Source organism: Cryobacterium shii (assembly GCF_004402595.1).
In the GTDB taxonomy this organism is placed as follows: domain Bacteria; phylum Actinomycetota; class Actinomycetes; order Actinomycetales; family Microbacteriaceae; genus Cryobacterium; species Cryobacterium shii.
Window position 1 is genome coordinate 1 of sequence record NZ_SOFY01000074.1, and the last position, 56,389, is coordinate 56,389.

Here is a 56,389-nt window from a genome sequence, read left to right on the forward strand (position 1 = left end):
GCCCGACCCCCGCCCCGCCGACGTCGCCCGCACCCGCGTCGCCCGGCCCCCGCCCCGCGTGCTGCGCCCCGCGTGCTGCGCCGTTACGCGGGTGGCACGCCACGCGCGGAGCGGCGCACAACCCGCGCTCGCCCACCCGGGCCAGTGAGAGTGCCCGTTCCGGTCGAGAGTGACCGCAGTACCGGGCACTCTCGACCGGAACGGGCACTCTTGGGAAGCGGGAGGCGCGGCGGCGCAAGCGCGGCGGCGCGAGCGCGAAGGGGGTAAGCGGGAAGGGGCGGGACGAGGGGACGGGACGGCCGGGCTCTACACTGGCGGGATGGAAACCGAGACTTCGCACGCGGACGCCTCCGTCGGGGCGCCGGCCAGGCGGCGCGCGCTGGTGCGCCGGCCCGCACTCAACCTGGCCGAGGGGCAGCTGACGCACATCGAGCGCAGCCCGATCGACCTGGCCTTGGCGGTCGAGCAGTGGCGCGGCTACCTGGCGGCGCTGGCCGACGAGGGCTGGGACACAATCGAGGTCGAGCCGGCCCTGCACCTGCCGGACTCCGTCTTCATCGAGGACGCGGTCATCCTCTTCGGCAATCTCGCCGTCGTGGCCAGCCCGGGCGCTCCGAGCCGCCGCGGCGAGACCGTGGCCGCGGAGACGGCCGTGCGCGCCCTCGGCCTGCCGGTGCACCGCCTCGAGCTGCCCGGAACCCTCGACGGCGGCGACGTGCTCAAGGTCGGCCGCACCGTCTACGTGGGGCGCAGCCTGCGCACCAACGACGCGGGGATCGCGCAGCTGCGCGAGATCCTGGCTCCGGCCGGCTACACGGTGCTCGCCGTGCCGGTCACGAAGGTGCTGCACCTGAAGACCGCGGTCACCGCGCTGCCGGACGGCACCGTGATCGGCTACCCGCCGCTCGTCGACGACCCGAGCGTGTTCCCGAGCTTCCTGCCCGTTCCCGAGCCCGAGGGCACCGCCGTGGTCGTGCTCGACGACCACACCGTGCTCATGTCGAGCGCAGCGCCGCGCTCGGCCCAGCTGTTCGCCGCCCACGGCTACCGGGTGGTCACGGTCGACATCTCCGAGTTCGAGAAGCTCGAAGGCTGCGTCACCTGCCTGAGCGTGCGGGTGCGCTGAGCCTGCGGGGTGCCCTGAGCCTGCTGGGTTCGCTGAGCCTGCGGGTGCCCCGAGCGGGCGGCACGGTGTCCCGCCCCGTCGAATCCCGAATTAGGTCTTGCGCGGGGCGACCAGGGAACATATCCTGAAAGGCTGCCTGATCAGGGGGGCACAGTTCAGACACGACGCGCTCAGGAGGCCGACATGACCAAGACAGCACCGTTCACGCTCGCAACGTTTGCGAACGACGGCGCCCGCATTGGCGCATCCGCCCCGTTCCGTCGCACCGCCTAGCGCGCACCAGAACGCCGAGCACCGCCAACACCGGCCAACACCGGCCGACACCGAACACCGCCAGCCGCCCCACGGGCCGCAGGCCGGCAGTAACGCTGCCGCACCGGGAGGCTCCGGCCTCCCCCTCGCCGACTCGATCCCGTCTCGTCGGCATTCTGCGACGCCCCCCGGCGCCGTTCAGTTCTCCACGTACCGTTCAGGACTCTTTCGTGACCACGCTCACAGACCACACCCATCCGCCCGATCCCGCGGCTGGCCCCGGCCCCGCGCGCCAGAACACTCTCCAGGTGATGCTGCGCCTGTACCCGTTCGCCCGTCCGGCGGTGCCGCGGCTCGCCCTCGGCATGCTCGCCGCCCTGCTCGCAGCCCTCGTCGCCCTCGCCATACCGCAGGTGCTGCAGCGCCTCGTCGACGGCACACTGTCCCGGCAGGAAGCCGGCCAGATCTGGCCGGCCGTGCTCCTCATCCTCGGCCTCGGCGTGATCGAGGCGGTGCTGATCGCGCTACGGCGCTGGTTCGTGCTCGGCCCCGGAACTCACATTGAGGCGAGAATGCGGAACGCGCTCTACGCGCGGCTGCAGGACCTGCCGGTCTCCTTCCACGACAAGTGGCCGAGCGGGCAGCTGCTGTCCCGCATGGTCAGCGACCTGAACCTGATCCGCCGGTGGATCTCGTTCGGCCTTGTTCTCCTCGTGGTCAACGTGGTGACGATCCTGATCGGCGCCGTCATCCTGGTCTCGATGAACTGGGTCCTCGGGGTCATCTTCCTCGTCTGCTCCGTGCCGCTCTGGGTGGTCGGCTACCTGTTCGAGGGCAAGTATTCCGCCGTCGCCCGCCGAAGCCAGGACCAGGCCGGCGACCTCGCGACGGCCGTCGAGGAGTCGGTGCACGGCATCCGTGTGCTCAAGGCGTTCGGGCGCGGGAAATTCGCGCTGAAGAACTTCTCCGTGCAGGCCGAGAGCCTGCGTGGCACCGAAATCGAGAAGGCCCGCGCGATCGCCGGCATCTGGCTCTGGCTGCTGATGGTGCCCGACGTCGCCTTCGCCCTCTGCCTGGTGGCCGGCGTCTGGCTGGCGAGCCAGAATGAGCTGAGCGTGGGGTCACTGGTGGCCTTCTTCGCCACTGCGACGGTGCTGCGCTGGCCGGTCGAATCGATCGGCTTCCTACTGTCGATGACCTTCGACACCCGCACCGCGACCGACCGGTTCTTCGACGTGCTCGACGCGCCGAACTCGATCACCGACCCGGAGCATCCGGTCACGATCGACCGGCCCCGCGGACGCCTCGCGTTCACGAACGTGCACTTCCGCTACCCGGATTCGCCCGCCCGCTTCCTCGACCTGCTCGACGGCGTCGACCTGGTGCTGGAACCGGGGGAGACCATGGCCCTGGTGGGTCTGACCGGCTGCGGCAAGTCCACCCTGACGGCGCTCACCACCCGCCTCTACGACGTGACCGAGGGCGCGGTGACCCTCGACGGCGTCGACGTGCGCGACCTCGGCCGCGAGGAACTGCGGCGCCACCTGTCGATGGCGTTCGAGGATGCGACGCTGTTCTCGGCATCCGTGCGCGATAACGTGCTGCTCGGCCGGCCCGAGTGGTCCGAACGCTCGATTGAAGCGGATGCCGCGCTCGAGCAGGCCCTGCAGGTCGCCCAGGCGGGTTTCGCCCACGACCTCCCGCAGGGCGTCGATACGCTCGTCGGCGAGGAGGGGATGAGCCTCTCCGGCGGCCAGCGGCAGCGGATCGCGCTCGCCCGGGCCGTGGCGGCACGGCCCGCAGTGCTCGTGCTCGACGACCCCCTGTCTGCGCTGGACGTGGACACGGAGGCCCTCGTCGAAGCCGCCCTGCGCGAGGTGCTGTCCTCCACCACGGCGCTGATCGTGGCGCACCGGCCGTCGACGGTGATGCTGGCCGACCGGGTGGCCCTGCTCGAGAACGGGCGCATCACGGCGGTGGGCCGGCACTCCGACCTGCTCCGCGAGAGCGAACACTACAAGTTCGTGATCTCGAGCCTGGAAGACGAAGAGCGACGAGAGTCACTGCGAGAGGAGGTGGCACGATGAGTGTCACCGGAGTCGAAGGAGAAGACCGCAGCACCTTCACCGCCGCGGAGAGCAAGCAGATCCGGACCCGGTCGCTGCGGCTGCTCGGGTCGCTGCTGAGCCCCGTGCGCTGGCCGGTGATCGCGGCGATGCTGATCGTGGTCGCCTCCACGGCCGCGCAGGTGGCCGGGCCGGCCCTGATCGCGTACGGGATCGACCTGGGTCTGCCCGCGCTGATGGAACAGGACTGGGTGCCGCTCGCCGCGACCGGGGTGCTCTACCTCGGCACGGGCGTCCTCGGTGCCCTGCTGATCGCCTGGTACACGATCATGTCGGCGCGGATCAGCCAGGCCGTGCTGATCGACCTGCGCAAACGGGTGTTCCTGCACACGCAGCGGCTGAGCCTCGAATTCCACGAGTCCTACACCTCGGGCCGCATCATCTCCCGCCAGACCAGCGACCTCGACGCGATCCGCGAGCTGCTGGACTCGGGCATCAACCAGCTCGTGCAGGGCCTGCTCTACATGGTGTTCACCGGGATCGCCCTGTTCGCGCTCGACGGCACCAGCGGCCTCGTACTGCTCGGCGCGCTGGTGCCCCTGCTGGCGCTCACGCGCTGGTTCCAGCTGCGCTCGCAGACGCTGTTCCGGCAGTCCCGGGTGGCCTCGGCGAGCCTGATCGTGCGGTTCGTGGAGACCATGACCGGCATCCGTGCGGTCAAGGCCTTCCGGGCGGAGAAGCGCAACGAGGCCGTGTTCGGCGAACTCGTCGAGGACTACCGCAAGGTCAACGGGCGGGTGATCCAGCTGTTCGGCATCTTCGACCCCGGCCTGGTCCTGATCGGCAACGTGGCCGTCGCGGTCGTGCTCCTGGTCGGCGGGTTCCGCGTCGTCGACGGGCAGCTCGCCATCGGCGCGCTCCTCGCGGCGCTGCTGTACACCCGGCGATTCTTCGACCCGATGGAGGAGATGGCGATGTTCTACAACTCCTACCAGGCGGCCCAGGCTGCGCTCGAAAAGATCTCCGGGGTGCTCGAGGAACACCCCGGTGTGCCCGACCCGGCCACGCCGGTCGACCTCTGGGCGGCGAAGGGCGCGGTCTCGTTCGAGGGTGTGCAGTTCGAGTACCAGAGCGACCGCGTCATCCTGCCCCGCTTCGACCTGGCCATCCCGGCGGGGGAGACCATCGCCCTGGTGGGCTCGACCGGGGCCGGCAAGTCGACCCTGGCCAAGCTGATGGCCCGCTTCTACGACCCGACCGAGGGCCGGGTCGCCCTCGACAGCGTCGACCTGCGCGACCTGCACCCCAAGGACCTGCGCCGGGCGATCGTCATGGTCACCCAGGAGGCCTACCTGTTCAGCGGGTCGGTCGCCGACAACATCTCGATCGGCAAGCCGGATGCCACGCCGGCCGAGATCGTGGCGGCAGCTCGGGCGGTCGGGGCGCACGAGTTCATCGAGGGACTGCCCAACGGGTACGACACCGACGTGAACAAGCGCGGCGGGCGTGTGTCCGCCGGGCAGCGTCAGCTGATCTCGTTCGCGCGGGCGTTCCTGGCCGACCCGGCCGTGCTCATCCTCGACGAGGCCACCTCGAGCCTGGACATCCCGAGCGAGCGACTGGTGCAGCAGGCGCTGCAGACGCTCCTGTCAGACCGCACGGCCGTGATCATCGCCCACCGCCTGTCGACGGTGGCGATCGCGGACCGGGTGCTCGTGATGGAGCACGGGCGCATCGTGGAGGACGGCACCCCCGCCGACCTGATCTCCGGCACCGGGCGGTTCGCGCAACTGCACGCCGCGTGGCGGGAGTCGCTGGTCTAGAGACGGGCTGCGGCGCCCGCCCGCGGCGCCCGCCCGCCAAGCCCGCTCGCCGAGCCCGCTCGCGGCGCAGGTTCGAGTCGCGGGCGCAGGGTAGAACCTGCGCCCGCGCGCACAGGGTGCGCCACGACGGATGCGCGGTGCGGGTCGCCGGGACGGGCTAGCCCGGCCGCGGGCCCAGCGGCTCGCGGGGTGAAGGAGCCGTCGGCGCGGCCGGCGGCTCCTTCAGATCGACGAAGATCGTGTGCGTCGGCGTGGGGCCGGTGTTCCGCCCGGAATGGTGCTGCCCGGGCAGCCACCGCGCGACCCCGGCGGGAATGTCGACGTCGACCTCCCGGCCGTCCGACTCCAGGTGCCGGGAGAACGCGCTCAGCGTGATCATCACTGAGTCCGGGTGCGCGTGCGGAGTCGTCTGGTCTCCGGGGGCGTCGAGGTACTCGAGCACGCGCACGCGCTCGTTCTCCAGGATCACCCGGTAGAGACCGGGATTGGTGGCCGCCGGGTCGTTCGTCATAGCCGCAGGTTAGTCCCGCGCGACGGGAAGGGAACCCGCAGGAGGAGCGGCGCTAGGCGAATCCCCACGCCTTCTCTTCGTCGCTCGAGGCGTCGGAGAGCGGTGTGCCGGTCAGGGGACGGGGGGCCAGCGGGCGGGCGGCCGGGCCGAGCGGTTGGTGGCCGGGCTCCGGCGGCGTGACGGGGGCCTGTTTGAGCTCCACGAAGATCGCGTGCGTGGGCGTGGAACCGATGTTCAGGCCGGTGTGTTCCTGGGCCGGGAGCCACCGTGTCTCGCCGGCGGGCAGCTCGACGTCGATCTCGCGGCCCTCCGACGACAGCCGCCGGGAATAGGAGCTGAGGGTGATCATCACGCTGTCGGGATGCACGTGAGGATGGGTCTGGTCGCCGGGGGCGTCCAGGAACTCGAGCACGCGCACGCGGTCGTTTTCGAGCAGAACCCGGTAGAGGCCCGGGTCGGAGGCAAGGGGGTCAGTGGAGGTCGATTCGCTGGGCATGAGGAACGGTAACATCCCTGACCCAGCCCGAACAAGGGGTTGCGGGTGACCGGAATCCAACCTTCAGCCGTGGCTCCACCGCGCCGCCGGGTAGTCGATCCGGTAGCTCTCCGGCAGGTCGCGAAGTGGTGTGCCCTCGTCCCGGTAATGCGGGAGCGCGCGGTCCTCGTGCCCGGCCGGCGGGTGGCCGCCGGAGCGGATCACCCGCCACCAGGGCAGGTCTGTGCCGTACCGCGCCATGATCTGGCCGACGGCGCGGGCGCCGCGGGAGCCGAGCACGGCGGCGACGTCGCCGTACGTCATCACCCGCCCGGGCGGAATCGAAGCGACGATGGAGCACACATGCTCGACGAACTCGTCACCCGATGGTGCAGCCACGTCGGCCCTGGACTACAGCTGCATCGCGCCGATGACCTCGCCGTAGACCGTCTCACCGACATTCGTGAACCCGATCCGGTGGAAGAACGTCTCCGGGCCGCCCTCGCCCGGCTCCCAGATCACCGTGATGCGCTTGAAGCCCCGCTTGCGGGCCTCCTCAGCCAGCGCGTCGGCGGCGAACTTGCCCACCCCGCGGCCCTGCGCATTCGCGTCGACGTTGATGCGCCAGAGGCAGGCCCGGAACTCCTCGTGCTCGGAATCGGGGTCGAAGTTGCCGTGGATGAACCCGGCGACCTCACCGTCCAGGAGCACGACCCGCTGCCAGGCGGTGGCCGGATTGATAACGGATGCCGCGACCGCGTAGGAGACCGGAGCGATGAATTGTTCCTGGCCCGGCTTCAGGCTCAGGTTGTTGGCCGCAACGATGTTGCGTGCGGACAGTTCTTCCAGTCGTAGTTCACCCATGAGAACAGGCTAACCTGCGGCAGACGAGGTGAGGTAGTCGGGTTTTCGGCCGAGCATCGGCGGCCGCTGCCGGGCAGGGCCGGACCGAAAACTATCTCGATGTCAAGATAATTGAACCCCTCGACTAGGATTGACGTGGCCATTAGGCCCCCGCAAAAGTCTGAGGAGATTTCATTGGCGAAGATCAAGGTTGAAGGCACTGTCGTCGAGCTCGACGGAGATGAGATGACCCGCATCATCTGGCATGCGATCAAGGAAACCTTGATCCACCCGTACCTCGATATCGACCTCGAATATTACGACCTGTCGATCCAGAAGCGCGACGAGACCGACGACCAGATCACGATCGACTCGGCCCACGCCATCCAGAAGCACGGCGTCGGCGTCAAATGCGCGACCATCACCCCCGATGAGGCCCGGGTCGAGGAATTCGGCCTCAAGAAGATGTGGGCGTCGCCCAACGGCACCATCCGCAACATTCTCGGCGGCACGATCTTCCGTGAGCCGATCATCATCTCGAACATCCCGCGTCTCGTGCCGGGCTGGAACAAGCCCATCATCATCGGCCGCCACGCGTTCGGCGACCAGTACAAGGCGACGAACTTCCGGTTCGAGGGCGAAGGCACGCTCAGCATGACCTTCACCCCGAAGGATGGCGGCGAGCCCCAGTCATTCGAGGTCTTCCAGGCGCCCGGCAGCGGCGTCGCGATGGGAATGTACAACCTCGACAACTCCATCCGCGACTTCGCCCGTGCCTCGCTCAACTACGGCCTCGAGCGCAAGTACCCGGTCTACCTGTCGACCAAGAACACGATTCTCAAGGCGTACGACGGCCGTTTCAAGGACATCTTCCAGGAGATCTTCGACGCCGACTTCAAGGCCCGCTACGACGCGGCCGGCCTGACCTACGAGCACCGCCTGATCGACGACATGGTCGCCTCGGCCATGAAGTGGGAGGGCGGCTACGTCTGGGCCTGCAAGAACTACGACGGCGACGTGCAGTCCGACACCGTTGCCCAGGGCTTCGGCTCGCTGGGCCTGATGACCAGCGTGCTCTCCACCCCCGACGGCAAGGTCGTCGAGGCCGAGGCCGCGCACGGCACCGTGACGCGCCACTACCGTCAGCACCAGCAGGGCAAGCCCACCTCGACCAACCCGATCGCGTCGATCTACGCCTGGACCCGGGGCCTCTCGCACCGCGCCAAGCTGGACGGCAACCCGGCGCTTGCCGAATTCGCGAACACGCTCGAAGACGTGGTGATCAAGACCGTCGAGAGCGGCAAGATGACCAAGGACCTCGCCCTGCTCGTGGGCCCGGAACAGGGTTTCCAGACGACCGAGGAATTCCTCGCGGCCATCGCCGAGAACCTGCAGACGCGCCTGGCGTAATTCGCCCGCGGCTTCGACGGCGGCAGCCCCTCCCTTTCGGGTGGGGCTGTCGCCGTCTTGCATGCTCCGCCGGGTGTCAGGGGAGCCTTTCCTTGCTGGCGAAGCCCGCCGACCGAGACCATAATATGACCATGGTGTCTGCGTCCTCTGCTGTCCGTCGGTATCCTCTCGTTGCGGCGACCCTCGCCCTGGGCCTGATCGGCGCGGTGCTGGCGCTGCTCGGCCAGGCCGACGCGGTGCGCTGGCTGTTCAGCGGGTACGGCCTGCTGATCGCCGGGATCGAAGCGGTCGGCATGGTCAGGAGACTGCGCCAGGGCACCTTCGGCGTCGACCTGCTCGCGATCATGGCCATCATCGCCACGGTGCTGGTCGGCGAATATGTCGCGACGATGATCATCGTGCTGATGCTGACCGGTGGAGCTGCGTTGGAGGATTTCGCGGTCAACCGGGCCAAACGCGAACTCGACGCCCTGCTGAAGCGTGCCCCGCAGATCGCCCACCGGATCGTGGCAGCCGCCAACGGATCCGGCGCAGCAGGGGCGGGCCCCGGAGTCACCGACGTCGAGGACGTGGCGGCCACCGACGTGCGGCCGGGTGACCTCCTGCTGGTGCGGCCGGCCGAGATCGTTCCCGTCGACGGCGAGCTGGTCTCCGACAGCGCGGCCTTCGACGAATCCTCGCTCACCGGGGAGAGCCTCCCGGTCGAGCGCCGGACCGGTGACGCGATCCTCAGCGGGTCGATCAACGGCCAGGCCGCCGCCACCATCCGGGCCACCGCGACAGCGGCCGACAGCCAGTACCAGCAGATCATCCTCCTCGTCGAGGAGGCCGCCGCGAGCAAGGCGCCCGTGGTGCGCCTCGCCGACCGGTACGCCGTGCCGTTCACCGCCGTGTCGCTCACCATCGCCGCGATCGCCTGGATCGTCAGCGGCGACCCGGCCCGGTTCGCCGAGGTGCTCGTCGTGGCTACGCCCTGCCCGCTGCTGATCTCCGCTCCGGTGGCGTTCATGGGCGGCATGAGCCGCGCCGCCCGCAACGGCATCATCGTCAAGGGCGGTGGCGTGCTGGAGATGCTGTCCCGCGCGAAGACCGTCGTGTTCGACAAGACCGGCACCCTCACGCACGGTACGCCGGCCATCGCGAGGGTGCTGCCGGAGCTCGGCTTCGACCAGGACGAGTTGCTGGCCCTCGCCGCGTCGGCCGAGCAATACTCGTCGCACGTGCTCGCGGCATCCGTCATCTCGGCCGCCCGTACCCGCGGACTCGAACTCACCGCGACGGAGGATGCGAACGAGGTGCCCGCCCACGGCGTGGTCGCGCGGCTCGGCGACCGCGAGGTCGTCGTCGGCAAGCTCTCCTACGTTCGGGATCACGCACCGGAAGCCGTGGCCACCCCCCTCGACGGCGGCGAACTCGCCATCTACCTCGCCGTCGACGGCCGCTTCGCCGGCAGCATCGTCGCCAGCGATAAGACGCGCGGCAACGCGCGGCAGACCATGGCCGATTTCCGCGCCCTGGGCCTGCACGAGACCGTCATGCTCACCGGCGACGCCCGGCCCACGGCCGAGCACATCGCCGAACTCGTCGGCATCGAGAGCGTGCAGGCCGACTGCCTGCCGGTCGACAAGGTCGACGCCGTGCGCTCGCTCCCCAACCGCCCGGTGATCATGGTCGGCGACGGCGTGAACGACGCACCCGTGCTGGCCGTCGCCGACGTGGGGATCGCGATGGGCGCGCGGGGGGCCACGGCCGCCAGCGAGTCGGCCGACGTCGTCATCCTGATCGACGACCTGTCCCGCACCGCCCGCGCGGTCGCCATCGGGCAGGACACCATCCGGATCGCCCTGCAGAGCATTTGGCTGGGGATTGCGATGAGTGTCGTGCTGATGGTCCTGGCCGCCTTCGGCTTCATCCCGGCCACAGTGGGTGCGCTGCTGCAGGAATTCGTCGACCTCGCGACGATCCTCAACGCGTTGCGTGCGATCGGCGGCCGCCGGGATGCCGCGGTTCAGGCCCAGGTCGCCGCGCGGGAGCCGGCCACGGTCGGATCCCGCGCGCGCTGAGCCCGTGTGAACCAATTCGACGGAGATTTTGATCTCAGCGCGCGATTCCAGCCTGTTTCGGACCGTATTCGGCAGAATCTCCGTCGAATTGGTTGGGGGCGGGGGGCCGGGGCCGGATCGAGGGGGCGGGGCTCGGGTGAGGAGTTGAGGCTCGGGCGCCGCGCGGCGACTCGGGACCGGCCGAAGGCTTAACCTGAGGTAATGCGTGCACGATTCCGCCGCGGCGGCCCGACCCCCGACGGTGTGACCCCCGGAGGGAGCCCGCGGCTGTCCCGCGAGGTGTACGTGCTCGGCGTGATCGCCTTCTTCGTGATGGTGGGCTTCGGTGTCGTCGTTCCGGTGCTGCCCGTGTACGTGCGCAGCTTCGGGGTCGGCAACCTGGAAATCGGGGCCGTCGTCTCCGCCTTCGCCCTGATGCGTTTCGTGTCCAGTCCCTTCACCGGGCGCATGATCGACTGGGCCGGCGAACGAGCCGTCCTGGCCACCGGGATCGGAATCGTCGCCGTCTCCAGCGGCCTGGTCGGCGTGGCTCAGAACTATCCCCAGCTCCTCCTGCTGCGCGGCGCCGGCGGCATCGGTTCGGCCATGTTCACCGTGGCGGCGATGACCCTGCTGCTCGGCTCCACCGCGCCCGGGATCCGGGCCCGCGCCATCGGATTCTACCAGGGCGGTTTCCTGCTCGGCGGGATGGCCGGCCCGGCCCTCGGCGGGCTGCTCGCCACGATCTCCCTCACCGCACCGTTCTTCTTCTATGCGGGCACCCTCTCCGTCGCCGGGTTCCTGGGCCTGGTCCTGCTGCGACCGGTGCGGGGCACGGGGCCGAAAACGGATGCCGCACCGGCCCCGCGAGTCCCGTTCCGCACCGTACTGAAGGACGAGCGTTTCCGAGCGGCGTGCCTGGCCAGCTTCTCCACCGGCTGGACCTCGTTCGGTGTGCGCAACGCGCTGATCCCCGTGCTGGTGGTCGAGGTGCTCCGCGGGCCGACCGCTTGGACCGGCATCGCGTTCGCCTTCGCGGCCGTCGCGCAGACCATCGCGCTCGCCCCGGCGTCGCGCTTCGTCGACCGGGTGGGCCGCCGGCCCGCCATCATCGGGGCGTTCCTGGTGGCCGGGCTGACCATCTTCGCCGTCCCGTTTGCGCCTGACATCGTGGTTCTCACCGGGCTGCTCTGCGTCTACGGGGTGGCCTCGGCGTTCATGGGCACCGCCCCGGCGGCCGCCGTCGGGGATGCGGCCGGGGCCGGCGGCGGGAGACCGGTGGCGGTGTTCTCGATGTTCTCCGACTTCGGCGCGATCATCGGCCCGCTCGTCGCCGGCTTCCTCGCCGACCAGGTCTCCTATCCGGTGGCCTTCGGCGTGGGCGCCCTGTTCTTCCTCGCGACCTCCGGCTACGCCGCCCTGCGGATGCCGCGAGGCACCCGCCTCCCTGACGTCCCCTGACACCCGCTGACGCCCCGCGCGAGACCCGCCGAACCGTGAGTTCCGCCCCGTTTTTTTGAATTTTGAGGAGCTTTAATCACGGCTCGGCGGGGCTCGGCGGGGCTCGGCGGGGCAAGACGGCGCAGGGCTGGGTGCGGTGGGGCAGCGCTGGGTAAGGCTCGGGGCGGGCGGGCGGGCGGGGCGGGCCGGTCAGGCCGCGATGTCCCGCCGACGGAACCCGAGCACGGCGAGCCCGAGGAGCACGGCGACGGTGGCCACGGCCACGAGCACGCTGGGGCCGTCCACGCCCTCCCGGAGCGGGTCGTGGCCAATGTACTGGTAGTACGGCGAGAGCTTCTGGAACGGATCGAGCCAGTCGACCAGGGGCGCCAGCGCGTTCACCACATAGGCCACCACCGCGACGACGGCCGGGATGCCGCGGCTCAGCCCGGTCCTGCCGGTCGAGGCCGACAGCGTCAGGGCCAGGGCGCCGAAGACTACGCCGAGCAGCGCCAGGTGCAGCATGGCGGCGGCCACGTCACCGGCCGGGAGGTTCATGTCCGCGAACGACCCCAGGCCCACGAGGGAAACCCCGGTCACCGCCGCGAGCAGGAACGTGCCCAACGCCAGCGCGGTGAACTTCTCCAGGACGACCCGGGTGCGGCCGACCGGGTTGGCCAGCAGGAGGTCCATGGTGTGGTGGTCCTCCTCGCCGCCGATCACGGCCACACCCACGCCGATCGCGTAGACGAGCACGGCGATCGGGCCCATGAACGACAGGAGTTCGACCTGCACGTAGCCGACCGGGGTCGACATGTCCGCGCCGGTCGCGGCGAACAGGTAGCGGAAGGCCTCGGGCATCTGCTTCAGGAAATCGCTCATCGACGGCTGGTCGCGCAGGCTCGGCCACAGGACCACATACATGCCGACCAGGAGCACCAGAGAGACCGACCAGCCGAGCAGACCTCGGCGCTGGTCGTACAGGGTCTTCGTGAACAGGCTAGCCAGCATCGGTCTCACCGCCGTGTGTTTCGGTGACGGTGTCGGAGCCGGTGTCGCCCGGCCCGTAATAGCCGAGGAACGTCTCCTCGAGGTCGGTTTCGGCGCATTCAAAATCGATCACCGACCGGCGGGACACCTGTTTCAGCAGCGCATCGAGGGCGTACTGCGGCGCGCTGCAGCGAAGGCTCCGGTCGCCGATCGAGAGGTCCTGCACGCCCCGGATCCCGGCGAAATCCTCGGCCGACACCTCCTCCAGGAAACTCGCCCGAATCCGGTGCAGCGACCGGGCGCGGAGCTCCTGGAGCCGCTCGACGGCGATCAGCCGGCCGCGACGGATGACGCCGATCCGGTCGGCGACCCGCTGCACCTCCCCGAGCACGTGAGACGAGAACAGCACGGTGCCGCCGTCCCCGGTGTACTCGCCGAGCAGGGCGTGGAACTCCTGCTGCACGAGCGGGTCGAGACCGCTGGTGGGTTCGTCGAGGATCAGCAGCCGGGGCGCGGACATGACCGCCAGCACGATCGCGAGTTTCTGCCGGTTACCGCGGGACAGCGTCCGCGCCGGGCGGCCGAGGTCGACGTCGAAGCGGGCGGCCAGAGCGGTGGCCTCGGCCCGGTCATCGCGGCCGCGCAGGTGATCGAAGAAGGCGATGTGCTGCCGGCCGGTGAGCCGGCCGTAGAGCGCCGATTCACCGGGAACGTACCCGACCAGGCGGTGCACCTCGACCGGTTGCCGCCACGAGTCCAGGCCGAAGACCTGCGCCTGGCCGGAGGTCGGACGGAGCATCCCCAGCAGCAGGCGGATCGTGGTCGTCTTGCCCGCGCCGTTGGGTCCGAGGTAGCCGAAGACCTCACCGGGCTCCAGGGTGAGGCTGATGCCGTCGAGAGCGACGCCCTCGCCGAACTGCTTCCTGAGCAGGGTCAGGCGAACCGGGGCGAGCTCGTTCATGCGCCGAGCCTGCTCCGAACGGCCAGTCGCCGGAAGGGCCAATGGTCCCGGGCCGTGCGGAGGCGGTTAGCGCAGTTCCGCGCGGCCGGAGAGAACGCCGCTGAGCGTGGCGACGACGGCGAAGATCACACCGACCAGCGGGAGGCCGAGGTCCCACCAGGCCAGAGCTGCTGCTCCGAAGACGCAGATCTCGACCACGGCCTTGCCGAACGGGTCGAGCTTGAACACGGCCTTGGGGGAGCGGAACAGAGCCCAGAGCAGGATCGCGAAGGCCGGGGCGACGATGCCGACCACGACGCCGGGCCACGGCAGCGGCCACGCCGCGAAACCCCAGATGCCGAGGCTGATGAACGCGAACAGTTCGAGCAGGAATCGCAGGATGTCGTTGGGGCTGGTCTTCACGCTCGTATCGGTCACTTGCCCCATCTTACCGAGCAGGCGGGCGGCTACTTGAAGATGATGGTGCGGGCACCGTCGAGCAGAACCCGGTGCTCGGCGAACCAGGTGACCGCCTGGGTCAGGGTGCGGCTCTCCTCGTCCTGCCCGATGGCGACGAGTTCGGCCGGCGTGCGGGAATGGTCCACGCGCACGACGTTCTGCTCGATGATCGGGCCCTCGTCGAGGTCGCCGGTGACGAAGTGGGCGGTGGCCCCGATCAGCTTCACGCCGCGGGCGTGGGCCTGCTTGTAGGGGTTGGCACCCTTGAACCCGGGCAGGAATGAGTGGTGGATGTTGATGGCGCGGCCCTCGAGCAGCGTGCAGAGCTCGGGGGAGAGGATCTGCATGTACCGGGCGAGCACGACCAGCTCGATGTCGTGCTCGTCGAGTGCCTCGATCACGCGCGCCTCGAAGGCCGCCTTGCTCGCGGCATCCGTCACCGGTCGGGACTCGAACGGCACCCCGTAGAACCCGACCAGGTCGCGCAGCGTGCCGTGGTTGCTGAGCACCAGGGGGACCTCGATCGGGAGCTGCCCGCCGCGCTGGCGGAACAGCATGTCGTTCACGCAGTTGCCCGCCGTCGACGCGAGCACGAGGGTGCGCACCGGGCGCCCCACCACGTCGATGGCGGAATTCATCCTGAAGTGGGCGACGACGGGGGCGAGCTCCTGCTCGAGCTCCTCGCGCGGGGCGGGGGACTCCACCTGCAGGCGCATGAAGAACCGGCCGGTGTCGGCACTGGCGAACTGCTGGCTCTCGGTGATGTTGCCCCTGGCGCGCACGATGGCACCGCTGACCGCGTGCACGATGCCCGGCTGGTCGACGCAGACGAGGGTGATCACCCAGTGGTGGCGCGGGTTCGGCGACAGAGAAGAAGTCATCCGACTAGGTTACCGGCCTCTCTGGCCGCGCCGGCCACCCGTCGGCTAGGCTGGGACGTGGTCGGCGCAGCATGCCGGCCCCGGGCGCGCACGTCGGCGCGCAGCCGATCCGGACCGGCCCCGCGACGCGAGAGCGGCGGGCGCCACTGTTCTCGTCTGTGAGCCACAGCCACCATGTCATTCACCGCGCCCATCACCCTGCCCCCGCTCGGCGACGGGCAGGGCCGCCCGGGGTCAACTCCCGGCCCCTTCCCCTGGGTCGGGCTGATCGCCCTCGCGGCCGCCGTTTTCCTGTCGGTGACCTCCGAGATGCTGCCGACCGGCCTGCTGCCGGACATGAGCCGGTCCCTCGGCGTCAGCGAGGCCCAGGTGGGGCTGCTGGTCTCCTGGTTCGCGTTCACCGTGGTGCTCACGAGCACCTCCCTGGCGCATCTGACCCGCCGGCTGCCGCGGCACGGCCTGATCGTGCTCGTGCTGGTCGTGCTCGCCGTCAGTAATGTGCTCACCGCGGTCGCCCCCAACTACGCGTTCATGGTGGGCGGCCGCATCCTCGGCGGCATGGCCCACGGCCTGTTCTGGGCCGTCGTCGGCGCCTATGCGGCGCATCTCGTGCCGCGGGAGCAGATCGGCCGGGCCGTGGCGATCACGGTGTCCGGCGGCACCCTCGCGTTCGTGCTCGGCGTTCCGCTGGCCACGGCGGCCGGGCACCTCCTGGGCTGGCGGCTGTCGTTCATCGCGCTCGCCGTGCTGATGCTCCTCGGCGCCGTCGTCGTGTGGCGTTTCCTGCCGCACGTCTCGCACTACGGTGCCCGGCGCACGGATGCCGAGGCGACCGAGGCGACCGAGGCTGCCGAGGCGGCCGCGCTCGCCGCGGCGGAACCCGCCGCCGTGCCCGCCCTCGAAACGGCCGCCGAACCGCGCCGCGACCCGACGATGCCAGCCGTGATCCTGCTCTGCTCGATCACGGCCCTGACGATGGTCGGGCACTACACCTTCTATACCTACATCGCCCCGTTCCTGATCGACGGGATGGGCGTGGACGGCGCGGCCGTCGCGCCGCTCCTGTTCGCGTACGGCATCGCCGGCGCGGTCGGGCTGGTCCTCTCCGGCACCGTGTTCGGCCCTCGGCCCCAGCTGGGACTGGTGATCGGCATCGCCGTCTCCGCGATCAGCGTCAGCGTCCTCGCCCTGTTCGCGTCGACGCTGCCGGTGGCCATCGGCGCCTTCGTGCTGTGGGGGCTGGCCTTCGGCACGCTGCCGCCGCTGCTGCAGACGCGACTGCTGCGCACAGCCTCGCGGCGCATCCGTGACACCGCGAGCGCCATCTACACCACCGCGTTCAACGCCGGCATCGGCGGCGGCGCACTGCTGGGCGCCGCGCTGCTGAACACCGTGGGCATGCCCGCCGTGCCGTTGGCCTACATCGGCATCCTGTCGCTGGCGTTCGTGCTCGTCATCGTCAGTCACGCGGTCACCTGCCGCCGCGCCGTCTGACCTATCCGGAGTGCGGGCGGAAGCCTAGGGTGAGGGCACCGAGCTGGAGGAGGCCCCCCGATGGACGCTCGGCCTCGACCGGGCACCCGACCGCGCCGAACGCCGGGCCCCCGTCTCGTGTGCGTCGCAGCGCTGGCCGCGCTCCTGCTGGCCGGGTGCGCCGGCGGAACAACGGCGCCCCCGGCCGGTCCCGGCGGGACAGCGCAGCCGTCGGTAGACCCCGGCGGGTCCGTCGGCACGGTGTTCACCGACGCGCAGCTGACGGCGTTGCTCGCCACGCTCGCTGACGGCGCCGGCAACACCGTCATCCCCTACAGCGACGCCGGCAGCGTGAGAATCGCCTTCAAGGACGGCGCCGACCTTCCGCCACGACCCGCCGCCGAGCCCGCGGCCTGTGCCGCATTCCAGCCCGAGAGCATGCTGACCCGGCCCGAAACGCTGAAAATGCAATTCGCGGCGGGTGCGTTGCCCGCCAGCACCCCGTTCGGCACCGACACCACCATGATCCTGCTGAAGAGCGCCCCGACCGGCGAGCTGACGAACGCGAACTTCGCCTGCACGGATGACCAGGCCTCCGCCTGTTCGACCTTCACGCTCACGCAATCAGGCACCGAGACCCCTCAGGACGCACGCTTCGTGAAGGTGCCCGCGGTCGGCGATCGGACGTTCGCCACCGTGGTGACCGGCGGCCTGAAACCGGGAGACGTCACCGTCAGCCTGCAGGCGCTGGCCGGAACGGTGTCCATCGGAATGGGTCGCATGGTGGCGACGGCCGACGCCGACGCCACGGCCGCCGACCTGGCCGAGCTGGCCACGCGAATCGTCGCCGTGGTGCGGGACGGAGCGCCGTCGGTGCCCGCACCACCGAGCAACGCCTTCACGCCCGAGCAGCTGGCCGGCCTCCTGGACGGGGTCACCGGCCCCACCGGGAAAGCCATCGACGTGGCCGGAGGATCGACGATCCGGCCGGGGGACACGGCTGTGATGCCTTCATCGGAGGCGTGCTCTACGACGAGGTGGCCTACACGGGCTCGCAGGCCGGAGCGTCCACGGCCGACGGTGATATCCAGGGGGAGGAGAAGCTGGACGGGATCAGAGTGCGGGTGACAAGCCTGCCGCCGGCCGCCGCCCCGCCGTATCCCTTCGACGCCAAGGCGGCCCTCTTCCAGGACTGCACGTCGGTTCAGGGCACCCGGCCCGGCGCCGTGACACGCACCTGGGACCTGTTGCAACTCGAGGTGACGACCAACGGTGAGGCCTCCTACGCCGTCGCGTATCGCGTCGGCGACGAATGGTCGGTCCTGGTCGGCGCCCGGAACGGTTCCCTCTCCGTGGAGGCGGAGACCGGGGCCCGGTCCGAGAGCGACCTCCCGCAGGCGGCAGCCGGTCTGGCCGCCGTCGTCGACGAGGTGCTGGCCAGAGCGTGACCTGGCCTGAGCGTGACCTGACCCGGGCGTGACCTGACCGGCGCCGGCCGGTAACCGGCCCCGGCGCCCTCCGCTAGCCCTTCCGGCCCGCATCCGTCGGGTCCGTGCCGCGCATCTGGTCGGCGAGCGGGCGGTTGGGGATGATCGGCACCTGGCCGGTGAAGCCCTCCCGGGCGGCCGCGATCTCGAGGATGCGCCCGCGCGAGGCGTACCAGCCGACGATCAGCAGCGGGATGATGATCACGAGCGAGCTGATCGTGAGCGTGCCGACCGGCCAGTCGAAGGCCATCAGCACGAGTACCGCGACGAGGAAGGCCAGGCTGGCGTAGCCCGTGTAGGGGGCCCCGAACATCCGGAATGCCGGCCGCTCGAGGATGCCCAGCTTCGACCAGGCGTGCAGGCGCAGCTGGCAGAGCACGATCATGCCCCAGGCGCTGATGATGCCGATGGCCGCCATGTTCAGCACGATCTCGAAGGCGGCGTCGGGGACGACCGCGTTCAGGCCGACGCCGAGCAGCGTGACCGCGCCGGTGAGCAGGATGCCGCCGAACGGCACGCCCGTGCGGCTCACCTTGCCGGCGAATCGCGGCGCCGAGCCCGCAAGGGACATCGAGCGCAGGATGCGTCCGGTCGAGTAGAGGCCCGCGTTGAGGGAGGAGAGGGCCGCCGTGAGCACCACCAGGTTCATGATCACGTCGACGCCGTCGATGCCGATCGTGCCGAAGAATGTCACGAACGGGCTCTCGCCGGCCTGGTACGCGGTGTACGGCAGCAGCAGCGACAACAGCAGGATCGAGCCGACGTAGAACACGGCGATCCGCACGATGACCGTGTTGATGGCCTTGGGCATCACCTTCTCCGGGTTCTTCGTTTCCCCGGCGGTCGTGCCGACCAGCTCGATCGACGCGTAGGCGAACACGACGCCCTGAACGACCAGCACGGATGCGATCACCCCGTTCGGCAGCCAGCCCCCGTTGTCGGCGATGAGGCTGAAACCGGCCTCCTGCCCGGGAATCGGCGTGCCGAAGATGACCATCCACGTTCCCACCAGCAGGAACGCGACGATGGCGAGCACCTTGATAAGTGCGAACCAGAACTCCAGTTCGCCGAACACGCTCACCGAGAGCAGGTTCAGGCAGAGCACGACCGCGAGGGCGAAGAGCGCGTAGAGCCACTGCGGCACGTCTCCGAACGGCGCCCAGTACCGGGCGAAGAAGTTCATGTAGAGCGCCACGGCGGTGACGTCGACGATCGCGGTCATCACCCAGTTGAGCCAGTACAGCCAGCCGGTGACGAAGGCCGTCTTCTCGCCGAAGAACTCACGGGCGTAGGAGACGAAGGAGCCCGACGACGGGCGGTGCAGCACCAGCTCGCCGAGAGCGCGCAGGATCAGGAACGCAAAGAATCCGCAGATCGCGTACACGAACACCAGGGACGGGCCCGCGGTGGCGAGACGGCCGCCCGCGCCGAGGAACAGCCCGGTGCCGATGGCCCCGCCGATCGCGATCATCTGCACCTGCCGGGCCTTGAGGCCCTTATGCAGCCCCTCGTCCTCGTGCACGTTGACGGCGTCCGCGATGTGCTCGAGGGGGGTCTCCGTGCCACGACCGTGGTACTCGTGGTGTTCATGTTTGAGGGGCACTTCTGGCCCCTGATTTGCACGCGTCATGGGGCTCTTCCGATAATCGGGTTTTCCTCAACACTATCGGCCTCCCGCACGGGGTGTGTGCCGCGCGTGCCGGGATGCGGTCAGGAGCCTCTCGGTTAGACTGGAGTTCGACACTCAGAGAGAGAGCCGGGAGGCCGCATGGCGACAATCCTGCTGGCTTTTTGTGTCGTCTCCGCCTTCACCCCGCTGCTGACGCGCCTCCTGTCGGTGCGGGCCTTCTACCTGATCGCCCTGCTGCCGGCGGCCGCTTTCGCCTACACCCTCGGCCAGACCGCCACCGTGACCGCGGGAGACGCGGTGACCGAGAGCATCCCGTGGATCCCGACGCTGGGTATCTCCCTCTCCTTCCGCGTCGACACCCTGGCCTGGCTGCTGGCGCTGGTCGTGACCGGGGTCGGCGCGCTGGTCCTGCTCTACTGCGCCCGCTACTTCGCCGCCGACGAGCTGTCCCTCGGCCGGTTCGCGGCCCTCCTGCTGGCCTTCGCCGGCACGATGTACGGGCTGGTGACCGCCGACGACATCGTGGTGATGTTCATTTTCTGGGAGATCACCAGTGTGCTCTCGTACCTGCTGATCGGGCACTACACGAGCCGCCGGGCGAGCCGCGGCGCCGCTCTGCAGGCTCTCCTGGTGACCACGTTCGGCGGGCTCGCCATGCTGGTGGGCGTCATCATGCTCTCCGTGGCGGCGGGAACGACCTCCCTGGCCGTGATCGTCGCCGACCCGGTCTCCGGGCCCGCCGCGACCTGGGCGATCCTGCTGATCCTCGTCGGCGCGCTGTCCAAGTCGGCGCTGATCCCCTTCCACTTCTGGCTGCCCGCGGCAATGGCCGCCCCGACCCCGGTCAGCGCCTACCTGCACGCGGCAGCCATGGTCAAGGCCGGCATCTACCTGGTCGCCCGGCTCGCCCCCGGCTATGCCGACACCGACGCCTGGATGCCGGTGCTGGTGACCATCGGCGTCTGGACGATGCTCGTCGGAGCGTGGCGCTCGCTCCGGCAGCACGACCTCAAGCTGCTGCTGGCCTACGGGACCGTCAGCCAGCTCGGGTTCCTGATGGTCTCGGTCGGATTCGGAACCCGGGACGCTGCGCTCGCCGGGGCGGCGCTGCTGCTCGCCCACGCGCTCTACAAGGCCACGCTGTTCCTCGTCGTCGGCATCATCGACCACCGGGCCGGCACCCGCGACCTGCGCCGGCTGTCCGGCCTCGGCCGCAGCCAGCCCGCGCTCCTGTTTATCGCCGTGCTCGCCGCCGGTTCGATGGCCGGACTGCCGCCCCTGTTCGGATTCGTCGCCAAGGAGGCCGTATTCACCGCGCTCCTGGAGGCCGGGCGGGCCGGCGACGGCTGGGGTTGGATCGCCCTGGTGGGCACGGGCATCGGCTCGGTGCTGACGGTCGCTTACAGCATCCGTTTCATTTGGGGTGCGTTCGGCACCCGGCCGACGATGGCTCCCACCGCGCTGCACCCGGACCGGTGGGGCGTGCTGCTGGCCCCCGTCGTCCTCACCGCCGGCACCGTGCTGCTCGGCCCGCTGAGCGCCGGGATCGACCCGTTGCTGGCCCCCTACGCCGACACGGTCGGCGGCGGCGGCGACTACCACCTCGCGCTCTGGCACGGCCTCGAGCCGGCGCTGCTGATCAGCCTGGTCCTGGTCCTCCTCGGCGCGCTGATGTTCGCAGCGCGCCGCCGGGTCGCGCTCCTGCAGGCCACCGTCCCCGCCTGGGTCGACGCCGGCCACGGCTACGGCGTGACCGTGCGCGGCATCGACCGGGCCGCGGCCCGCCTCACCCACTTCGCCCAGCGCGGTGGCCTGCCGCAGTACCTCTCCACCATCCTCGTGGTATTCGTGCTCGCCCTCGGCTTCGCGGCGCTGGTCAACCGCACCTGGCCCGACGCCCTGGTGCCCTGGGACTACCCGGCCCAGGTCGTGATCGCCCTGATCATGGGCATCGCGGCGGTCGCGGCCGCACGGGTCGGCCAGCGGATGACGTCGGTGCTGCTCGCGGGCGTCACCGGTTACGGCCTCGTGGCGTTGTTCGCCCTCCACGGCGCACCCGACCTCGCCCTCACCCAGGCGCTGGTCGAAACGATGACGCTGGTCGTGTTCGTGCTCGTGCTGCGCCGCCTGCCCACCGGGATCATGCAGCACAACCGGCCGATACACCGCCGCCGCCGCGCCCTGATCGGCGTGCTGGTCGGCGCCGTGATGGGAACCATCGGCGTGATCGCCCTCGGCGCACGGCAGGCGGTGAGCATCTCCGCCGAACTGCCGCGCCTGACCCAGGAGGCGCACGGCACCAACATCGTCAACGTCGTGCTCGTCGACATCCGGGCCTGGGACACCATGGGCGAGATCTCCGTCCTGATCGTCGTCGCGACCGGGGTGGCCAGCCTGCTCTTCGTGTCCGGACGCAACGAGGTCGTGCCGCGACTGAAGGGTTCCCGCACCCAGCGGTCGCCGCGGAACCGCCGCCGCGTGGTCGCCGACCCGCACGCGTCCTCCGCCGGGCACGCGGTCACCCGCCAGTCCTGGCTGCTGGCCGGGCGCACCATCCCCGCACCGGACCGGTCCATCCTGGTCGAGGTGCTCGTGCGGCTGCTCTTCCACCCGGCGATCGTCGTCTCCGTCTTCCTGCTCTTCGCCGGCCACAACGCCCCCGGCGGCGGATTCGCCGGCGGACTGCTGGCGGGCCTGGCCCTCGTGGCCCGGTACCTGGCCGGCGGCCGCTACGAACTGGGCGAGGCCGTGCCGGTGGACCCCGGCAAGATCCTCGGGCTCGGCGTCATCCTGGCGGTCGGTTCGGCGGTCGGGTCGCTCTTTTTCACCGGGATCCCGCTCGAGTCGGCGTATTTCAGCGCGGAGGTCCCGGTGCTCGGGGCCCTCTCGTTCGGCACCTCCACCATCTTCGACATCGGAGTGTACCTGGTCGTGATCGGCCTGGTGCTGGACATCCTGCGCAGCCTCGGCAGTGAGATCGACCGGCAGAGCGACGCCGGCACTGCCCCGACGCCCGAGCAGGAGACGCCGAGCGGCGGCGAGCCCAGCGGTGCCGAGCCCGAGGCCCTGGCCCGAACCGAGGTGCTGCCGTGAGCGCGTCCCTGACCCTCGTCATCGTCATGGCCGTGATGTACGCGGCCGGCGTCTACATCATGCTCGAGCGGAGCCTGACCCGGGTGCTGATCGGTTTCGTGCTGGTCGGCAACGCCACGAACCTGCTGATCTTCATCATGAGCGGCCGCCCGGGCAGCTCCCCGATCATCACCGGCACCGCCCGGGACCTGAGCATGGTCGACCCGATGCCGCAGGTGCTGATGCTGACCGCGATCGTCATCAACTTCGGCATCACGGCGCTCCTGCTGGCGCTCATCTACCGCTCCTGGTGGCTGGCGCAGCTCGGCGACGAGGGCGACAACCTCACCGACGAGCACGCCACCGAAGCTCCGGGCCAGAACGAGCGGGACTTCCGGTCCTCCAGCGACGACGACGCGGCCGTGGAAGCCTCGCTCGACGAGGATGGCGAGCACGACGACGACGACGAGCACGATGACGAGGATGGCGGTGCGAACGTCGGCGCTCGAGACGCCGCGAACACGTCCGGCCGCGCCGCGCGCCCGGACGGGGGTGCACGGTGAACCCGGCGGGCATCCTCGCGCCCCTGGTCGTGGCCCTCCCGTTGCTCGGTTCGGCGATCGCGCTGGCCCTCGGCCGGCGGCCGGGACGCCAGATCGGCATCAGCGTGCTCGTGCTGGCGGCCGTCGTGGTTATCAGTGCCGTGCTCCTCGTGCTCGTCGACCGGGGCGGCACGGTGGTCGTGCACGTCGGCGGCTGGCAGGCCCCGTGGGGGATCGTGCTGGTGGTCGACCGGTTGGCGGCCCTGATGCTGCTCGTCTCCGCGCTGATGCTGCTGGGCGTGCTCCTGTTCGCCGTCGGCCAGGGCATCCTCGACGGCGACCGGGAAACCCCGGTGTCGATCTTCCACCCCACCTACCTGGTGCTGGCGGCCGGGCTGTTCAACGCGTTCATCGCGGGGGACCTGTTCAACCTGTACGTCGGATTCGAGATGCTGCTCTCGGCCAGCTACGTGCTGCTCACCCTCGGCGGAACCGGTGCGCGCATCCGTGCCGGCGTCACCTACATCGTCGTCAGCCTGGTCTCGTCCGTGCTCTTCTTCAGCGCGATCGCGCTGCTCTACGGGGCGACCGGTACGGTGACCCTGGCCCTGCTGGCCGAGCGCGTGCCCCAGCTCGCCCCCGATGTGCAGCTCGTGCTGGGGCTGATGCTGCTGTTGGGCTTCAGCGTCAAGGCCGCCGTGTTCCCGCTGTCGTTCTGGCTGCCGGACTCCTACCCGACCGCCCCCGCGCCGGTCACCGCGGTGTTCGCCGGGCTGCTTACCAAGGTGGGCGTGTACGCCATCCTGCGCACCCAGACCCTTCTGTTCCCGGAGAACCCGCTGTCGGTGCCGCTCCTGGTCCTGGCCCTGCTCACCATGCTGATCGGCATCCTCGGCGCGCTCGCGCAGGCCGATATCAAGCGGCTGCTCTCCTTCACCCTGGTCAGCCACATCGGATACATGATCTTCGGCATCGCCCTGGGCACCCCCCAGGCCATCGCCGCCACCATCTTCTACGTGGTGCACCACATCACGGTGCAGACGACCCTCTTTCTCTGCGCCGGGCTGATCGAACGCGTCGGCGGCACCACCTCGCTGGCCAGACTGGGCGGGATGCTCAAGACGGCGCCCCTGGTGGCCGGCCTCTTCTTCGTCGGCGCGCTCAACCTCGGCGGAATCCCGCCGTTCTCCGGCTTCCTCGGCAAGGTGGCGCTCTTCCAGGCCGGGGCCGAACTGGGCGGCCCGCTCCCCTTCATCGTGATCGCCGCAGGCGCCGCGACGTCCCTGCTCACCCTGTACGCCCTCACCCGGGCCTGGAACATGGCCTTCTGGCGCCCGCGCCGGGAGATCGAGGACTACGAGTCGCCCATGCTCGACCGGCTCACGGACGACCCGCACGATGAGGGAACCGTCATCACCAAGACCATTTCGCCGCTGATGATCGGGGCGACGACGGCCCTGCTCGCGCTGACGCTCAGCCTCACGGTCTTCGCCGGACCGGTCTTCGCGTTTGCCGCCCGGGCCGCCGCCGAGATCGAGGAACCGGCCGCGTACATCGACGCGGTGTTCCCGGACGGAGCGCCGTGACCACGCGCTCCGAACGCCTGAACGGATACGTCAGCCGGCTCACCCTGGGCGGCGGGCTGGTGCTGCTCTGGATGCTGCTCTGGGGCAGCTTCGACTGGAGGGGTCTGGTCACCGGGGTGCTGGTGGCGGCGCTGGTCTCCGTCGTGTTCTACCTGCCGGCGGTGCAGTTGAGCGGGCGCCTGAATCCGTGGCGAACGGTGCTCTTCTTCCTGCGGTTGCTGGTGGACATCGTGTCGGCGTCGGTGCAGGTGGCCGCCGCGGCCGTGTCGCCGCGCTACCGCGCCAGCAATGCCATCCTCGCCGTGCCGCTGCACACCCGCAGTGACCTGATCCTGACCTGGACCGCGGTCGCCACGTCGATCGTGCCCGGCTCCCTCGTCGTGGACATCGACCGGGTCACCTCCACGCTCTACCTGCACGTGCTGAGCATGCGCACGCCGGAGCAGATCGAACGGTTCCGGGCGAGCGTGTTCGAGACCGAACGGCGAATCGTGCTCGCGTTCGGGTCGAGAGAAGACCTGGAACGGCTGCGGGTGTGCGCCGCCGCCACCGAGAAGTCACCCCAGAAGTCACCCGAGGAGTCACCCGAGAGCTCCACCGAGACGTCCACCGAGAAGACAGGAGACGAGTGATGGCAATCGTCGCGATTGTGGCCGGAGTCCTCTTCGGAGCCGGCGGACTGTTGGCCCTGTACCGCATCATCCGCGGACCGTCCGTGCTCGACCGGGTGATCGCCTCGGACGTGCTCGTGGCCACGGTCATCTGCGCCCTGGGCGCGGAGATGGCCCTCAACCGGCACGTCGACACCCTGCCGGTGCTGCTCGTCCTGGCCCTGTTCGCGGTGCTCGGCTCCCTCAGCGTCGCCCGGTTCCTGTCGGTTCGGGAGCGCTCGTGAACCAGGTGGCCAATGATGTGGTGACGGCCGTGCTGGTGCTGGCCGGGGCGGTGATGTGCTTCGCGGCCGGGGTCGGCCTGATCCGTTTCCCCGACGTGCTGACCCGCCTGCACGCGGCCACGAAACCACAGATCTTCGGCCTGATCGCGGTGACGACGGATGTCGCGGTTAACAATTTCTCGCTCGGGACCGTGACCCTGGTGGTCGCCATCGTCGTCTTCCAGGCGCTCACCGCCCCGATGGCGGCGCACCTGGTGGCCCGGGCCGGGCACGACAGCGAGCACCTCCGCACCGACCTGCTCATCGTCGACGAGCTGGGAAAGCGCACCGGCTGAGACCCGAGGGCGCCTGCTAAGATCGAGCCTGTCGCAACTGGCGTAGCACGAAAGATGGGTCACCATCGGGGAGCGACTGACACGGTTAGTGGCCGCACGCCTGGGCTACGACGAATTTTTCATCACGTCGTTCACTCAAGACGTCTAAGGAGACCCCGTGCCCGATTCTGTGCAGTCCAACGTCCTTCGATCCACGTTCAACGAGCCGCTCTCGGTCGTCGACCCGGAGATCGCCGCCGTCCTCGAGCAGGAGCTCGGGCGTCAGCGCGACTACCTCGAGATGATCGCGAGCGAGAACTTCGTTCCCCGCGCGGTGCTGCAGTCGCAGGGGTCGGTGCTCACGAACAAGTACGCCGAGGGCTACCCGGGGCGCCGCTACTACGGCGGCTGCGAGTACGTCGACGTCGCCGAGCAGCTCGCCATCGACCGGGCCAAGTCGCTCTTCGGCGCCGAGTACGCCAACGTGCAGCCCCACTCCGGCGCCACCGCGAACGCCGCCGTGCTCTCCGCCATCGCGACGCCCGGCGACACCATCCTGGGCCTGGAACTGGCCCACGGCGGTCACCTCACCCACGGGATGAAACTCAACTTCTCCGGCAAGCTCTACAACCCGGTCGCCTACGGCGTCGACCCGACCACCTTCCTGGTCGACATGGACGTCGTCCGCGAGAAGGCCCTCGAGCACAAGCCCAAGGTCATCATCGCCGGCTGGTCGGCCTACCCGCGCCACCTCGACTTCGCGGCCTTCCGCAGCATCGCCGACGAGGTCGGCGCGATGCTCTGGGTCGACATGGCGCACTTCGCCGGCCTCGTCGCCGCCGGGCTGCACCCGTCCCCGATCCCGTACGCGGACGTCGTCTCGACCACCGTGCACAAGACCCTGGCCGGCCCCCGCTCCGGCCTGATCCTCTCCCGCGACATGGCGCTGGCGAAGAAGCTCAACTCGAACGTGTTCCCGGGCCAGCAGGGCGGGCCGCTGATGCACGTCATCGCCGCCAAGGCGACCGCGTTCAAGCTCGCGGCCGAGCCGGAGTTCAAGGAACGCCAGGAACGCACCCTCCGCGGCGCCAGCATCCTGGCCGACCGTCTGATGGCCGACGACTCCCGCGCCGGCGGCGTGGACGTGCTCACCGGCGGCACCGACGTGCACCTCGTGCTCGCCGACCTCCGCAACTCGCCCATCAACGGCCAGCAGGCCGAGGACGCCCTGCACGCCGTGGGCATCACGGTCAACCGCAACTCGGTTCCATTCGACCCGCGCCCGCCGATGGTCACCAGCGGCCTGCGGATCGGCACGCCCGCCCTGGCCACCCGCGGCTTCGGCGACGAGGAGTTCACGGTCGTCGCCGATGTCATCGCGGAGGCGCTCAAGCCGGACGCCGACATCCAGGGCCTCCGCGCCCGGGTCAAGGTGCTCACCGACGCCTTCCCGCTCTACCCCGGCCTGCAGCAGTAGCCCGCCCCGCGGGCGCGGCGCCCGTCGCGCCTCACCCGCCACGTCCCGCGCTGTCCCGCCCCGGGCTGTCCCGGCCCCGGCTCGGCTCCAGCTTCGGCTTCGGCCCCGGAAGCCCGGCCCCAACGAATTCGACGGAGATTTCGCCTTAAAAACACGCTGACGGCATCCGTCACCGGCGTGTCGGTCAAAATCTCCGTCGAATTCGCACACGCGCGGTCCGGAACCGGCAGCACTCCGGAACCGCAGCAGCCGGCCGGAACCCGCATCTGAGAACGATCGACTGAATCGAATGGATCCACAATGACGGCAATCACCCTCGACGGAGTCAAGACCGCCTCCGCGGTCAAGTCCGAACTCATCGGCCGCATCAGCGAGCTGCGGGCGCACGGCGTCGTGCCGGGGCTCGGTACGCTGCTGGTCGGCGACGACCCAGGGTCGCGCTCGTATGTCGCGGGCAAGCACCGCGACTGCGCCGAGGTCGGCATCGAATCGATCCGCGTCGACCTGCCGGCCTCCGCCAGCACCGCCGACGTGCGCGCGGCCATCGCCGACCTCAACTCCGCCCGGGAGGTGACCGGGTACATCATCCAGTTGCCGCTGCCGGTCGGGCACAACGACAACGCCATGCTCGAACTTATCGACCCGTCGAAGGATGCCGACGGCCTGCACCCGACGAACCTCGGCCGGCTGGTACTCGGCATCGAGGGCGAACTGGACTCACCGCTGCCCTGCACGCCGGCCGGCATCGTCGAACTGCTGCACCGCTACGACGTGCCGATCGTCGGCCGTCGCGTCGTCGTGGTGGGCCGCGGGCTCACGGTCGGGCGTCCGCTCGGCCTGCTCTTCACCCGCAAGGGCCTGGACGCCACGGTCACCCTCACCCACTCCCGCACGGTCGACCTGCCCGGCGAGGTGCGCCGCGCGGACATCGTCGTGGCGGCGGTCGGTGTTCCGCACCTGATCCAGGCCGACTGGGTCAAGCCCGGCGCCGCCGTGCTCGACGTGGGCATCACCCGGGTGACCGACCCGATCACCGGCAAGGGCACCCTGACCGGGGACGTGCACCCGGACGTCGCCGAGGTGGCCGGTTTCCTCTCCCCGAACCCGCGGGGCGTGGGACCGATGACCCGGGCCATGCTGCTCTGCAACGTGGTCAAGGCCGCCGAACTCTCGCTCCGTCGGTAGCTCTCGACGGTCGTCGCGGTGCCGCCGTGTGGCGCCGGTCGCCCGGCTGGCCCGGTGGCGCAAGTCAACCCGGCCCGCGATCCGGCGAGACCCGGTACGGATGCCGCCGGTGGCGCAGGTCACTCCGGCGCGCGATCCGGGCAAGCCCGGGTACGGATGCCGTCGCGGCGCACGCTGTGTGCGCCGGCGCATGTTGCAGCGGGCGCCGCGAGCCACAACCTGAGCCCTGAACCGCGGTGCGCGCAGCGAGACCGGCGGGCGGACTCAAACGAGTTGTGATCCGCCGGGGCAGCTCAGGCCTGGGGTGCGGCGCCCACGGATGCGTGCAGCGCGGAGTGACGCAGATACTCCTCCGCGTTGTGGCTGAGGCCGGCCACCTCTTCATCCGTCAACGACCGGCGCACCTTCGCCGGGACGCCGGCGACCAGCGAGCGCGGCGGGATCACGGAGCCCTCGAGCACGACGGCTCCGGCCGCGACGAGCGACCCGGAACCGATGACGGCACCGTTCAGGACCGTCGCCGACATGCCGATCAGGGAACCGTCTTCGATCGTGCACCCGTGCAGCACGGCGCCGTGGCCGACGGACACGTCCCGGCCGAGGATGAGCGGAAACCCGTGGTCGACGTGGCAGGAGACGTTGTCCTGCAGGTTGGATCCGGGGCCGATGCGGATGGGCTCCGCCTCCGCGCGCAGCACGGCGTTGTACCAGACGCTGGCATGCTCGGCCAGGACGACGTTGCCCACCAGCACGGCGCCGGGGGCGACATAGGCGGTGTCGGCGACGACGGGTCCGGGGCGGTCGGGGAGAGTGATGATGCGGGCGGCGCTGTCGGCAGTCATACGCGCCAGCCTATCGCCCGGCCGCGCCCCGGCGCCCACGTGCGCCCACGTGCGCCCACGTGCGGCCGGGCGCGGCCGGGCGCGGACGGCCCTGCCCAGCCCTCCGCCGAGCCGTGAGTTTCGCCCCTCCACGCACCCTCCGTAGGGCCTTCAGAGGGGCGCTTCTCACGGTTCGGCGGCTGACCGCTTAGGATTCCGGCATGGTCAACAGCATGCATCCGTCCGTCGAACGGGTGCGCGGCACCCTGCACGGTTTCGGCCTCGATCCGGAGATCAGATGGTTCGACGAAGCGGCGACGACCGCCCAGACGGCAGCAGCCGCCCTCGGTATCCCGGTGGGCGCGATCGCGAATTCGCTCGTCTTCACGCTCGACGGGGAACCCCTGCTCGTGCTGACGAGCGGAGCGCACCGCGTCGACACCGCCTGGCTGGGCGAGAGGCTGGGCGGCACCATCGGCCGCGCCTCGAAGGATGTGGTCAAGCAGGCGACCGGGCAGGTGATCGGCGGGGTCGCGCCGGTCGGGCATCCGTCGCCCCTGCGCACCCTGGTGGATGTCGCGCTGGCCGAGTTCGCGGTGGTCTGGGCCGCCGCGGGCCACGCGCATACCGTGTTCCCCACGTCGTTCGACGAACTGCTGCGGATCACCGGCGGCGAGTCCACTGCTGTCGTTCCCTGACAGCGAGAGCCGGAGGCGCCCCGAGCATAACTCCTGCAGATTCCGCGAAACGGACCGAAACTCGGCCGAAAAGAGCCCCGGCCGACCAGATTGCAGGAGTTATGCAGAGGGTGCGCGTTGCTCCGTGTGGCTGACTCAGGAGAAACGGATGCCGCGGGCCGCCTCCGCCAGACATGCAGCGGGTGCAGAGGGTGGTCCCACCGGTTCTTCCTGAGTTAGCCACCGAGCAAGCGCGGCTCCGGCAGGCCCTGCCCGAGCCGGAGGCGCCCCGAGCATAACTCCTGCAGATTCCGCGAAACGGACCGAAACTCGGCCGAAAAGAGCCCCGGCCGACCAGATTGCAGGAGTTATGCAGAGGGTGCGCGTTGGCCCGGGCGGCTACTCCGCGCGGCTTGCCCCGTCTGCGGCGTGCACCACGAACAGGTCCGGGGCCGTGAAACCGCGGGCCGCGAACGCGGCCGTGACCTCCGCCGTGACCCGGGGGATGAGCGAGCGCGGGGTGAGCGCGATCGCGGCCCCGCCGAATCCGCCGCCGGTCATGCGGGCGCCGATGGCCCCCGCACCGCGCGCGGTTTCGACGGCGAGGTCGAGTTCGGGCACCGAGATCTCGAAGTCGTCGCGCATCGACACGTGCGAGGCGTCCAGGAGAGCACCGATCGCGGTCGGTCCCTGCTCGCGCAGGGTGCGCACGGTGTCGAGCACGCGCTGGTTCTCCGTGATGACGTGCCGCACCCGGCGGAGGGTCTCGTCGTCGAGCAGCTCGGCGGCCCGCGGCAGGTCGTTCACGGTGAGGTCCCGCAGGGAGGCGACGCCCACCATCCGGGCGCCCAGTTCGCAGGATGCCCGGCGCGAGGCATACCCGCCGGTCGAGTGCGCGTGGCTGACCCGGGTGTCGATGATCAGGAGTTCGAGGTCGGCCGGGGCGAAGCCGAGCGGGATCACCTCGGCGTCGAGGCTGCGGCAGTCCAGGAACACGGCGGCGTCGGCCTGGCCGAGCAGCGACGCCGACTGGTCCATGATGCCGGTCGGCGCGCCGACCGCGCGATTCTCCGCCAGCTGGCCGACCCGGGCAAGCACGCGCCGGTCGAGTCCGAGCTGCCAGAGGTCATTCAGGGCGACCGCGACCGCGCTCTCGATCGCGGCCGACGAGGAGAGCCCGGCCCCGATCGGCACGTCGGAGTCGATGAACACGTCGAAGCCGGCCACGACGGCCAGGTCCGCGCCGAACTGGCCGAGCGCCCAGGCCACCCCGAGCGGGTAGGCGGACCAGCCGGCCAGGTTCTCCGGCGTCAGGTCGTCGAGGGACAGCTCGACGGTCTCCTCGGCGAACGAACTCGCCACCCGCAGCAGGCGGTCCGGGCGCAGGGCCATCGCGACCACCGTGCGCCGGTCGATCGCGAACGGGAAGACGAAGCCGTCGTTGTAGTCTGTGTGCTCGCCGATCAGGTTGACGCGGCCCGGGGCCGACCACAGGCTGGCCGGCTGAGCGGCGAAGCGGCTCTCGAAGCCGGCGCGCACGGACTGGGCGAGGGCGCTCATGAGCGGGCCTTCCCGGCGAATGCGGCGGCGGTCCCGGCGGCGGCAGCGGTCGCGGCGGCCTCGTCGGTGTCGGCTGCGGCGGACCGTTCGACGGCCAGGCGGATGTTGTCGGCCGCCTGCTCGGGCGTGACGTCGCCGATCCACGCTCCCATCGCGGCTTCCGAGCCGGCCAGGAACTTGAGTTTGTCCTCGGCCCGGCGCGGGCTGGTCACCTGCAGCATCAGGCGGATCTCGTCGCGGCGCACGTTCACCGGGGCCTGGTGCCAGGCCGCGATGTACGGCGTGGGGGTGTCGTAGAGGGCGTCGATGCCGCGCAGCAGGCGCCGGTACAGCACCGCCAGCTCGTCGCGTTCGGCGAGGACCGTCTCGGCGAAGTCGGGCACGTGGCGGTGCGGCAGCATGTGCACCTCGATCGGCCAGCGCGCCGCGAACGGCACGAAAGCGGTCCAGTGCTCACCGCTGAGGATGACCCGGCCGCCGGCCTGCTCGCTGGCGAGGATGTCGCCGAACAGGTTCGGGCCGTACTGGTCGAGGGAGGCGATCACGCGCTGGCTGCGCGGCGTGACGTAGGGGTAGGAGTAGATCTGTCCGTGCGGGTGGTGGAGCGTCACTCCGATCGCCTCGCCGCGGTTCTCGAACGGGAACACCTGCTCGATGCCGGGCAGCTGGGACAGGGCATGGGTGCGCTCGGCCCAGGCCTCGATCACGGTGCGGGCGCGCACCACCGACAGGCTCGCGAACGACCCCTCGTGCTCCGGGCTGAAACAGACGACTTCGCAGCGCCCGACCGAGGTCCGCGTGCGGCCCAGGCCGATCGTGGCCAGGTCGTCGAGCCCGGCGGGAGCGTCGGCATCCGTGAGCAACGGCCCGAACGACGGCGACTTGTTCTCGAACACGGCCACGTCGTAGTTGCTCGGCACCTCGGACGGGTTGCCCGGGGTCGAGGGGGCGAGCGGGTCGAGGTGGGCCGGCGGCAGGAACACCCGGTTCTGGCGGGCGGCCGCGATCGAGACCCATTCCCCGGTCAGCGGATCCTGCCGCATCCGGGCCGTGGCCGGGCGCGGGTCCAGTTCGCGCAGGTCGGCGGCACGCTCGGGGGCGAGGGTGGTCTGGGGGTCATCGAAGTAGATGAGGTCACGCCCATCAGCGAGCGTGTGGCGGTGACGGACGATGCCGGTGTCGGCGACGAAGTGTGGTGTGTTCATGGCAGAAACCACGCTATCTGATCTGCGCATGCGAAACCAGAGGTTTCGTATTGAAAACCAAAACAAACTAAGTGAAGATGGAGCATGACCATTAATGCACCAGACACAGACGCAGTCGCCACCGAGCCGACCGGCGTCGGGGTCGATCTCACCGCTGACCGGGACACCCTGTCCGCATACCAGCGGCGCGAGCGGATCCAGCGTCTGGTCGACGAACGCGGATTCGTGCGGGTCAGGGAGTTGCGCGAGGCCTTCGGGGTGTCCGGCGTCACGGCGCGGGCCGACCTCGACGTGCTCGAGAACGCCGGGGTGGTGCAGCGCGTGCACGGCGGCGCGGTGCCCGCGACGCCGACGAGCGGGCGGCCGATCCGCGAGTACTCGTTCGAGGAAGCGCTCGCGGCATCCGTTCTCCCGAAACAGCAGATCGGCGCGCTCGCCGCCTCGCTCGTGACGAGCGGGCAGAGCGTAATCCTCGACGTGGGCACCACCACCCTCGCGATCGCTCGGGCGCTGCTGGCCCGCACCGACCTCACGGATGTCGTCATCATCACCAACGGCCTCAGCATCGCCCTCGAACTCGAACCGGCGATCCCGCGCTTCACCGTGATCGTCACCGGCGGGTCGCTGCGCCCGCTGCAGCACTCGCTGGTCGAGCCGTTGGCCCGGACCGTGCTCAGCCAGGTGCACGCCGACCTCGCGTTCATCGGCTGCAACGGGGTCGACGCCGAGCACGGCATCACGAACATCAACCTGCCCGAGGCGGGCGTGAAGACGCTCATGCTCGCCGCGGCATCCCGCGCCGTCGTCGTGGCCGACGGGTCCAAACTCGGTCAGGTGCACCTCGGCCAGGTCGGGCCGCTCCGGGCGTTCGACACGCTGGTGACGGATGCGACGGCCACCGCCGCCGCGCTGGACTCCCTCCGCGAGGCCGGACTGACCGTTCTGCAACCGGAGTAAGTTGGCATCATGCGCGCAGCGACGGGGTTCCAATACGAATTGAGGGCGGCGACGCCCAGCGGGCCCGCCCTGGCGGTGGTCACCGAGGTCGCCGCCGGCCTGCGGATGTATTCCGTAGACGGCATAGACCTGGTCGAGCCCTTCCCGGCCCGGTCGGTCCCGCCGAAGGGCGCCGGGATCGTGCTGATGCCGTGGACGAACCGCATCCGGGACGGGGTCTGGCAGCAGGGCGGGGTGCGGCGCGAACTCGCCCTGACCGAACCCGAACTCGGCAACGCCGTCCACGGCCTCCTGCGCTACTCGCCCTATCGGCTGCTCAGTCGCAGCACGGACGCGGTGACCCTGGCCGCCACCGTCTTCCCGCAGCCGGGCTATCCGTTCCAGCTCGACACGACGGTGACGTACACCCTCACCGACGACGGGCTCGATGTTACCCACACAGTGCGGAACGTGGGCACCGAGCCCGCCCCGGTCGCCCTCGGCGCGCACCCCTACCTGAAGATCGGCGGCGTGCCCACCGACGACCTGCGGCTGCGGCTCGCGGCCGACACCCACATCGACGTCGACGACCGGTTGAATCCGGTCGGGGAAAGCCCCGTCGCCGGCACCCGGTTCGACCTGAGGGAGGGCCGGGAGGTGCGTGACCTCGACCTCGACGACGGTTTCGGCGGCGTGGGACCGGGCGCGTCGTCCTCCCACCCGCTCGGTCACCCGGCCCCCCTCGGGCACCCGGATGCGCGCAGCGAGCACTCCCTGACCGCCCCCGACGGGCGCAGCGTGATCCTCTGGGGGGACGAGCACATCCGCTACGTGCAGGTCTTCACGCCGCGGAACTTCCCCGTCACGGCTCCCGGCAGCGACGCTGACGAGCCCGTGCCCGGGCGCGCGGTCGCGATCGAGCCGATGACCGCCCCGGCGGATGCGTTCAATTCGGGAGCGGGGCTGCGCTGGCTGGAACCGGAGGAGACCTGGACGGTGCGCTGGGGCATCCGCCACACCGGTTTCGGACTCTGACACCGAAAAGCGCGCGACACAGAAGAGCGGGCGGCACCGAAAAGCGGGCCCCCGCCGATGGTAGGGACCCGCTTTCTGACTGCGGTGCTCTCTCTAGGAGAGCACATCCTGCACGAGCGCTTCGTTCTCGGTCTTGGTCCAGAGTGAGTGCAGGTAGCCGACCAGGAGCACGGCGAACGGCAGCCCGACCAGCACCCAGCCGATCGGGCTGAGGCCCCACGAGGTGACGGTCGGGTCGATGCCCTCGGCGACGGTGCCGGCGAGCAGTCCGAAGCGGCTCATCAGCAGGTATTCGCCGAGGATCAGGCCGATGGTGGCCAGCACCGGGGCGATGACGGTCTGGAATACGTTCTCGCTGCCCTGGTTGCGGCGGAAGTAGGCGATCACCGCGATGCAGACCAGGATCTCGATCAGGACGATCGCCACGACGGCGAGTCCGCTGAACCAGTAGAACATGTTCAGAATCGGGTCGAGCCGGAACAGGGCGAAGACGGCGATGACGAGTCCGCTGACGACCGAGGTGGCGAGGGAGGCCGTGCTGGGCGCTCCGCGGCGGTTGACGTGGCTGAGCGGCTGGGGGAGTGCGCCGCCGCGGCCGAGGGCGAACAGGTAGCGGCTCGCCGCGTTCTGGAAGGCGAGCAGCCCCGCGAACAGGCTGGAGAGCACGAGGATGCCCATCACGGTGGCCATCCACGGGCCTACGTACTCGGTGGCGAGGGCGAACAGCACGGCGGCCGGGTCGGCCAGCGGCACGCCGTCGAGCGTGGAGAGCTCTACCGTCTTTTCGACCACCTGGGATGCGCCCATGCCGGTGACCATCGCGAAGGCAGTGAGCGCGAACAGCACCGTGATGACGCCGACCGCGAGGTAGGTGGCCCGGGGGACGACCTTCTTGGGGTCCTTCGATTCCTCGCCGTAGATGGCCGTGGCCTCGAAGCCGATGAAGGAGGCGAAGGCGAAGGCGAAGGCGATCCCGGCAGAGCCGGTGAGTCCGCCGGCGAGGATCGCGGCCGGGCTGAAGGAGGCCCAAAAGTTGAGGCCTTCCGGACCGCCGTCGGTGAGGATGGCGATCGAGGTGACGATGAGGGCGCCGAGTTCCAGCAGCATCAGGACGCCGAGCACCTTGGCTCCGACGTCGACGCTGAGCAGGGAGAGCAGCGTGACGACGGCCCAGGCCAGGAGCGACCAGGCCCACCAGGGCAGCAGGCCGACCTGGGCGGCCAGGAGACCGCCGAAAAAACCGTAGATGGCGAGCTGGATGGCCAGGTAGGCGAGGATCGACACGAAGGCCGAGGCGCTGCCGAGGTGCCGGCCGAGCCCGCGGCCGATGTAGGCGAAGAACGCGCCTGCGTTGGTGACCCGCTGGCTCATGGCGGCGTAGCCGACGCTGAACAGCAGCAGGGTGATGCCCACCGCGAGGTAGGCGCCGGGGGCGGCCGCGCCGTTGCCGAGCACGATGGCGACCGGTACCGCGCCGGTCATGCCGACCAGCGGTGCGGCGGCGGCGACAACGAAGAAGACGATGCCGATGACGCCCAGGCGGCCGGTGTGCAGGGTGGCCGGGGCGTCGGCCTCGGGGGTGGTTCGGGTGCTTGTCATGGGGTGCTCCTCATTGAGCGGCTTCTTCTCGTGGAAGCCAGTGTCACGACTCTGGCTCAGTGCGGGGCTGCGCACTTGCCAATCCGGGAACGAAGCTTGGATCCCAGGGAAGGGTCCGGCGCCCCCGGCCGGCTCAGCCGCGACGGTAGGCGCTGGGCGGCTCGCCGAAGGCGGCGCGGAAGATCCGGCTGAAGTGTGCGGCGTCGATGAAGCCCCACCGCGCGGCGATGTCGCCCACCGAGCGGTCCGCCAGGATGGGGTCGCGCAGGTCCCGGCGGCAGTGCTCGAGCCGGCGGGCCCGAATCCAGCTGGAGACCGTGGTGTCGGCCGCGTGGAACACGTTGTGCAGGTGGCGGGTCGAGATGAAATGCGCCGCGGCGATGGTCGCGGGGGAGAGCCCCGGGTCGCCGAGGGCGCCTTCGATATACGAGCGGATGCTGGCGAGCAGGTCCCCGCGCGGGCCGGACGTCGGCTCGCGGTGGATGTTCAGTTCGCTCTCGAACATCGTCGCGACCAGGTCGACCGCGTTGTAGGCCAGCCGGTGGCCGGTGCTGCCGCTGAGCGCGTCCAGGTTCTCGGCCAGTTGCACCATGAACGGGCTGATCATCCGGCCCAGGCCCGCGTCGCCGGGCATCCGTCTCGCCGTGAGCTGGCCGACGGCGTCGACGGGCAGGTCGAGGGCGTCGTGGGGGAACATCAGCACCAGGGTGCGGAAATCCTGCTCGAAGGCGAGGGTGTACGGGCGGTGCGTGTCGTAGACGGCGAGGTCGCCGGGCCGGAGGGTGGCCTCTCGGTTGTCCTGGATCAGGATGCCCTGGCCGGAGAGCTGCAGGTTGAGTTTGAAGTAGTGCCGGTCCGTCCGGGCGATCAGCGCCGGGGTGCGCAGCACCTGGTGGCCGTTCGCGGTGACCTCGACGATGGAGAGCTCGTCGAGCACCCGGGACCGCAGCGTGCCGTGGAACTCGCTCGCGTCAGACCGGACGTCGAGGGGAACGAAGGAATCGGAGACGAGGGTGCGCCATTGGGCGAAGGTGTTCGCCTCTGCGCTCTGCACCCGGTCGTCTGATCCTCGTGAGATCAGGGGGAGGGTTGCCATGGTCACGGTAGCTCCTTTGCTGGCGTGAACGGATTCCCAGTAACCTAGCCCAGCGCACCCGGCTTGTCACGCCTTTTTTCAACACTCGTTGAAAAAAGATCGGCGGTGAACAGGCCCAGGTAGCCGTCCAGCTGGGCGACGAGTTGGTCCGGAGAATTCTCGGCCGGGGAGAGCACGGCCGTGATCTGCGCCCCGAGCACGAAGTTCATCAGCAGCCCCGTGACCTCGTCGTCCGGGACGCTGCCCCGGAGCTCACCCAGCTCCCGCGCCTCGCCGAGCTGTTCGCGCATCGTGGCGCGCCATTGCAGCATCGAGTTCTCGTGTTCCGCGGCCTTCTGCGGGTCGGTCAGCGCCTTCTGCCAGAAGGGGATCACGATGCGGGCCTCGCTGAGACGGATGTCGTCGAGCGGCAGGATCTCGAGGCAGTAGGCCCGCAGGGCCGCGAGTCCGGCCTTCCCGGCCGTGGCGTCCCGCATCCGTCGACTGGTCTGGCTGAAGACGTGGCCGAAAGCGAAGGTGAGCAGGTCGTCCTTCGTCGGGAAATAGGGCTTCAGGGCGCCGTTGGCGAAGCCGGCTTCCGCGGCGATCTCACGCATGGTGGCACCCTCGATGCCCTGGCGGGCGATGATGCGCCAGGTCGCGTTGACGAGCTCCACTCGGCGCTGGTCGTGGTCGACAACCTTCGGCATGCTGCCCTCTCGTGACCGGACGGGGCCGGAAACAGACCCTTGCCATCGAGCTTAGTAACACCTTATTATTCTACAACCATAGGAAAACAGCCCCGGAAAGGGAAACCATGACTCCCGTCTCGCTCGTAGTCAACGCCGCCTACGCCCTGGCCTCGGATACGGAGATCGTCGCCGTGCGCGGCATCCTCTCCGATGCCGGGCTGCTGGGCGAGAGCATCCGGGTGGCCTATCTGGGCCTGCTCGACCCGCCCCGCGGTGCCGCCGCCGAACCCGACCGCCGGTTCCGCGTGTTCCTGCACGACGTCTCCGGGGCGGCGCCGAAGGACGTCACCGTGTCCGCCACCCGGGAGCTGGTCGAGTCCGTGGTCGTGCTCGACACCGCCGAGACCGGCGAACTGCCGGTCCTCGAGGAGGAGTTCGCCGCGGTCGAGGAACTGCTCACGCATGACGAGCGCTGGCTGGCGGCGCTCGCCGCACGCGGCCTCGACGTCGACACCGTGCGCGTCGCGCCGCTGTCCGCCGGGGTCTTCGAATACCCCGAGGAGAAGGGGCGGCGCATCCTGCGCGGCCTCGCCTTCGTGCAGGACTTCCCGGAGGACAGCGCCTGGGCACACCCCGTCGACGGTCTCGTCGCCTACGTCGACATCGTCAGCAAGACCGTCGACCAGGTGATCGACTTCGGCGTGGTCCCGATCCCGGCCGAGCACGGCAACTACACCGACCCGACGCTGACCGGTCCCCTCCGCGAGACCCTCAAGCCGATCGAGATCACCCAGCCGGAAGGGCCGAGCTTCACGGTGACCGGCGGCAACCACGTGGAGTGGGAGAAGTGGAGCCTGGACGTGGGCTTCGATGTGCGCGAGGGCGTCGTGCTGCACAACATCGGCTTCGACGACGCCGGGGTGCGCCGCTCCATCGTCCGGCGTGCCTCGATCGCGGAAATGGTGGTCCCCTACGGCGACCCCGCACCCGTGCGCTCGTGGCAGAACTACTTCGACACCGGGGAATACCTGGTGGGCCAGTACGCCAACTCGCTCGAGCTCGGCTGCGACTGCCTGGGCGAGATCACCTACCTCAGCCCGGTGATCACGGATGGCTTCGGCAACCCGCGCGAGATCCGAAACGGAATCTGCATGCACGAAGAGGACTGGAGTATCCTCGCCAAGCACAGCGACCTCTGGACCGGAATCGACTACACCCGGCGCAACCGTCGCTTCGTGATCTCGTTCTTCACCACGGTCGGCAACTACGACTACGGCTTCTACTGGTACCTTTACCTCGACGGCACGATCGAGTTCGAGGCCAAGGCCACGGGTGTCGTCTTCACCAGCGCCTACCCCGGCAAGGGCTACCCCTATGCCTCCGAACTGGCTCCCGGCCTGGGCGCACCGTTCCACCAGCACCTGTTCAGCGCCCGCCTGGACATGGCCCTCGACGGCGACACGAACCGGGTCGAGGAGGAGGAGGCCGTGCGCGTGCCGATGGGCGAGGGGAACGAACGCGGCAACGCCTTCAGCCGCAAGCGCACCCTGCTGGCCCGTGAATCGGACGCGGTGCGGGAGGCCGACATGAGGTCGGGGCGCACCTGGCTCATCTCCAACCCGAACGTGCTCAACCGGCTCGGGGAGCCCGTGGGCTACAAGCTCTACCCGGAGGGGCAGCCGACCCTGCTCGCCGACGAGAATTCCTCGGTGGCCCGGCGCGCGGCCTTCGCGACCAAGGACCTCTGGGTGACCCGCTTCGCCGAAGACGAGCGCTACCCCACCGGGGACTTCGTGAACCAGCACGCCGGCGGCGCCGGGCTGCCGGCCTACATGGCGGCCGACCGGGACCTCGACGGCCAGGACATCGTGGTCTGGCACACCTTCGGGCTGACCCACTACCCGCGGATCGAGGACTGGCCGATCATGCCCGTCGACACCGCCGGCTTCAAGCTGAAGCCCGACGGCTTCTTCGACCGCAGCCCGGTGCTGGACGTGCCGGCGAGCACCCCGGCCCCGGAGGGCCACTGCCACTGCTGATCGCCGGTACCTGTTCCCGAGCCGGACCACTGGTGCCGTCACACCGGCAACAGTTGTCCGATTCGGCGGCACCTGCCCCGCACGGTTTCCTTCCCCGGCGCTGATCGGGCAGGGTGGGAGGATGGCCGAACATCAGAGGAATGACGTGACCGGGGCCGCGGCAGCGACCCTGCCGGGGGCGGGCCGCCCGCCGCTGAGCCCGCAGGATGCCGTCCGCCTCCGCGCGCTCATCCGGATGAAGCGACTCGCGATCGGCCTGCTCCTGGTCATGGCCGTCGTGTTCGCGACCTCGTTCGCCCTCCAGGACACCTACCCGTGGCTCCAGTACGTGCGCGCCGCGGTCGAGGGCGGCATGGTCGGCGCCATCGCGGACTGGTTCGCCGTGACGGCCCTGTTCCGCTACCCGCTGGGGCTGCGGATCCCGCACACGAACATCATCGCGAGCCGCAAGGATGAGATCGGGGCCAGCCTCGGCGAGTTCGTCGAGACCAACTTCCTCTCCGAGGCGGTCATCCGCGGCAAGCTGGAGTCGATGGGGGTCTCCCGCCGGCTCGGAGCCTGGCTGTCCGTGCCGGAGAACGCCCGGCGGCTCACCGACGAGGTGGCCGTGGCCGGCGCCGGACTGCTCGAGCTGCTCAGCGACGACGCGATCAAGGATCTGATCGAGACCGTGGCGCGCGAGCACCTGCTGCGGCCGGAGTGGGCTCCGCCGATCGGCCGGGTGGGGCAGCGGATGGTCGAGTCCGGCCGGCAGCACGCCCTCGTGGACCTGCTGCTCGAGCGGGCCGAGGGCTGGCTGCTCACGCATCCGGAAGCCTTCGGCCGGGCCGTGTCCCAGCGGCTGCCGAGCTGGATGCCCGGTTTCGTCGACAAACTGGTCGACGACAAGGCCCACCGGGAGGTGCTCGCCTTCATCGCCGGCGTGCGGGCGGATGCCGCGCATCCCCTCCGCGAGGCGATCGACCGCTACCTCGCCGAGGTGATGGACGATCTGCAGCACGACCCGGCCATGATCAACCGGATCGAAACCGTCAAGGTGGAGCTGCTCGACAGCGCCCGGCTGCGCGAGTTCGCGAGCGAGACCTGGGAATCGGTGAAAGCGTCGCTGGTCGAGGCGCTGAAGGATGCGGAGAGCGAACTGTGCGCGGGCATCCGTTCGACCGCCATGGAGGTGGGCGTTCGCCTGACCACGGATGCGGCGCTGGGCTCCCGTATCGACCGCTGGCTGGCCGACTCGGCGAGCTACGTGGTGCGCAGCTACCGGCATGAGATCGCCGGCGTGATCACCGAGACCGTGGCGCGGTGGGATGCCGCCGAGACCGCCGAGAAGATCGAACTGCAGGTCGGCAAGGACCTGCAGTTCATCCGGATCAACGGCACGGTCGTCGGCGCGCTCGCCGGGCTGCTGATTTTCGCGGCGGCGCAGGCCCTGCTCACCCTGCTCTAGGCCGCTGCCCTGGTCGCCCTGCGCTAGTCCTGCTCTGGCCGGGAGCCCGCCCGGTTCCCGGCGACTCCCCTGAACGACCCTGCCCTAACGAATTCGACGGAGATTTTGCCAAAATCGGCCCGAAACAGGCCCGATATCGTTTTTTACCGCAGAATTTCCGTCGAACTGGTTACAGGCACTTGGTTACAGGCAGTGACCTGTCGGCCGACCGCAGCGGCGCAGCGGTGCTGGGGGGGCGTTACGCCGCCACGTCGAGCCGGGCCGGTGCCGGTCCGGGCAATCCGGGCGCGCCAGCGGAGATGCTCCGTGGTGCCATGGCTGCGGATCCGCGCCCGGCGGAGGCCGGTGCGGTGCCGACCACGCCGTCGTCCGGCACGCTCACGTCGCGGTCCAGGATGCTGCCCGAGGCCACGCGTGCGCGCCGGCCGATGCGCACATAACTGCCCAGGCGCGCTCCGCTGCCGATGCCCGCTTCCGCGCCGACATGCACGTTCTGGCCGATGAACACCCGTGATCCGACTCGGGCGTCGTGGTCGATCCAGCTGCCCGGCCCGATCCACGCCTCCGGTCCGACCCGTGCGCCGCTTTCTACATACGCCGTGCGGGACACGAACGCACCGGGGTGCACCCGCGCGTCGGGGGACACCAGGCCGTGCCCGTTGGCGTGGCGTCGGTACTTCGTCACGACGCCGGACTCGATTTCAACTTCTTCATTCACTTTTCCCATCTGCGACCTCCTTCTGTCGCTGGTGCGGCTCTGGCCGCTCCATTGACGTGAAGTATGAAGGGGCTACCCGAGCGCTGACCGTGTCAACGCTGGGTGCGGGCCGGGAATTCCCGGGCAGAGCATCCGTGCGGGGCCGGTCAGGGTGCTGCGGGGGTCGTCTCCGCCGCCCGGGCCTGCTTCTTGGCTGCCCGGCCGCCCGCGAGTGCGGAGGCCACGACGGTGATGAGCGCCCCGAGGATCACGGCCGCCCCTTCGCCGGGCAGCAGCAGGTCTGACCGGGTGCCGATCGTCACGGCCGCGACGGGCACCCCGAGCTGGGCCGCGGACAAGACGCCGAGCGGGAGCTCCTGCCCGAGCAGCCGCGTGACGATGTGGGCCAGCAGCGCCCCACCGCCGAGCAGCAGCCCCAGCAGGATCATCTGCGGATGGTCGACCAGGTCGAGCAGGTTGAGGGAAGCGCCGAGCCAGACGAAGAACAGAGGCCCCAGGAATCCGTCCGCGAGGGCGAACAGCTGCCGGGCCAGCCGACGCGGCTCGCCGACCGCCGCGACCGCGAGTCCGAACGAGAAGCCAGCGAGCATGATCGACACATTGCGGTACACGGCGAGGGCGGCCATCGCGAACAGGGTGGCCAGCTGGAGCCTGAGTTCGAGGGCGAACTTGCGTTGCTCCGACAGATGGTGCACCGCGATCCGCGATCCGTTCCGCTCCAGCCAGGACAGCACCAGATACAGGGACAGGGCCGCGGCCGAGACGATGAGCGCGCCCAGGGCCGTGCGTGCGGCGTTGGGCGGATCGATCGCGAGGGGGAGCGCGATGATCGCGGCGATGTCGGCGACGGCCACCTGGGCCGTCAGCTGCAGGAGCGGGGTACCGCGCAGCCGCAGGGACTGCACGATCGGCAGTACCAGGACGGCGGACGACGACGCGATCAGCACGACGTACAGCGGGGCGTGCAGGGTGCCGAACAGGGCGGCAATGCCGACGCCGAGGATGACGGCGGGAACCAGGACCAGGCCGGCACGGGCCACACCCGTACCGAGCGCGGAGCGAAGCTGCCCGTCCCGCATAGGCACGTGGCTGCCGGCGACGAACATCATCAGGGCGAAGCCCACGTCCGCCAGGAAGGTGAGCGTCGGATCGGTCGGATCCACGAGCCGGAGCCCGGTCTGGCCCACGAGGATGCCGGCCAGCAGCTGCCCGAACATCACCGGCAGGCTCCACCGGCGGGGGATCGCCAGCAACGGGCCGAGCAATGCCACCACGGAGATGATCGCCAGCGTCTGGAAGGTCATCGCGAATTCCATCTCAGGTTGCATGCCCCGAATGAAGAAAGTGGGCCCCGTCGGGCTCGAACCGACGACCCAAGGATTAAAAGTCCTTTGCTCTACCAACTGAGCTAGAGGCCCGCGGTTAATAATGTACAGGGGATTGCCCGAGGGTTTTTCTCGGTACCGTGAGAGAACGTCCCGCAAGCGTCGAGACGGATGCGCCCACAGCGAACACACAGGAGGATGCGATGGCCGAAGACTTCCACAAGCCGACCCAGTTCTCCGGCAGCAAATTCGAATCCTTCCAGGGGGGCGAGGACCCTGCGCTGATCAGCCGGGTCGCGCACGAAACGGCGCACGCTCTTCTGGCGCGCGTGCGCCGCGACCCTGACCCGGCCGTCGTGGATCGCCTCGTGGCCTACACCGACGAGCACGGCATCGACGCCGTGGCCGAGCTGTGGTCACGGGCGACGCCGCGCAGTCTCCCGGGCGCGCTCTGGCGGCTCTACCTGGTGCGGCTGCTGATCCGTCAGGATCCGGAAGGCACCGCGTTCCTGTACCAGCGCGGAACCGAGGTCACGGTCGCCATCGATCCGCTGGTCGCGGGCGCCGTGGCGCCCACGGGGCCGGGGGAGATCATCGCCCTGGCCGACCAGATCCTGCGGGGCATCTTCACCGGCGACTTCGCCGTGGCGCTGGACCGGGCGGCGGCGTTCTGCCGCGTCACCTCCGTCGGGTGCACGAGCATCGCCGACGACCTGGAGACGACGCAGCCGGTGCGGTCGACCGAACTCACCACCCGCGCCCTGCGCTTCTCGACCACCGCGCAGGAGTTCGGTTCCTGCGCCCGGCTGTGGCGCAGCGAGTCGCTGGACTAGACGAATTCGCCGGCCGCGTCGTTTACACTGGATCCTGGTCGGGCCGCAGTAACCCCGGGCTCCAATATTCGCCGCTTTGAGCGGCCTCGCGCCGAGAGGCGTTCTGCGGCCCGGCCTTCACTCGTCCTCCCCGCGGTCTGCGGTCGCAATCGTGACCAATCCGATCCGGACTCGGCCCCGAACCTCAGTCATGGAACGGGAAAAGACCTGACATGCTTGTTCTCATGACTGCTGACTTCGACTTCGACCTAGAGTCGACGGTCCCGGAATCCAAGGAACAACTCCTCGGCCGGGTGGCGCGGGGGGACGAAGCGGCGTTCGGCGAGCTGTACGACCAGATGGCACCACGCGTGCTGGGTCTGGTCAGACGGTTGCTGGTCGATCCCGCCCAGTCGGAAGAGGTGACCCAGGAGATCTTCCTGGAAATCTGGCAGTCGGCGACACGGTATGAGGTTCAGCGTGGCGGCGCCTCGACCTGGATTCTGACGATGGCGCACCGGCGCGCCGTCGACCGGATCCGGTCGTCGCAGGCCAGTCGCGATCGTGACACGAAGATCGGCATCCGCGACCTCGCGGTCGCCTACGACGAGGTATCCGAAACAGTGGAAGTACGGCTCGAGCACGAAAGGGTGGAGAAGGCGATGTCCAGATTGACGCAACTGCAACGTCAGGCGATCAGCCTCGCCTACTACGGCGGCCTCAGCCAGAGTGAAGTGGCCGAGCGGTTGCAGATCCCGCTCGGAACGGTGAAGACGAGGTTGCGAGACGGCATGATCCGGCTGCGCGACGAATTGGGCGTGGCGTCATGAGCGAGAACACCCGCCAGAACGGCGTCGAACGCGGCGACAACCCGGGCGACCTGGCCGGCGCCTACGCCCTGAACGCGCTCGGCGCTGACGACGCCGCCGCCTACGAGGGGCACCTCGCCGAATCGGAGCAGGCCCGGATTGAGGCTGCCGAGCTCGGCGACACCGCCGTCGCGCTGGGTCTGGCCGCGGCGCCCGTGCAGCCCACCCCGGGGCTGAAGGCCTCGCTGATGGCCAAGCTCGCGGCGACACCCCAGCTGCCCGCGCTGGCCGGTCCGGCGGCTGCGGTCGCTCCGGTCGCTGCCCCGCAGGCCGAACCGGGCGCGACCGAGGCCGCCCGGCCCGAGACGCTTAAGCCCGCTCAGACGAGGCCTGAGACGACGAAGCCCGAGACGACGGATGCCCCCGCGCCGGCCCCCGCGACCGTGACCCCGATCGGCGGGGCGGCCGCGCAGCGGGCCCGCAGCCGCTGGTTCCAGCGCCCGGTCGGACTCCTGCTGGCCGCCGCAGCGGCCGTGGCGCTGTTCGTGGCCGGCGGATTCGCCGGGCAGGCCTTCAACACGAACCAGTTCGAGCAGCAGCAGGCCGCCGGCCTGGCCCAGATCAACGCCGCCCCGGATTCGCAGCGGGCGTCGACGACCACGGCCGACGGGCATCCGGCCACCCTGGTCTGGTCCAGCGAGCGCCACCTTTCGGCGCTGCTGGTCGACGACCTGCCGTCCCTGCCCTCCGACAAGGACTACCAGCTCTGGTACATCGGGGGCGACGGCGCGGTCCCGGCGGGCACCTTCGACTCCTCCGGCGCGGGCACCGTCTGGCGCGTGCTGGACGGCAGCATGACGGCGGGAGACACGATCGGCGTCACCGTGGAACCCCGCGGCGGCTCCCGTCAGCCCACCACCGACCCGATTGTCGCCATCCAGAGTTCCTGACGCATCGTTTATGCTCGGCGTATGACACTGCCATTCACGCTGCTGATCGACCCGGTTCCGGCCGATTCACCCCGCACGGATTTCAGCGACACGTTCCATGAAGTGAACTCCGACGCGCCCGCCCTGCGCGTGGACGACCTCAGCGCCCAGCGCGGGGACGGGATCTTCGAAACCCTGGGGTTCATCGACGGGTCCCCGCAGGAGGTGGGACCGCACATCGGTCGGCTCTGCAACTCCGCCGAGATCTGCGAGTTGCCGGCGCCCAACGTCGCCCAGTGGTTCGCCGCGATCACGCATGCCATGGAGCGGCTGCCGCGCACGGGCGAGATCGCGCTGAAGATCGTGCTCAGCCGCGGGGTCGAACCCGGTCCGGTCGCCACGGCCTGGCTGCAGGCGACCGCGGCGCCCGACTTCGGGCCCGTCCGCACGGATGGCGTGCGCGCGGTCACGCTGGACCGCGGCTATCCGCGGGGCGTGGCCGAGCAGGCCCCGTGGCTGCTGATGGGGGCCAAAACCCTCAGCTACGCGGTGAACATGGCGGCGCTGCGGGAGGCGAAGCGCCGCGGCGCCGACGACACGATCTTCCTCACCCATGACGGGTTTGTGCTGGAGGGCCCCACCTCGAGCGTCGTCATCCGGTCCGGCGGGGTCTACGTCACGCCGGTGCCGAGCGGGGCCATCCTGCACGGAACGACCCAGCAGAGCGTCTTCGAATACCTGCAGGCGGCCGGGGAGCGCACGGAGTACCGTGACCTGACCGCCCCGGAGCTGCGGGCGGCGGACGCGGTCTGGCTGGTGTCCAGCATCCGGATGGCCGTGCACGTCACCGAACTCGACGGGCAGTCCCTGCCGACCGACCCGGAGCGCACCCTCGCCCTGAACCGGCACCTCCTGGCCCGCACCACCTGAGCCCCGCCCGAACCAATTCGACGGAGATTCTGCTCCCACGGGGCCGGATCAGGCGATTTTGGCGCGTTTTGGCCAAAATCTCCGTCGAATTCGTTCGGGGCAGGCCCTCGTGCGGGGCGAGCCGGGGTGGGCGGCGGGTTAGCCGAAGCGGCCGGAGACGTAGTCCTCGGTGGCCTGAATGCTCGGGTTGGAGAAGATCGTGGTCGTGTCGTCGTACTCGATCAGCTTGCCGGGCTTGCCGGTGCCGGCGATGTTGAAGAAGCCGGTGCGGTCGGAGACCCGGGATGCCTGCTGCATGTTGTGAGTGACGATCACGATCGTGTATTCGGACTTCATCTCCTCGATCAGGTCCTCGATCGCGAGCGTCGAGATCGGGTCGAGGGCCGAGCAGGGCTCGTCCATCAGGATGACGTCGGGCTGCACCGCGATCGCCCGCGCGATGCAGAGGCGCTGCTGCTGACCGCCGGAGAGGCTCGAGCCGGGCTTGTCGAGCCGGTCCTTGACCTCGTTCCAGAGGTTCGCACCCTGCAGGGACTTCTCGATCAGGTCGTCGGCGTCGGTCTTGGCCATCCGGCGGTTGTTGAGTTTCACGCCGGCCAGCACGTTGTCGCCGATCGACATGGTGGGGAACGGGTTCGGGCGCTGGAACACCATCCCGACCTGCCGGCGCACGAGCACCGGGTCCACGCCGGGGCCGTAGAGGTTGTTGCCGTCGATGAGCACCTCGCCGGTGACGTAGGCCCCCGGGATGACCTCGTGCATGCGGTTGAGGGTGCGCAGGAACGTGGACTTGCCGCACCCGCTGGGCCCGATCAGGGCCGTCACGGTGCGAGGCTCGATCGTCAGCGACACGCCTTCGACAGCCAAGAACTTGCTGTAATAGACGTTGAGGTCGTTGACTTCAATGCGCTTGGACATGCATTCCTTCGAGTTGGACGGCCAGCGGCCGCCGGTGGAGCCTAGCGGCCGAGCTTGGGGGAGAAGAGTTTGGCGATGATGCGGGCGAGGGCGTTCAGCAGCATCACGATCAGGACGAGGGTGAGCGCGCCGGCCCAGGCCCGGTCCAGGTAGGCCTGGGTGTCAGCGCCCTGGTTGGCGTACTGCGTGTACACGAACACCGGAAGGGTCATCATGCGCTCGTTGAACAGGTCGTAGTTCATGCTCGCCGTGAACCCGGAGATGATCAGCAGCGGCGCGGTCTCGCCGATCACGCGTGCGATCGAGATCATGATGCCGGTGACGATACCGGCCAAGGAGGTGGGCAGAACGACCTTCAGGATGGTCAGCCACTTCGGCACGCCGAGCGCGTACGCGGCCTCGCGCAGCTCGTTCGGCACGAGCTTGAGCATCTCCTCGCTCGAGCGCACGACCACCGGGATCATCAGCACCGACAGGGCGATCGCGCCACCGAAACCGAACCGGATGCCCGGGTCGTTGAACAGCAGGGAGAACAGGGCGAAGGCGAAGAGGCCCGCGACGATCGAGGGGATGCCCGTCATCACGTCGACGAAGAAGGTGATCGCCCGAGACAGCCGGCCCCGGCCGTACTCGGTCAGGTAGATCGCCGTGAGCAGCCCGATCGGCACCGAGATGAGGGTGGCGACTCCCGTGATCAGCAGCGTGCCCATCACGGCGTGCAGGGCGCCGCCACCCGCGCCGACCACGTTGCGCTGGGACGCCGTGAAGAACGTCGGGGTGAGGAAGGCGGGCAGGCCGTTGATCACCGTGGTGGCCACCAGGGAGATGAGCGGGAGCAGGGCCACCACGAAGGCGGCGGTGACCAGGGCGGTGACCAGACGGTCCTTGGCCTTGCGCACGCCCTCGACGAAGTAGGACAGCAGGTAGATCGCGACGCAGTAGAGCACCGTGCCGAAGAAGAGCGTGCCGGCGATGTTGAAGCTCTCGCTGGCTCCGGAGAGCTGCACCACGAAGAACACCGCGGCGGTGACCAGCCAGCTGCCCAGCAGCACGGCGAGGCCCGAGTGCTTCGGAAGCTTGCCGGCCGTGAGCGAGTTCGTCATGGGCGCCGCCATGGTGGTCGTGCTCATCAGTTCGCTCCCGAGAAGGCCTTGCGGCGGTTGATGATCAGGCGGGCGACCATGTTCACGGCCAGCGTGATCACGAAGAGCACCAGGCCGGTAGCCAGCAGGATGTTCACGCCGGTCCCGTGCGCCTCCGGGAAGTTCAGGGCGATGTTGGCGGCGATCGTGGTGGGGTTCTGCGAGGTGAGCAGCTGGAAGACCACCTGGGAGCTGGGTGAGAGCACCATGGCCACGGCCATCGTCTCACCCAGCGCGCGGCCCAGTCCGAGCATCGACGCCGAGATGATTCCGGAGCGGCCGAAGGGCAGCACGGCCATCGCGATCATTTCCCAGCGGGTCGCTCCGAGGGCGAGGGACGCCTCCTCGTAGAGAACGGGGGTCTGCAGGAAGATCTCCCGGCACAGGGCGGTGATGATCGGCAGCACCATGACGGCCAGCACGATCGCGACCGTCAGGATCGTGCGGCCGGTGCCGGAGACGGGACCGGCGAAGAGCGGGATCCAGCCGAACCATGCCACCAGGGTGGCGTAGAAGGGCTGCAGCAGCGGCGCGAGAACGCCGATGCCCCAGAGGCCGAAGACCACGGATGGCACGGCGGCGAGCAGGTCGACGATGTAGCCCAGTCCCTGCGAGAGCTTGCGGGGAGCGTAGTGGGAGATGAACAGCGCGATGCCGATGGCCAGTGGAACGGCGATGAGCAGGGCCAGGAACGCGGACCAGAGCGTGCCGAAGGCGAGCGGCCAGACGTAGGACCAGAAGTTGGTGTAGCCGCCGGTGAAGTCCTCCGGCTTGGCCACGAAGGCGGGGAGGCTTTGCACCAGCAGGAAGGCGGCAACGGAGGCGAGCACGGCGAGGATCAGGCCGCCGGAGACCACCGTGGCGGTGGAGAAGATGCGGTCGCCCGGGCGCTGAGGCGCCCGGATCGTTCCACGGGCAACTGCGGTGGTCATGCCTGGCATCTCCCTGAGGTGGTGAGGTGGTGAGTGTGGGGGAGGTTCGAGCCGCTGGCCACAAACCTCAGTCTGCCCGGTCCGGGAGGCGCATGCAATGCGACGCCTCCCGAACCGGGCTGACCTGAGGTGATGCTGGTGACGAGTGTTACTTGATGGTGGCGAGAACTGCGGAGACCTTGTCGGCGAGTTCGGTCGACAGCGGCGCGGCGCCACCGGCGGATGCGGCGACGGACTGGCCGTCGGAGCCGGCCATGTAGCTGACGTAGGCCTTGACCAGTTCGCCCTGTGCTGCGTCGGCGTACTCGGTGCAGACGACGGCGTAGCTCACGAGAACGAGCGGGTAGTGCGTCGGGTCCGTGGTGAGACGGTTGATCTTGATGGCGAGGTCGCTCTTGTCGCGGCCTTCGACGAGGGGCGAGTCGGCGACGACGGCGGCAGCAGCATCGGCCGTGTAGCCGACGAACTTGTCGCCGACCTTGATCTTGGCGACGCCGAGGTCGCCGGCCTTCGAGGCATCCGCGTAGCCGATGGTGCCCACGCCGTTGGTGACGGCGTCGACGACACCGGAGGTGCCCTTGGCGCCCTCACCGGACTGCAGCGGGAACGGGTCGGCCGGTGCATCGGTCCACACGTCGGGGGCGGTCTGGAACAGGTAGTCCGTGAAGTTCTTGGTGGTGCCGGAGTCGTCCGAGCGGTGCACGGCGGTGATCGCGGTCGCGGGGAGCGTCGCCTTCGGGTTCAACGCGGCGATGGCCGGGTCGTTCCAGGTCGTGATCTCGCCCTTGAAGATCTTGGCGAGCGTGTCGGAGTCCAGGTTGAGGTCTTTGACGCCCTCGACGTTGAAGATCACGGCGATCGGGGAGATGTAGACCGGGAGGTCGACGGCCGAGGAGCCGGGAGCGCAGGCGGCGAACGTGCCGGCCAGCTCTTCGTCCTTGAGGTAGGAGTCACTGCCGGCGAAGTCGGAGCCGCCGCCGATGAAGGTTTCGCGGCCGGCGCCGGAGCCGGACGGGTCGTAGTTGACCGTGACGTCGGGGTTGGCCGTCTGGAACGCTGCGATCCAGGCTTCCTGGGCCGAGCCCTGCGCGGAGGAACCGGCGCCGGTGAGGGTGCCGGTGAGAGCGCTGGCAGCGCCCTCGGTGCTGGCAGGAGTGGCGGATTCGTTCGAGGCACAAGAAGACAGTGCAAGAGCGGCAACGACGGCGATGACCGCGGGTCGGCCAAAACGCGTGAAGTTCACAAGGATCCCTTTCGAGGGTTGACTGCAAAGAAAATGACTGCGTAGTCGAGACCGGTGCTGGCCTCGGGGAGACACTATTCCTCGTGGTTAACGACACCCCTGCACGCAGGTGAACGGAAGGTTAACGCATCGTGGCGGGCCGCTATGGGCCCGCCACCACGCGTTGAAGGAATGCCCGGTCAGACCGCGGGCGAGTGGGTTTCGATCGCGACGATCCCGGCGCTCGGATTGTCGGCGGAGAGGTGCACGACCGAGAACGATCCCGTTTCCAGCGCCGCGGCATCCGAAATGTAGGAACCGTATGTGCTGCCCGTGGCGAGGGCGATCTCGTGCAGGATCTTCGGCAGCACCGGCCCGTGGCTGCAGATGACGGCCGTCTTGCGCGACCGCACCCGCTTGCCGATGCCGGACCGCACATCCGCGGTGCCCTGCTCGAACGCGTCCTGACTGTACCGCTCGGTGCGCTTGACCGGGATGCCCGTGGCCGCGGCCAACGGGGCGACGGTGGTCACACAGCGGGTCGCCGTGCTCGACACGATCCGGCGCGGCTGCCAGGCGGTGATCGTGGGCACGATGGCGGTGGCCTGCTTCACGCCCCGCTCGGTGAGGGGCCTGCTGCTGTCCGTGCCGTCCCAGTTGCCCGGCTGCACCGCCTTGGCGTGCCGGAGCGCGATCAGGGCGAACGTGCGGGTGACGCCGGTGTCGACGAGTTTCGCGAACGCGTCGATGATGTCGACGTCGGGCGTGTAGCTCAGGTAGGTTCGGGCCTTCTTGATGGTGACCCACTCGATCGCGGCCACCTCGCCGTTCGGGACGAACGTCGACTGCTGGATGGCTTCCGGGGAGACCTCCGCGGCCCAGTAGTGCACGATCTTCTCGCGTCCGTTGAGCAGAGAGTAGGCCGAGATGCCCAGCGGCACCCCCAGGGCCACGGCCAGCCCGGTCTCCTCTTCGATCTCGCGCACGGCCGTCTGCGGCAGCGTTTCACCCGGATCGAGTTTCCCCTTCGGAATGGTCACGTCGCCGTACACGGTGCGGTGGATCAGCAGGACGTTCATCTTGCCGTCGATCAAACGCCAGCAGACGGCGCCGGCGGCGTAGACGGGGTCGGTCATCGACGGCCCGTTGGGCGCTTGCGGAGGGAGATTTGTTGCATGAGCCTGTTCTGCATGTCGTCGAGCGGCTGCCCGGATTCGTCCTGGTGGTGTCTGGTCCACTCGCCCGAGCTGTCCAGCCACCACGACGAGGTGCGGTCGTCCATCGCCCGGGTGAAGAGGGCGTCGATTTCGGTGAGGTGGTCAGGGTCGACCAGGCGCACCAGTGCCTCGACGCGGCGGTCGAGGTTGCGGTGCATCATGTCGGCGCTGCCGATGTAGACCTGCGGGTCGCCGTTCGTGTGGAAGGAGAAGATCCGCGAGTGTTCGAGGTAGCGGCCGAGGATGGAGCGCACCTTGATGTTCTCGCTCATCCCGGGCACGCCCGGTTTGAGACTGCAGATGCCGCGTACCCAGATCTCGACCGGCACCCGGGCCTGGCTGGCCCGGTAGAGAGCGTCGATGATGGCCTCGTCGACCATGGAGTTGACCTTGATCCGGATGCCGGAGGGCTTGCCGGCCTGGGCGGCTGCGGTCTCCGCCGCGATGCTCTTGAGCAGCCCTCGGCGCAGGTGCAGCGGCGCCACGAGCAGGCGCTTGAACTTCTTCTCGATGGCGTAGCCGGAGAGCTCGTTGAACAGCCGGGTGAGGTCCTTCCCGACCTGCGGGTCCGCAGTCAGGAGACCGAGGTCCTCATACATCCGGCTGGTCTTGGGGTTGTAGTTGCCGGTGCCGATGTGGCTGTAGTGGCGCAGCACCCCGCCTTCGTTCCGCACGACGAGGGCGAGCTTGCAGTGGGTCTTCAGGCCGACGAGGCCGTAGACCACGTGCACGCCGGCCTTTTCGAGCTTGCGGGCCCAGGTGATGTTCGCCTGCTCGTCGAAGCGGGCCTTGATCTCGACCAGCGCGAGCACCTGCTTGCCGGATTCGGCGGCGGCGATGAGCGCTTCCACGATGGGGCTGTCCCCGGAGGTGCGGTACAGGGTCTGCTTGATGGCGAGCACGTTCGGGTCGGCGGCGGCCTGCTCCAGGAACGCCTGCACGCTGGTCGCGAACGACTCGTAGGGGTGGTGCAGCAGGATGTCCCGGCGGCCGATGGCGCTGAAGATGTCCGGTTCCGCGTTGGGCTCGGGCGCGAGCAGCTGCACGGCCGTCGTCGGGACATGCTTGGCGTACCGCAGGTCGGGCCGGTCGATGCGCAGGTCGAACAGGCCGCCCAGGTCGAGCGGCGCGGGCAGGCGGTAGACCTCCTGCTCGGTCACGTCGAGCTCGCGCACCAGCAGGCCGAGGGTGACCTCGTCCATGTCCTCGGTGATCTCGAGGCGGATGGGCGGGCCGAAGCGGCGACGCAGCAGCTCCTTCTCGAGGGCCTTGATCAGGTTCTCGGTCTCGTCCTCTTCGATCTCGACGTCTTCGTTGCGGGTGACCCGGAAGACGTGGTGTTCGAGGATGTCCATGCCGGGGAACAGGTCGCCGAGGTGGTTCGCGATCAGGTCCTCGAGGGTGATGAAGCGCACGCTGTCGACGTTCTCCCGGCGGTCCACGCGCACGAAGCGCGGGAGCATGGTGGGCACCTTGAGCCGGGCGAACTCCTGCTTGCCGGTCTTCGAGTTGCGCACGCGCACGGCGAGGTTGAGCGAGAGCCCCGAAATGTACGGGAACGGGTGCACCGGATCGACGGCGAGCGGCATCAGCACCGGGAAGATCTGGTTCGAGAAGTAGTCGCGCAGGGAACGGCGGTCGGCTTCGTCCAGGGTGTCCCAGTTGACGATGTCGATCCCGGCTTCGGCCAGGGCCGGGCTGACGAGGTCCTGGAACGCGTGGGCGTGCCGGTCCTGCAGCACGTGCGCCGTGGCGGAGATGTCGGAGAGGGCGTCCTGGGGTGCGCGCCCGATGTTGGTCGGCACGGCCAGCCCGGTGAGGATGCGCCGTTTCAGTCCGGCCACCCGCACCATGAAGAATTCGTCCAGGTTGCTGGCGAAGATGGCGAGGAAGTTCGCCCGCTCCAGCGCCGGCAGGTCGGGATCCTCGGCGAGTTCGAGCACCCGCTGGTTGAACGCCAGCCAGCTCAGTTCGCGGTCGAGGTACCGCTCCTTGGGTAACGCCGGATCGTTCACTCCGATCAGGGGATCGAAGTCGTCGTCAAAGTCGCTGCCCAGTCCCGATTCGGTCTGGATGTTATCGCCGTCCATCTCCCCATCTTGACACTGTGAGGCACACGGATGCGACGATCCGGCATGAACACCGGCTAACGAATGTGTCGGTGGTACTGCACATCGACCGTTCGGTCGGTGAAACCGAGGGAGCGGTACAGGTTCACCGCCGCGACGCTGTCGGCCTCCACGTAGAGATCCACGGTGCTGCAGCCGCGTTCGCGGAGGCGGTCGAGGCCGGCCTGCATGAGCCGGCGGCCGAGGCCGCGCCCGGCGGCATCCGGATGCACGCCGATGACGTAGATTTCGCCGACGGGGGAGCCGGGCTCCACCTTGAGCCAGTTGTAGCCGAGTAGTCGGCCGGACGCGGCCTCCCGGGCGAGCAGGAAGTCGCCGGCGTCGAACCAGGATTCCGCCTGGCGGGCCGCGAGGTCCTGCTCGGTGATCAGTCCCTGTTCCGGGTGGCTCGCGAAGACGAGCGCGTTGAGCGCCACCCAGTCCGCGTCGTGCGTGCCGGGCCGGAACGCCTCGATGACGATGCCGTCCGCCGGGTGGGCGAGGTGGGCCGGGTTCGCCGGGTCGGCCCCGTCCGGAACGGGCGGGGCGGCCGTCAGGTCCTTCCGCAGCTGCAGCAGGGTGCGTTCGGCGGCGAACCCGAAGCGTTCGGCCAGGGCCCGGGCCGCCGGGTGGTCACCGTGTGACCACAGGCGGAGGTCGCCCGGGGCATCCGTCAAAAGCCGGCCGAGGGCGTCGCCGCCGTGCCCGAGCCGCCGGGCGGCGGGGTCGATCACGAGGTCGAGTTCGCCCGCGCCGATGATCCCCGCGCCCACGACGCCGGTGTCCGCGTCCCCGGGGTGGGTGTCCGCGTCCCCGCTCGTCACGAGGAACGGCGTGCGCCGCCCGGAGGCCAGGTCGAATCGGGCCTGCTCGTTGAACGGCTGGTAGTCGTCGTGGGCCGTCGCCGCCGCGGCGACGCGGTCGAACTCGGCCGCGAAGGCCGGGTCGGAGAGGTTAGTCGCGGACCGGATGAATGCCACGGGTCCCGTCCTGCTCGGTCACGTTGAAGCGGTAGCCCACGTTGCGCACCGTGCCGATCAGCGATTCCTGGTCGCCGAGCTTGGCGCGCAGCCGTCGCACGTGCACGTCGACCGTGCGCGTGCCGCCGAAGTAGTCGTAGCCCCAGACCTCGCTGAGCAGCTGCTCCCGGGTGAAGACCCGCGACGGGTGGGCGGCCAGGAAACGCAGCAGCTCGAACTCCTTGTAGGTGAGGTCGAGCGGGCGGCCGTGCACCTTCGCCGAGTAGCTGGCCTCGTCGATGACCACGCCGGCCGCGCGGATGGTGGCGGATTCCTCCGGCCGCGGGGTACGACCGGCGGCCA

Annotated in this window: 51 protein-coding genes, 1 tRNA gene and 1 riboswitch (1 of these 53 cut by a window edge); of the genes, 26 read left to right on the top strand and 26 right to left on the bottom strand. The window is 69.6% G+C overall.

Annotated features, from left to right (window positions below):
- Positions 1 to 319: 319 nt before the first annotated feature.
- From ddaH to E3O49_RS13505, 3 genes are all read left to right on the top strand, one after another.
- A complete protein-coding gene (gene ddaH / locus E3O49_RS13495) occupies positions 320 to 1,126 on the top strand; it encodes a dimethylargininase (protein WP_134365715.1) in 807 nt (268 codons plus the stop codon).
- Between the two features lie 563 nt (positions 1,127 to 1,689).
- Positions 1,690 to 3,465, top strand: a complete 1,776-nt coding sequence (locus E3O49_RS13500) for an ABC transporter ATP-binding protein (RefSeq protein WP_134365736.1) — start codon at positions 1,690 to 1,692, stop codon at positions 3,463 to 3,465.
- A complete protein-coding gene (locus E3O49_RS13505) occupies positions 3,462 to 5,267 on the top strand; it encodes an ABC transporter ATP-binding protein (RefSeq protein WP_134365716.1) in 1,806 nt (601 codons plus the stop codon). Before E3O49_RS13500 ends, E3O49_RS13505 begins: the two co-directional genes overlap by 4 nt.
- A 157-nt stretch (positions 5,268 to 5,424) precedes the next feature.
- Here E3O49_RS13505 and E3O49_RS13510 read toward each other — a convergent pair whose 3' ends face one another.
- The 4 genes from E3O49_RS13510 to E3O49_RS13525 all read right to left on the bottom strand — a co-directional run bounded on the left by E3O49_RS13510 (position 5,425) and on the right by E3O49_RS13525 (position 7,117).
- On the bottom strand, positions 5,425 to 5,778 hold the full coding sequence (locus E3O49_RS13510) for a cytoplasmic protein (RefSeq protein ID WP_134451768.1): 354 nt from the start codon (positions 5,776 to 5,778) through the stop codon (positions 5,425 to 5,427).
- A gap of 52 nt (positions 5,779 to 5,830) precedes the next feature.
- Positions 5,831 to 6,274 carry a cupin domain-containing protein gene (locus E3O49_RS13515; protein WP_198415971.1) on the bottom strand — a complete coding sequence of 148 codons (444 nt, stop codon included), beginning with the start codon at positions 6,272 to 6,274 and terminating at the stop codon, positions 5,831 to 5,833.
- Between the two features lie 63 nt (positions 6,275 to 6,337).
- Positions 6,338 to 6,652, bottom strand: a complete 315-nt coding sequence (locus E3O49_RS13520) for an MGMT family protein (RefSeq protein ID WP_134365718.1) — start codon at positions 6,650 to 6,652, stop codon at positions 6,338 to 6,340.
- Positions 6,653 to 6,664: 12 nt separating this feature from the next.
- Positions 6,665 to 7,117 carry a GNAT family N-acetyltransferase gene (locus tag E3O49_RS13525; RefSeq protein ID WP_134365719.1) on the bottom strand — a complete coding sequence of 151 codons (453 nt, stop codon included), beginning with the start codon at positions 7,115 to 7,117 and terminating at the stop codon, positions 6,665 to 6,667.
- Between the two features lie 174 nt (positions 7,118 to 7,291).
- Between E3O49_RS13525 and E3O49_RS13530 the strand changes: the two genes are divergently transcribed.
- The 3 genes from E3O49_RS13530 to E3O49_RS13540 all read left to right on the top strand — a co-directional run bounded on the left by E3O49_RS13530 (position 7,292) and on the right by E3O49_RS13540 (position 12,009).
- Positions 7,292 to 8,506, top strand: coding sequence for an NADP-dependent isocitrate dehydrogenase (locus E3O49_RS13530; protein WP_134365720.1), 1,215 nt, complete (start codon positions 7,292 to 7,294; stop codon positions 8,504 to 8,506).
- A 131-nt stretch (positions 8,507 to 8,637) separates the two neighbouring features.
- On the top strand, positions 8,638 to 10,569 hold the full coding sequence (locus tag E3O49_RS13535) for a heavy metal translocating P-type ATPase (RefSeq protein ID WP_134365721.1): 1,932 nt from the start codon (positions 8,638 to 8,640) through the stop codon (positions 10,567 to 10,569).
- 201 nt (positions 10,570 to 10,770) lie between these two features.
- Positions 10,771 to 12,009: an MFS transporter gene (locus E3O49_RS13540; RefSeq protein WP_134365722.1), complete on the top strand. Its 1,239-nt coding sequence runs from the start codon at positions 10,771 to 10,773 to the stop codon at positions 12,007 to 12,009.
- A gap of 189 nt (positions 12,010 to 12,198) precedes the next feature.
- Here the strand turns inward: E3O49_RS13540 and E3O49_RS13545 are convergent, their stop codons facing one another.
- From E3O49_RS13545 to purU, 4 genes are all read right to left on the bottom strand, one after another.
- Positions 12,199 to 12,999, bottom strand: coding sequence for an ABC transporter permease subunit (locus E3O49_RS13545; protein WP_134451770.1), 801 nt, complete (start codon positions 12,997 to 12,999; stop codon positions 12,199 to 12,201).
- The gene (locus E3O49_RS13550) at positions 12,989 to 13,939 is read right to left on the bottom strand and encodes an ABC transporter ATP-binding protein (RefSeq protein ID WP_134434223.1); all 951 of its coding nucleotides are present in this window, start codon (positions 13,937 to 13,939) and stop codon (positions 12,989 to 12,991) included. The genes E3O49_RS13545 and E3O49_RS13550 overlap by 11 nt, the downstream gene beginning before the upstream one ends.
- A 66-nt stretch (positions 13,940 to 14,005) precedes the next feature.
- Positions 14,006 to 14,356: a YrdB family protein gene (locus E3O49_RS13555; RefSeq protein ID WP_244285308.1), complete on the bottom strand. Its 351-nt coding sequence runs from the start codon at positions 14,354 to 14,356 to the stop codon at positions 14,006 to 14,008.
- 29 nt (positions 14,357 to 14,385) lie between these two features.
- Positions 14,386 to 15,258 carry a formyltetrahydrofolate deformylase gene (purU, locus tag E3O49_RS13560; RefSeq protein ID WP_134365725.1) on the bottom strand — a complete coding sequence of 291 codons (873 nt, stop codon included), beginning with the start codon at positions 15,256 to 15,258 and terminating at the stop codon, positions 14,386 to 14,388.
- A gap of 174 nt (positions 15,259 to 15,432) precedes the next feature.
- Here purU and E3O49_RS13565 point away from each other — a divergent pair, with 174 nt between their 5' ends.
- Genes E3O49_RS13565 through E3O49_RS13575 form a run of 3 tightly spaced genes read left to right on the top strand, consistent with a single transcriptional unit; the run spans position 15,433 to position 18,179 of the window.
- Complete coding sequence (locus E3O49_RS13565) at positions 15,433 to 16,752, top strand: MFS transporter (RefSeq protein ID WP_134410460.1); 1,320 nt, start codon at positions 15,433 to 15,435, stop codon at positions 16,750 to 16,752.
- Between the two features lie 60 nt (positions 16,753 to 16,812).
- The gene (locus tag E3O49_RS13570) at positions 16,813 to 17,859 is read left to right on the top strand and encodes a hypothetical protein (RefSeq protein ID WP_134451774.1); all 1,047 of its coding nucleotides are present in this window, start codon (positions 16,813 to 16,815) and stop codon (positions 17,857 to 17,859) included.
- Positions 17,856 to 18,179, top strand: coding sequence for a hypothetical protein (locus E3O49_RS13575; protein WP_134451776.1), 324 nt, complete (start codon positions 17,856 to 17,858; stop codon positions 18,177 to 18,179). Before E3O49_RS13570 ends, E3O49_RS13575 begins: the two co-directional genes overlap by 4 nt.
- Positions 18,180 to 18,252: 73 nt before the next feature.
- Here the strand turns inward: E3O49_RS13575 and E3O49_RS13580 are convergent, their stop codons facing one another.
- Positions 18,253 to 19,848, bottom strand: a complete 1,596-nt coding sequence (locus tag E3O49_RS13580) for an amino acid permease (RefSeq protein ID WP_134365728.1) — start codon at positions 19,846 to 19,848, stop codon at positions 18,253 to 18,255.
- Positions 19,849 to 19,986: 138 nt separating this feature from the next.
- Between E3O49_RS13580 and E3O49_RS13585 the strand changes: the two genes are divergently transcribed.
- From E3O49_RS13585 to E3O49_RS13620, 8 genes are all read left to right on the top strand, one after another.
- Positions 19,987 to 22,941: a Na+/H+ antiporter subunit A gene (locus E3O49_RS13585; protein ID WP_134451777.1), complete on the top strand. Its 2,955-nt coding sequence runs from the start codon at positions 19,987 to 19,989 to the stop codon at positions 22,939 to 22,941.
- Positions 22,938 to 23,483: a sodium:proton antiporter gene (locus E3O49_RS13590; protein WP_134365730.1), complete on the top strand. Its 546-nt coding sequence runs from the start codon at positions 22,938 to 22,940 to the stop codon at positions 23,481 to 23,483. Before E3O49_RS13585 ends, E3O49_RS13590 begins: the two co-directional genes overlap by 4 nt.
- Positions 23,480 to 25,048, top strand: a complete 1,569-nt coding sequence (locus E3O49_RS13595; RefSeq protein WP_244285309.1) for a Na+/H+ antiporter subunit D — start codon at positions 23,480 to 23,482, stop codon at positions 25,046 to 25,048. Before E3O49_RS13590 ends, E3O49_RS13595 begins: the two co-directional genes overlap by 4 nt.
- Positions 25,045 to 25,680, top strand: a complete 636-nt coding sequence (locus tag E3O49_RS13600; protein WP_134451779.1) for a Na+/H+ antiporter subunit E — start codon at positions 25,045 to 25,047, stop codon at positions 25,678 to 25,680. The genes E3O49_RS13595 and E3O49_RS13600 overlap by 4 nt, the downstream gene beginning before the upstream one ends.
- Positions 25,680 to 25,943: an MrpF/PhaF family protein gene (locus E3O49_RS13605; protein WP_134365732.1), complete on the top strand. Its 264-nt coding sequence runs from the start codon at positions 25,680 to 25,682 to the stop codon at positions 25,941 to 25,943. The genes E3O49_RS13600 and E3O49_RS13605 overlap by 1 nt, the downstream gene beginning before the upstream one ends.
- A complete protein-coding gene (gene mnhG, locus E3O49_RS13610; protein WP_241981038.1) occupies positions 25,940 to 26,278 on the top strand; it encodes a monovalent cation/H(+) antiporter subunit G in 339 nt (112 codons plus the stop codon). The genes E3O49_RS13605 and mnhG overlap by 4 nt, the downstream gene beginning before the upstream one ends.
- A 23-nt stretch (positions 26,279 to 26,301) precedes the next feature.
- Positions 26,302 to 26,391, top strand: a riboswitch (ZMP/ZTP riboswitch).
- A 44-nt stretch (positions 26,392 to 26,435) separates the two neighbouring features.
- Complete coding sequence (gene glyA, locus E3O49_RS13615; RefSeq protein WP_134365733.1) at positions 26,436 to 27,734, top strand: serine hydroxymethyltransferase; 1,299 nt, start codon at positions 26,436 to 26,438, stop codon at positions 27,732 to 27,734.
- 300 nt (positions 27,735 to 28,034) lie between these two features.
- The gene (locus E3O49_RS13620; RefSeq protein ID WP_134365734.1) at positions 28,035 to 28,919 is read left to right on the top strand and encodes a bifunctional methylenetetrahydrofolate dehydrogenase/methenyltetrahydrofolate cyclohydrolase; all 885 of its coding nucleotides are present in this window, start codon (positions 28,035 to 28,037) and stop codon (positions 28,917 to 28,919) included.
- A 293-nt stretch (positions 28,920 to 29,212) separates the two neighbouring features.
- On the opposite strand, the gene E3O49_RS13625 is transcribed toward E3O49_RS13620, so the two are convergent.
- Positions 29,213 to 29,761, bottom strand: coding sequence for a gamma carbonic anhydrase family protein (locus E3O49_RS13625; protein ID WP_134434222.1), 549 nt, complete (start codon positions 29,759 to 29,761; stop codon positions 29,213 to 29,215).
- 200 nt (positions 29,762 to 29,961) lie between these two features.
- On the opposite strand from E3O49_RS13625, the gene E3O49_RS13630 reads away from it, so the two are divergent.
- Complete coding sequence (locus tag E3O49_RS13630; RefSeq protein ID WP_241976264.1) at positions 29,962 to 30,438, top strand: YbaK/EbsC family protein; 477 nt, start codon at positions 29,962 to 29,964, stop codon at positions 30,436 to 30,438.
- Positions 30,439 to 30,816: 378 nt separating this feature from the next.
- Here the strand turns inward: E3O49_RS13630 and galK are convergent, their stop codons facing one another.
- Both galK and galT read right to left on the bottom strand, forming a co-directional pair.
- Complete coding sequence (gene galK, locus E3O49_RS13635) at positions 30,817 to 31,977, bottom strand: galactokinase (RefSeq protein WP_134451781.1); 1,161 nt, start codon at positions 31,975 to 31,977, stop codon at positions 30,817 to 30,819.
- On the bottom strand, positions 31,974 to 33,182 hold the full coding sequence (galT, locus tag E3O49_RS13640; RefSeq protein ID WP_134403382.1) for a galactose-1-phosphate uridylyltransferase: 1,209 nt from the start codon (positions 33,180 to 33,182) through the stop codon (positions 31,974 to 31,976). The genes galK and galT overlap by 4 nt, the downstream gene beginning before the upstream one ends.
- A gap of 84 nt (positions 33,183 to 33,266) precedes the next feature.
- Here galT and E3O49_RS13645 point away from each other — a divergent pair, with 84 nt between their 5' ends.
- Positions 33,267 to 34,139, top strand: coding sequence for a DeoR/GlpR family DNA-binding transcription regulator (locus E3O49_RS13645; RefSeq protein ID WP_134365310.1), 873 nt, complete (start codon positions 33,267 to 33,269; stop codon positions 34,137 to 34,139).
- 9 nt (positions 34,140 to 34,148) lie between these two features.
- Positions 34,149 to 35,153, top strand: coding sequence for an aldose 1-epimerase family protein (locus tag E3O49_RS13650; RefSeq protein WP_134365309.1), 1,005 nt, complete (start codon positions 34,149 to 34,151; stop codon positions 35,151 to 35,153).
- Between the two features lie 93 nt (positions 35,154 to 35,246).
- Here the strand turns inward: E3O49_RS13650 and E3O49_RS13655 are convergent, their stop codons facing one another.
- The 3 genes from E3O49_RS13655 to E3O49_RS13665 all read right to left on the bottom strand — a co-directional run bounded on the left by E3O49_RS13655 (position 35,247) and on the right by E3O49_RS13665 (position 38,537).
- Positions 35,247 to 36,752, bottom strand: coding sequence for an APC family permease (locus E3O49_RS13655; protein ID WP_134365308.1), 1,506 nt, complete (start codon positions 36,750 to 36,752; stop codon positions 35,247 to 35,249).
- 133 nt (positions 36,753 to 36,885) lie between these two features.
- Positions 36,886 to 37,848, bottom strand: coding sequence for an AraC-like ligand-binding domain-containing protein (locus E3O49_RS13660; protein WP_134365316.1), 963 nt, complete (start codon positions 37,846 to 37,848; stop codon positions 36,886 to 36,888).
- A 44-nt stretch (positions 37,849 to 37,892) separates the two neighbouring features.
- Positions 37,893 to 38,537 (bottom strand): TetR/AcrR family transcriptional regulator, encoded by a 645-nt coding sequence (locus E3O49_RS13665; protein WP_134365307.1) that lies wholly within the window; start codon positions 38,535 to 38,537, stop codon positions 37,893 to 37,895.
- 107 nt (positions 38,538 to 38,644) lie between these two features.
- On the opposite strand from E3O49_RS13665, the gene E3O49_RS13670 reads away from it, so the two are divergent.
- Positions 38,645 to 40,558, top strand: a complete 1,914-nt coding sequence (locus tag E3O49_RS13670; RefSeq protein WP_134365306.1) for a primary-amine oxidase — start codon at positions 38,645 to 38,647, stop codon at positions 40,556 to 40,558.
- A gap of 121 nt (positions 40,559 to 40,679) precedes the next feature.
- Positions 40,680 to 42,005 carry a DUF445 domain-containing protein gene (locus E3O49_RS13675; protein ID WP_134365305.1) on the top strand — a complete coding sequence of 442 codons (1,326 nt, stop codon included), beginning with the start codon at positions 40,680 to 40,682 and terminating at the stop codon, positions 42,003 to 42,005.
- Between the two features lie 238 nt (positions 42,006 to 42,243).
- Here E3O49_RS13675 and E3O49_RS13680 read toward each other — a convergent pair whose 3' ends face one another.
- From E3O49_RS13680 to E3O49_RS13690, 3 genes are all read right to left on the bottom strand, one after another.
- Complete coding sequence (locus tag E3O49_RS13680) at positions 42,244 to 42,732, bottom strand: hypothetical protein (RefSeq protein WP_134365304.1); 489 nt, start codon at positions 42,730 to 42,732, stop codon at positions 42,244 to 42,246.
- Between the two features lie 137 nt (positions 42,733 to 42,869).
- Positions 42,870 to 44,051 (bottom strand): cation:proton antiporter, encoded by a 1,182-nt coding sequence (locus tag E3O49_RS13685; protein ID WP_134403386.1) that lies wholly within the window; start codon positions 44,049 to 44,051, stop codon positions 42,870 to 42,872.
- 17 nt (positions 44,052 to 44,068) lie between these two features.
- Positions 44,069 to 44,141 (bottom strand) — tRNA-Lys (locus E3O49_RS13690).
- Between the two features lie 110 nt (positions 44,142 to 44,251).
- Here E3O49_RS13690 and E3O49_RS13695 point away from each other — a divergent pair.
- The 4 genes from E3O49_RS13695 to E3O49_RS13710 all read left to right on the top strand — a co-directional run bounded on the left by E3O49_RS13695 (position 44,252) and on the right by E3O49_RS13710 (position 47,528).
- Positions 44,252 to 44,881: a DNA-directed RNA polymerase subunit beta gene (locus E3O49_RS13695; RefSeq protein WP_134365315.1), complete on the top strand. Its 630-nt coding sequence runs from the start codon at positions 44,252 to 44,254 to the stop codon at positions 44,879 to 44,881.
- A gap of 224 nt (positions 44,882 to 45,105) precedes the next feature.
- Entirely contained in the window at positions 45,106 to 45,690 is a 585-nt protein-coding gene (sigK, locus tag E3O49_RS13700) for an ECF RNA polymerase sigma factor SigK (RefSeq protein ID WP_241976266.1), read from the top strand.
- Complete coding sequence (locus tag E3O49_RS13705; protein ID WP_134434221.1) at positions 45,687 to 46,619, top strand: anti-sigma factor; 933 nt, start codon at positions 45,687 to 45,689, stop codon at positions 46,617 to 46,619. The genes sigK and E3O49_RS13705 overlap by 4 nt, the downstream gene beginning before the upstream one ends.
- A 21-nt stretch (positions 46,620 to 46,640) precedes the next feature.
- On the top strand, positions 46,641 to 47,528 hold the full coding sequence (locus E3O49_RS13710) for an aminodeoxychorismate lyase (protein WP_134365300.1): 888 nt from the start codon (positions 46,641 to 46,643) through the stop codon (positions 47,526 to 47,528).
- Positions 47,529 to 47,666: 138 nt separating this feature from the next.
- Here E3O49_RS13710 and pstB read toward each other — a convergent pair whose 3' ends face one another.
- From pstB to E3O49_RS13750, 8 genes are all read right to left on the bottom strand, one after another.
- Positions 47,667 to 48,446 (bottom strand): phosphate ABC transporter ATP-binding protein PstB, encoded by a 780-nt coding sequence (gene pstB / locus E3O49_RS13715; protein WP_134365299.1) that lies wholly within the window; start codon positions 48,444 to 48,446, stop codon positions 47,667 to 47,669.
- Between the two features lie 41 nt (positions 48,447 to 48,487).
- The gene (gene pstA, locus E3O49_RS13720) at positions 48,488 to 49,576 is read right to left on the bottom strand and encodes a phosphate ABC transporter permease PstA (protein ID WP_134365298.1); all 1,089 of its coding nucleotides are present in this window, start codon (positions 49,574 to 49,576) and stop codon (positions 48,488 to 48,490) included.
- Entirely contained in the window at positions 49,576 to 50,520 is a 945-nt protein-coding gene (pstC, locus tag E3O49_RS13725; RefSeq protein WP_134365297.1) for a phosphate ABC transporter permease subunit PstC, read from the bottom strand. The genes pstA and pstC overlap by 1 nt, the downstream gene beginning before the upstream one ends.
- Positions 50,521 to 50,668: 148 nt before the next feature.
- Positions 50,669 to 51,763, bottom strand: a complete 1,095-nt coding sequence (pstS, locus tag E3O49_RS13730) for a phosphate ABC transporter substrate-binding protein PstS (RefSeq protein WP_134403388.1) — start codon at positions 51,761 to 51,763, stop codon at positions 50,669 to 50,671.
- 179 nt (positions 51,764 to 51,942) lie between these two features.
- Positions 51,943 to 52,878, bottom strand: coding sequence for an NUDIX hydrolase (locus E3O49_RS13735; RefSeq protein ID WP_134365295.1), 936 nt, complete (start codon positions 52,876 to 52,878; stop codon positions 51,943 to 51,945).
- Positions 52,875 to 55,049 carry an RNA degradosome polyphosphate kinase gene (locus E3O49_RS13740; RefSeq protein WP_134365294.1) on the bottom strand — a complete coding sequence of 725 codons (2,175 nt, stop codon included), beginning with the start codon at positions 55,047 to 55,049 and terminating at the stop codon, positions 52,875 to 52,877. The genes E3O49_RS13735 and E3O49_RS13740 overlap by 4 nt, the downstream gene beginning before the upstream one ends.
- Before the next feature lie 56 nt (positions 55,050 to 55,105).
- Positions 55,106 to 56,047: a mycothiol synthase gene (gene mshD / locus E3O49_RS13745; RefSeq protein WP_134365293.1), complete on the bottom strand. Its 942-nt coding sequence runs from the start codon at positions 56,045 to 56,047 to the stop codon at positions 55,106 to 55,108.
- On the bottom strand, positions 56,022 to 56,389 hold the 3' portion of the coding sequence (locus E3O49_RS13750) for a winged helix-turn-helix transcriptional regulator (RefSeq protein ID WP_241976268.1). The gene runs 325 nt beyond the window's last position; 368 of the gene's 693 nt are visible here — the last part of the coding sequence; the start codon falls outside the window, past its right edge — the gene reads right to left on this strand; it ends in the stop codon at positions 56,022 to 56,024. Before E3O49_RS13750 ends, mshD begins: the two co-directional genes overlap by 26 nt.

Bases quoted from the DNA above. Each gene is read 5' to 3' on its own strand.
- E3O49_RS13565 (WP_134410460.1), top strand. From the start codon at position 15,433: ATGTCATTCACCGCGCCCATCACCCTGCCCCCGCTCGGCGACGGGCAG.
- E3O49_RS13535 (WP_134365721.1), top strand. From the start codon at position 8,638: ATGGTGTCTGCGTCCTCTGCTGTCCGTCGGTATCCTCTCGTTGCGGCG.
- E3O49_RS13550 (WP_134434223.1), bottom strand. From the start codon at position 13,939: ATGAACGAGCTCGCCCCGGTTCGCCTGACCCTGCTCAGGAAGCAGTTC.
- pstA (WP_134365298.1), bottom strand. From the start codon at position 49,576: ATGAGCACGACCACCATGGCGGCGCCCATGACGAACTCGCTCACGGCC.
- E3O49_RS13525 (WP_134365719.1), bottom strand. From the start codon at position 7,117: ATGGGTGAACTACGACTGGAAGAACTGTCCGCACGCAACATCGTTGCG.
- E3O49_RS13655 (WP_134365308.1), bottom strand. From the start codon at position 36,752: ATGACAAGCACCCGAACCACCCCCGAGGCCGACGCCCCGGCCACCCTG.
- purU (WP_134365725.1), bottom strand. From the start codon at position 15,258: ATGACTTCTTCTCTGTCGCCGAACCCGCGCCACCACTGGGTGATCACC.
- E3O49_RS13515 (WP_198415971.1), bottom strand. From the start codon at position 6,274: ATGCCCAGCGAATCGACCTCCACTGACCCCCTTGCCTCCGACCCGGGC.
- E3O49_RS13685 (WP_134403386.1), bottom strand. From the start codon at position 44,051: ATGCAACCTGAGATGGAATTCGCGATGACCTTCCAGACGCTGGCGATC.
- E3O49_RS13605 (WP_134365732.1), top strand. From the start codon at position 25,680: ATGGCAATCGTCGCGATTGTGGCCGGAGTCCTCTTCGGAGCCGGCGGA.
- E3O49_RS13505 (WP_134365716.1), top strand. From the start codon at position 3,462: ATGAGTGTCACCGGAGTCGAAGGAGAAGACCGCAGCACCTTCACCGCC.
- galK (WP_134451781.1), bottom strand. From the start codon at position 31,977: ATGAGCGCCCTCGCCCAGTCCGTGCGCGCCGGCTTCGAGAGCCGCTTC.
- E3O49_RS13670 (WP_134365306.1), top strand. From the start codon at position 38,645: ATGACTCCCGTCTCGCTCGTAGTCAACGCCGCCTACGCCCTGGCCTCG.
- galT (WP_134403382.1), bottom strand. From the start codon at position 33,182: ATGAACACACCACACTTCGTCGCCGACACCGGCATCGTCCGTCACCGC.
- E3O49_RS13580 (WP_134365728.1), bottom strand. From the start codon at position 19,848: ATGACGCGTGCAAATCAGGGGCCAGAAGTGCCCCTCAAACATGAACAC.
- E3O49_RS13645 (WP_134365310.1), top strand. From the start codon at position 33,267: ATGACCATTAATGCACCAGACACAGACGCAGTCGCCACCGAGCCGACC.
- pstC (WP_134365297.1), bottom strand. From the start codon at position 50,520: ATGACCACCGCAGTTGCCCGTGGAACGATCCGGGCGCCTCAGCGCCCG.
- E3O49_RS13710 (WP_134365300.1), top strand. From the start codon at position 46,641: ATGACACTGCCATTCACGCTGCTGATCGACCCGGTTCCGGCCGATTCA.
- E3O49_RS13500 (WP_134365736.1), top strand. From the start codon at position 1,690: ATGCTGCGCCTGTACCCGTTCGCCCGTCCGGCGGTGCCGCGGCTCGCC.
- pstB (WP_134365299.1), bottom strand. From the start codon at position 48,446: ATGTCCAAGCGCATTGAAGTCAACGACCTCAACGTCTATTACAGCAAG.
- E3O49_RS13630 (WP_241976264.1), top strand. From the start codon at position 29,962: ATGGTCAACAGCATGCATCCGTCCGTCGAACGGGTGCGCGGCACCCTG.
- E3O49_RS13680 (WP_134365304.1), bottom strand. From the start codon at position 42,732: ATGGGAAAAGTGAATGAAGAAGTTGAAATCGAGTCCGGCGTCGTGACG.
- ddaH (WP_134365715.1), top strand. From the start codon at position 320: ATGGAAACCGAGACTTCGCACGCGGACGCCTCCGTCGGGGCGCCGGCC.
- E3O49_RS13675 (WP_134365305.1), top strand. From the start codon at position 40,680: ATGGCCGAACATCAGAGGAATGACGTGACCGGGGCCGCGGCAGCGACC.
- E3O49_RS13510 (WP_134451768.1), bottom strand. From the start codon at position 5,778: ATGACGAACGACCCGGCGGCCACCAATCCCGGTCTCTACCGGGTGATC.
- E3O49_RS13540 (WP_134365722.1), top strand. From the start codon at position 10,771: ATGCGTGCACGATTCCGCCGCGGCGGCCCGACCCCCGACGGTGTGACC.
- E3O49_RS13545 (WP_134451770.1), bottom strand. From the start codon at position 12,999: ATGCTGGCTAGCCTGTTCACGAAGACCCTGTACGACCAGCGCCGAGGT.
- E3O49_RS13650 (WP_134365309.1), top strand. From the start codon at position 34,149: ATGCGCGCAGCGACGGGGTTCCAATACGAATTGAGGGCGGCGACGCCC.
- sigK (WP_241976266.1), top strand. From the start codon at position 45,106: ATGACTGCTGACTTCGACTTCGACCTAGAGTCGACGGTCCCGGAATCC.
- E3O49_RS13620 (WP_134365734.1), top strand. From the start codon at position 28,035: ATGACGGCAATCACCCTCGACGGAGTCAAGACCGCCTCCGCGGTCAAG.
- E3O49_RS13705 (WP_134434221.1), top strand. From the start codon at position 45,687: ATGAGCGAGAACACCCGCCAGAACGGCGTCGAACGCGGCGACAACCCG.
- E3O49_RS13665 (WP_134365307.1), bottom strand. From the start codon at position 38,537: ATGCCGAAGGTTGTCGACCACGACCAGCGCCGAGTGGAGCTCGTCAAC.
- E3O49_RS13695 (WP_134365315.1), top strand. From the start codon at position 44,252: ATGGCCGAAGACTTCCACAAGCCGACCCAGTTCTCCGGCAGCAAATTC.
- E3O49_RS13735 (WP_134365295.1), bottom strand. From the start codon at position 52,878: ATGACCGACCCCGTCTACGCCGCCGGCGCCGTCTGCTGGCGTTTGATC.
- E3O49_RS13570 (WP_134451774.1), top strand. From the start codon at position 16,813: ATGGACGCTCGGCCTCGACCGGGCACCCGACCGCGCCGAACGCCGGGC.
- E3O49_RS13740 (WP_134365294.1), bottom strand. From the start codon at position 55,049: ATGGACGGCGATAACATCCAGACCGAATCGGGACTGGGCAGCGACTTT.
- E3O49_RS13585 (WP_134451777.1), top strand. From the start codon at position 19,987: ATGGCGACAATCCTGCTGGCTTTTTGTGTCGTCTCCGCCTTCACCCCG.
- E3O49_RS13660 (WP_134365316.1), bottom strand. From the start codon at position 37,848: ATGGCAACCCTCCCCCTGATCTCACGAGGATCAGACGACCGGGTGCAG.
- E3O49_RS13625 (WP_134434222.1), bottom strand. From the start codon at position 29,761: ATGACTGCCGACAGCGCCGCCCGCATCATCACTCTCCCCGACCGCCCC.